A 57671-nucleotide genomic window follows, 5' to 3' on the forward strand; every position below is an offset into this window, starting at 1 on the left:
CTACGAGGCTAAGCAGGCATACGGCCAAACCACCCATGCAACGAAGAACCTGTTGACGTGGGAATCGAAGCAGTAGGAGCAAGGCGACCGCAGGCATGGGCCCCCGGGCGAACTGCGCTACTCACTCAGCCAATGCATCTAGCCCCGCACTTGGTCGAGGCTCGGCAGCTACCTCTCTGGGCCGGCACACGTCCTCACGGGAGGATCCGCGCTACCCAGGGGGCCCGACGTCAGCCATCCACACCCCAACGGTCAACCGCCCTTGACCATCAGGTTCCCCAGATTCACCGCAACGGCAAACCCCTGACGGGTCGAGCCCTGACCATTGCGCAGAACACGCGGGCAGCGCTCGAACGGCGCTACGCCCACGATGATCGCGTCGCCCCGTGGTCAGGCACCGCCCAGGGTGTGCTCACGGCTGTCAACACGTACGAGCACCACGAAGGAGTCGTCCGCAGCATCGGTCGGGCCGAGCGCAACATGCTGCTGCCACTCCATCGTCAGCGACTGCCGAGATCTACATGGACAGGCCCGCAAACGAACTCGCAGCGGTGCTGGCCGCCAACCTGACTCCCCCGCGACGGCGGGAGGGGCCGTGGGGCCTGTCTGCGTCTAGGACTAGGTAGCCTGCCTACACTGTCCGGCGGAGATGCCGTCGCCCTCTTCGCGACCATGACGGGGAACGCCGACGCGCTCTGGATCTATTCGGACTCAGGCAGCAACGGAGCAGTCTTCCCCTGAAAGGACCTGGACCGTTGGTGGGACGCGAGCCCCAGGAGCGTGTACCATGGCGCTTAATCCGCGGGGAGCGATCCTCCCGGAGGGGTCGAGCACGGATGCAACGTTCTCACCCAGCAGTGAAGGGTGTTCCCAACGACCAAGGTGGCGCACTACAAAGTCGGGCCCCGAATCCGTAGAGTCGCATTCGGTTCGCGATCCATCCACACCGTTCGGCAATAGCCCTCGCTAGCATCAGAGCTCGAGATTATCTCAAACAATGGCCCCGCCCAATGGCGGGGCCATTGTCATTTTCGTCCCTGGGGCCAGACTCGCTTGGCTCCTCTATTGCGCTCGCCCCGCACATAGCCGTTGGGATAGATATTCAGGTACGCCCTTTCGTACCCCAGATGCCAAACTTCGGATTCGGTCGTCATGGTGGCCTTCCCGCGTCCACGTTCGACGTCCCAGTGATAACCCAGGGGTAGCGTGTGACCTGCCACAGTGAGCGCCTCCCTATCCACCCCTGCGGCCCCATGGAGACCGTTCGGAGTCTGCCATGTGCGACCCCCAACATCGCTCCTGGAGCCGGCCTTCCGCCTGTAGTGCTGGTCGAAGCGGGACCGTTGCTCGGCGGCGTCAAGGTGTAGCCAGCAAATTGAGGGATCAAAGCTGTGTAGCGGTAGGACTCTTGCATCATGCTGGCCGTTACAGCCGTCAGCCGGTGGCCATTGACCGAAGTCTCCTACAGCACTCAACGCAGCCGAGGATCCTCGAGCGAGTACGAAAGCCGCCTTATACGCAACGAAGTCGCCCAGGGAGATCAGCTCCCTGAGTGAGACTGGATCATGCGATGGATCTGCCTTGATGTAGCACGCGTGGGTGGCGACCACAAGGCACCTATTCAGATGCAGATCCTGATAAATGTCTGTTGCGTCCTTTGGCGTGAGCGAACGGTAGGGTTTGTCCTTTTCCTCCCCTCCCAGCACCCTCTGAAATTTAGAACGGCGCATAGAAAAGGCCCACCCGTTTTCCTTGCAGGCACGCTCGACGGCGAATCGGATGGCGTCTTGGTCATCGGACTGCCGCTCCGTCGCGATAAACCAGACCCTGCGAGGTACGTCCCCTATGGTCGGGTCATCTACGGGTCCCGGCGCGGCAGTGGTCGTCCGCTTTAGTTTGCGTGAGCCCCTGCTCACGAGCGGCGCCGAATCAAACTGATCGCCGGGAGCGACACTTGACGTAACTCCTCAAAGGACAATTGGCTGATGGAGTCGATCAGGGCCGCACGAAGAAGGCTCTCTTCGGTGTGCTGTCGAGCGATCTCCGGCCGACGCGAGCGGGCCAGTGGGATGACTAGGTCATCTGGCGTCTCAACGTTTTGTTGGGTGAACCATGCCCGGAGACGCTCCAGGACGGCGTTCTTCAAATACAGGTTCCAACGACCGCGGAGTACGCCTGGGAGCGCCAGAGTGCCCTGATGGGATTCCACCCAGTCGGTCAGGCGTCGTAGCTCCTCGGGCCTTCCGTGCAAGATTTCACGGCCTGCGTCAGCGAAATCAGCCCGCCACTCATCCAGGACCCGGGGGTTAATGGTCGGGAGAGGCGTCGACTGTTGATCCTCTTCGGGCGCGAGTGACTTTGGCACGGCTTGTCCATTGACCAACACGTATGGTTCCCGCCGGTTGTAGTCGATCACTGCCTTCCACAAATCCGGTCTAACTTGCATCGACTCATCGACCGCTACGGGAGCAGGCTGTGACAGCAATAGAGCCACGGGAGGGTTCTTGGATTCATCCAGTGCCAGAAGGTCTGGAAAGTCCTTCACAAGGTCAACGACCTTCGCATATCCATACTGCCGCTGATCAAATTTTGCGTTCAAGAGTTGCGAGAACCTGTTCTTGAGGACGGCAGTGGACATGACCTGCCAGTCCTCCTTCCCTCCAACTCGTGCTGCTTCGAACGACCTCAAGATGAGCTCGCGCAGAGAGTCTGTGTCGCGTTCCGATTGGGACTCATTCCTAAGCACCGTCTCGCTCGACAGCCTTGGTGAGTGACTGCCAGTCGCGTCCCGCGGTACGCCGGGCGGGCTGTCGACGCGGCCGTCCGCAGCTAGGGCGGGCGGCTGCGTCTCAACAGTCTTGAGGCCTTTGCTCTCCACCGCTTCTTGGACAGCCTTGACCTGCTCGTCGCTCAGTTTGGAGGTCGCGGTCGCGGCCGGCATCGATGCGGCGGCGAGCATCGCCAGAACCTCACGGGCAGGCAGACTGTAGCGCTTTGCAAGTTCATGCACGCGAGGGGCTTGGGTCATGACGCACATTCTGCCGCCCACAGCGACGTCTGGGTGCCCGACCCCGCCAACTCATCATGCGGCACCGACGAGCTGCATCGGGCTCGAACGTCAGCAAGCTCCAAAAGGCGACATCGCATCGGACCCGGTATCCGATCGTATGCGTTCCACCTGCAGGTATTACGGCCCGTCTAACGTCCGTCTAACGGGCCCACTCGCAGACGATGACGGCTGAACGTCTCGAGACCCGCCTGCCTGCACCCGAGGGGCTGAGCGTAACTCCCTACCGATCACATCCGTGGCAGGTAGATCCCTGCCCAAAGCTCAAAGCGCTTCCAGACGACCTCGCAGTCGGCCACCACGGCCTCCAGACCGGGGAGGGTGGCGTCTTCGTACTCCACGGCAGCAGGGTCTGCGGCAATGCGTTCCCTGCTGAAGTGCGCAACATGCCGTGAAGCCACAATCCACCACTGATCCCTCAGACGGTCGACGGCGGCAGACTCCTCCGTTGTCCACTCGCCGACGATCGACGCTGCGCTAAAGTCCAGCTTCTTAGGAGTCCTCACGAGGAACTCAGCTATCAGCCTTACGTTCATGAAGAACGCCTCTAGGCAGGCCGCCCGAACCACGTCGGGCACCTCTGCTTGGCTGTCGTGCGCATATCGCGGTAGATCCCGAACCATGCTCATGGCATGTACCGCGTGCGAAATCATCTGTGCCTGCAGCGCAGAGGCGGGAAGAGCAGCGTCGACCTCGACGCTTTGGCCGAATGGACCTGGCGGGTTGGTCAAGCCCATCAGAGCGTCCTAAAGCGAAGAGGACCCAGGGCCCTACGCTCCCCAAGGAAGAAGCACCGAAGGGGAGGCTGGGTAGCACCGGCGCTCAGGGTGGGCATTGATGAAGTGCACCATCGCTGAGGAGTCACGGTCGCTCCTCTCGGATCTGCAGTCCCGGAAGGCCATCGACGATCTTCATCGTTTCAATGCTGACTGTCACGATGCGCGCCAGGAGGTCGAGGATGTAGCGGGGGTTATTTACCTCGCGGGACCAGTCGTTGGGGTTGTTGACGATCCGCGACGCCTTGTCGGTCTTGATGTAGTACCGGTCGATGATCCACTCGATCGCCGACCGTGATCCGAGCATGTAGCGGTACGCCTCGTCGGGGATACCACGCAAGGTGACGTCGCTGTTGTAAACGATCGTGGTCCTGTCATGCTTTTCGCCAGCGGCCTTCCGTTCGGCCGTGGGCTTGCCAAACGGCATCCTCTTGTCACCGACTGCATAGAAGTCGTAAGGATCGCGTCCCGCGGGTGGACGGGCGTCCAGCCCCTCGAGCGGGTACGGCCGCACGCTCTCGTAGCCCAGGTGCAGCTCGGACAAGCATCGCCCGGCCTCGATAAACGGGCGTGCGTCCTGCAGGAGTGGGATACGGGGGAGCATCTTCTTGAGATCGGCCGCGTAGATCTCGCGGAAGTCCGGCGAATGCAGCAGCCCGTAGACGTAGAAGAAGACGTCGTCCTTGGTGATCGAGTCCCCGTAGGCCGCCCGGAACAGTCCCAGTGCAGCATCCGTGATGTTGTCTGTCCGGCGGTATCCGTCGACGACCTCGCTGTCGCTCGCTGCATCGAACGACAGCATTTCGTTGCCAGGATCCTCTCTTTCGAAGCGCCACCGAGCGAAGAATTGCCCTCCGGATCCAGCGCCGGTCACGTGAAGATCCGGAAGATAGTTGACCGCTAATGCAGAGAACGGAACAGCTGATCCCATCCCAACCTGATAGATGCCGAGGTTGGGGTGGTGTGGGCTTGGAAAGAAGTTGGGCGCCTGGCCGGTGATGTGGTTCAGTCCACGATCAAAATAGGCGAACTGCTTGAAGAACGGTCTATAGACCGCCACCGTGACCGCATCTGGGTTCCAGTTCAAGGGCCTCAGAGAGGCGAGTCGATTCTTCAAGCTGAGAGTCCAGGAGATTCTGCGTGTGTCCGTGTCGATGAAGTCGACCACCAAGTCCTTGGGGCGACCTGCGTGGCTCTTGAGCAGCGCGACAAAGTCCGTTACCTGCCGGTTGTATGCAGCGATCGTGCTCTGGACCTGACTGGTCAGTTTGACGCGCTCGGACTGGTACACCCATGCGTCCCGCCCCGTCTCCAGACCGCGCCCATACAGGTCGAAGACAGTGACGCCAGCCGCGTCTTCGCCGTGTTTTGCCCCGAGGGGAAGGAAGGTTCCGAAGTCATCGCGTCGGTGAGAGAGCCAGTCGCCGTGCGCATCAGGAGCCAGCCGCCGGGTCTGCGAGATCCCCATGACTGAGCCGGCCGCTGATACCTCCCTCAACTTCTGACCCGCACTCAGACCGTCGCCGACTTGTGCGTAGTGGATCATGACAGGTCCGTCATGTGCAGGATCACGCACCAGAACGGTAATTGCAATCGTCGCCCTTGAACCGCCCTTGCTGCTCTTCCTCTCCGTCCCACCGCGGTCCCAGCCAGCGAACTCGAAAACGGGCCTGCCTTCGGCACGCCCGGCTTCGCCGCCGACCCGGCCATTTCCCCGAAGGTTGTAAATGTGGATGGAACTGAAGTCGCTCGCCAGGCTCTGCCGCATCTGAGCGCCGACATTGGAATCCATCCACCCGCCATTCGTTACGAAGGCGACGACGCCACGCTCCTTGATGCGTAGAGAGGCCCAGCGAATGGCACGGATGTAGGAGTCGTACAACGAGTTGTTTCCTCCGCGACCTCGATCGGAGGAGTATGCAAGGCGGATGCTCGCGTCGAGGCCCGAGTATGAAGTGTTCTGGTTGTTCTCGTTGGCGGAATCTTGCCCCGACGAGTAGGGCGGGTTTCCGACGATGACTTGAATGTCGAGCGCCTTGAGCTTCTCGAGGCGTTCGTTGTTCTGGACGAATACCGTGGTGTCGAGGCGGTCGTCGTCTTCCCACGACTGGAACGTGTCAGTGAGGATCAGGCCGGGGAAGGGTTCGTACTCACTCTCCTCCCCGAGGGTCCCCCGTAGGTCCTGGTACGTGGTCTCGATGTTGACGGCCGCGATGTAGTACGCCAGCAGCAGGATCTCGTTGGCGTGTAGCTCGTGGGTGTATTTGCGGGCCAGGTCCTGCGGTTCGATGAGCCCGAGTTGGAGCAGTCGAGTAATGAACGTGCCGGTGCCGGTGAATCCGTCGAGGACGTGTACACCTTCGTCGGTGAGGCCTTGGCCGAAGTGATGGCGGAGGACGTCGTCGGCGGATCGGAGGATGAAGTCGACGATCTCAGTCGGCGTGTAGACGATGCCGAGCTTGTCCACAGTCTTCTTGAACGCGGTGGCGAAGAAGGTGTCGTAGAGCTTGACGATGAGCTGCTGCCGCCCTTCGGCGTTGTCCACGCCGGTGACTTTCATCCGGACCGAGTCGTAGAACTTCTCCAGCGAGTGGTTCTCGTCGTCGAGGCGGTGTTCGTCGAGGGCGTCGAGCATCCGCTCCATCGTCTGGGCCACCGGGTTGTGGGCGGCGAAGTCGTACCCACCGAAGAGGGCGTCGAAGACCGGCCGAGTGATGAGGTGCTGGGCCAGCATCTCGACGGCGTCAGCCCGGGTGATCCCGTCGTTGAGATTGCCGCGCAGGCCTCCGAGGAACGTATCGAACTCGGCTGTGACCTTCGGGTCGCCGCCGTCGAGCAGCGCGGTGATGCGGGTGATGTGCCGCTGGGCGATGTCGGCGATGTCCTTCGCCCAGTCCTCCCAGTAGGTCCGGGAGCCGACCTTGGCGACGACCTTGGCGTAGATCGCCTCGCGCCACTCGTCCAGCCAGGTGAGTCCAAGGATGCCTTGGGCGCCTGTCCCTTCACCCGATCCGTCGCGATCGCGGTCGCGGTCGCCATGACCGGGGACGCCTATGACATTGACCTTGTCGTCGCGCTTCTTGACGAGTTCGATGCGGTTGACTATCGCGTTGAACCGCTCATCGTGCGCCCGGAGGGCTTGGAGCACCTCCCACACCGCGGCATACCGTTTGTTGTCCTTGAGCGCCTGTTCCGGGGTCATGCCCGCGGGGATGCCGATCGGCAGGATGATGTAGCCGTACTCTTTGCCTTCAGATCGGCGCATCACGCGACCGACGGACTGGACGATGTCGACCACCGACTTGCGCGGGGACAGGAACATCACCGCGTCCAACGCGGGCACGTCGACACCCTCGGACAGGCACCGCGCGTTGGTCAGGATGCGGCAGGTGCCATCGGGCACGTCGGCCCGCAACCAGTCCAAGCGCGTGTTGCGTTCGAGGGCGTTGAAGGTCCCGTCGACGTGCTGGATCTCGCACGTGAGCACCGGGTCGCCTGACTCGTCCTCGAGGTCGTGGGCGGCGGCGTACTGCTGCACGGTTTGCCCGAAGAGGGACTCGATCTGCCGCGAGTCCTTGATCGTGCCCGCGAAGGCGACTGCGCGCCGCATGGGCGCTGGGTCGGCCGCGAATGAGTGCTCGGCGTCGCCTCGTTTGGCCAAGCCGTTCCAGCAGCCGACGATCTTGGCCGCATCGTCCAGGCGCAGCTCGTTGCCCTCGTCGGCGAGCTGGAGCTGGAAGGTGCGGGAGACGCTGGTCTCGTCGACGGCGAGAACGAGGACCTTGTAGTCGGTGAGCAGGTGGCGGGAGACGGCCTCGCCGAAGCCGAGCCGGTGCAGCTCGGGCCCGAACAGGTCCTCGTTGTCCATGGAGGCGAGGACGGCGTTGGCTTCGCCGGCTTTAGCCTTGGAGGAGTCGTCGTAGATGCGCGGCGTGGCGGTCATGTAGAGCCGCTTGGCGCCGCGGATGTAGTCGTTGTTGTGGACGCGCACGAAGGCGGACTCGTCATCGCCGGTCAACGTGGTGCCGGTGGTGCGATGCGCCTCGTCGCAGATGATCAGGTCGAACGCGGGCAGGTCGCCCTGCTTCTGTGCCTGCGCGACGACGTCGATTGACTGGTAGGTAGAGAACACGACCGTCATCGAGTCGGACTCGCCCAGCGCTTGGGTCAGGCGGGACTCCAGGACTGCGACGTTGGTCGTGGAGGGCAGCGCCAGGTCGACCGCGGAGATGTCCTCGTTGACCGCCTTGGACCGGGCCGTGGCCTTGCGGTCAGAGCACACGGCCAGCGGGGCCAGAGGCACCTCGGCCTCACTGGACCACTCGCGCAGCGTCTGCGACAGCAGGCTGATGGATGGCATGAGGAACAGGACGCTGCCGCCAGCCCCTGCGAGCTGTTCGGCCAGCCGTAGGGAGGTGAAGGTCTTGCCTGTTCCGCAGGCCATGATCAGCTTGCCGCGGTCGTGGACGGCGAGCCCGGCGGTGACGGCGGTAATCGCCTCCTGCTGGTGCTGCCGCAGCTTCTTCTTTTCGGTGACCGGGAGCACCTGGGGCTTTTCCCAGTCGAACGCGTCCCAGTCGACTATCGAGGCTTCAAGGTCGGCCATGCCAATCCGACGAACCGGAATCTGCTGGCCCTGGATCGCGTCCTCGGCGTGGCCGTTCCATTTGTCAGTCGTCGAGACGATGATCCGCTGGGCGAAACCCTCCTTGCCGGAGGCCGAGAGGAACGAGTCGATGTCCGTCTTACCAATGGTCGAACCGGGCGCGTAGAACTTGCACTGGATCGCGACGTGGGCCCCGGTGAGCCGGTCCACGGCGACAAGGTCGATGCCCGTGTCGTGCTTGCCATCGCGTCCCGGCCACTCCTGCCAGAGGAAGACGTCGCTGAACTGCTCGGCATACACCGGGTCCGTGCGCAGGAACTGGGCCATAAGCTGCTCGAGCTTGCTGCCCTTGTCGGCCTCCGACGTGGACTGCGCCCGCAGTTCGTCCAAGACCTCGTAGATCGACGTTGACATCCCCGCATCCTGCCTCACGCAGCGCCCGACTGGAGGACCTCCCCGGCGCGCCGACCGGACGCAACTTCCGCGTGTGCGTGAAGTGAGTGCCCACCGAACAGTTGGCCAGGGCCGAGCGGGCCGCTCTGACAACTGCATGACCAGGGACTCACCCGGGGCTTGGCCGCGAGGCGACTGCTGGACAGGAGACTGCGAGGGCGACCGCGGCCGTTGACCCGGCTGCCCGCATCTTGGCGCTCCCACGCGCTCGCCTCTGCCTCGTGAGCCAGGCCGTTGCACCTTAGCCTGGCCCGTCGCACTGAGCTGGCGAGGGGCTGACGGGCAGGCACTGAGGCTGCCCCGAGTGAGTCTCTCAATCTTGCAGGGTGCCCGAGGTCAGGCCTTCGCCACCACCCGGCAACTCGGTGACTTGCTCGTGGCCTTCATCGCCTAGGAACTTCGCGATAGGGGCGCGCCAGTCGCGGTAGGAGATCGGCAGTGTGAACTCGCCGTCGTACACGTCGTTGATGCCCGCGGCGGTCATCCGCCATGTTCCTGCTCCTGTCATTGCCAGTTCGGAAGCTGAGTCGACGACCATTAGCAGGACCACGTCGTCGTCATCGCTGAGGAACTCTTCCTCCGGACGCAGAGCGTTCAACGCCAGCACGAGCCGGACCGGTTCGGTTCGCGCGATTCCGACGATGCCGGCAGTAGTCCCCGGGTAGGCAGGCGCGGGCCTGTCGGACCGCCGGAGAAACGTAAGCTGTGTGTAAAGAGTCTTCTTGCCCCAAGCAATAGGACCATCCGGCAACAGGTCAATCGGGACCTCCGAATCCGGGTCGCGCCACTGAGTGGCAATCACGCCGCCGCTGATTTCGATGTCGATTCGGACGTCACGCAGAAAGGTCTTCGTCCGATTTCTTACCCGGACCTGGACGCCAGCGAGAAGGTGGCCGGCCATCGACACAAGGCCGCTCGTCGGGGACTCCAGGAGGGCTGTCCGCCAGGTCTCGATCTCCTCGAGGAATTCAGCCTTGGTCCGAGAGTCAGGCGGACCCCCCAAGCTAGCCAATGCCGTCAGGCCCGAATAGGAGGAGCCTGAGCCGCCGCCCCTGTTAGGCCCCAACTGGCGCTTGTATCCATCGGCCCGACGCTGAATACCCCGGATGAGACCGTCGACGTCCACCCCAAGCGCCACCACCTCGCCAAGCATGTCGACCTCCACGTCAACGGTCGGTGCCATGCTCACAGCCCGCGCGAGCATTGCTCGAACTTCGTCCCCGGTTGCCTTCCGAGTATTGCCGTCGCCCCGGACGTAGATGTCGCCATCGGCCAGCCCCTCGCCGTCCGCCCGACATGTCCACACAACCCCGGTCGGTGGGTCGACGACGATCGCAATGACATCCTGCGCGCCGCCTGTGGGGATGCGCTCGAAATCCCAAGTCGGGCCCTCTACGCCTACCCACTTGCTAACGTCCCGCGCCAGGTCCTGCGCCTCGAACGCCGGGATACCTGGAGTGGCGCCGCCGCCAACTCCCAGCAGCATTACCGCGTGCCCATCGAAGCGGCGCGCGGCCCCGGTGGCGTCACGGTTCGCGGCACCCAAGATGAACTTGGCGACCTTGGCGCGACCCGACTTCGTATTAAGGTCCACGTCAGACTTGACCTCGAGGAAGTAGCGCTCCACGCGGTCGTCAGTGGCGGCGGCGTACGCGACGAGCGCCGCCCAGCCCATCTCACCGGTCGGCAGTCTGGTCAGATCCACGTCATTCACGCCTCGATTTGATCACAACACAGTGCCGTGATCCCACGACCTTCGGCAGGGTCAACGGTGATTGACCCCTGCGAAAGCCGGCCGCGACGAGTGACGACCTTGAACGTCCTCACGCGCCGTCAGCGTTGCGATTTCGGGCTTGCAATGGCCGCCGCAGGCTGAGGCTGCGAGGTCAGCCCGTCGACACCTCTTGGGCGACTACCGTTTGCCCCTCAGTCCCCCGGCCCGTGCAAGTCCTAAGGGTCGCCTGTAGCAGGCTCGCGGACGGACCTCATGCATCTGCTGTACTCCCGCGCGCGTTACGAGGTGCACCATTCCGGGTGAAACCCGCACACAGTAGGGGTTAGGGGATCGATATGCGCAAGCCACTCGTAGCCGCCATCGCGGCCACCATCGTCGCTCTTGCGGGGTGCGGCGGCTCGCCGGGCACCGACATCGGGGGGAACTCGGTGAAGAAGAGTACGAGCAGCGTCTCGTCATCGTCCAGTTCGTCGTCCAGCTCGTCCGAGGAGACTCCCACCACCGAAGACACACCGGAGGGGCCACAGACCTTCGCGATCGGAGAGAAGGCCACCATCACCCAGGACGGCAAGGACGCGGCAACGGTCGTTGTCACCAAGATCGAGGTGAAGACCAGGCCGGAGAGCCAGTTCGGGGAGAAGCCGAAGAACGGCCGCTTCAAGTTCGTCACCCTCGTCGTGCGGGCGATCGGCACCGACACGTTCGACATCAACCCGTTTGACTTCTACTACCGTGACCCCGAGGGAAACAAGTACGAGTACGGCGACGGCAACGCGTTCATGGCCTCCGACCGCAACATGATCAACGCCACGACGCTGAATCCAAAGGAGCAGGTCAAGGGGGCGATCGTCTTCGACGTGTCGGCCAAGGCGCGGGAACTGGTCTACGCGCCCATGCAGCAGTCGCTCGCGCTGTGGAAGACGCCGTAGATCGAGTCCATGGGTCTAGACACCGACGTCGCTCGGTCAACCTCTTACCATCGCTGGCGGCGAACTCGGGGCCGAGCTGCGGGTCTCCTTCTACCAAGTACCCCAGACGGACCAGGGCCAACGCTCATCGACCCTCGGGCACCTGTTCGCTGGGCGCGCGCCATCGCTCGCGTAGTTCGTCATGACTGAGCACGCGAGCATCTGGGGCCACCCCAGTCGGACTGTTTCGGGTCAACGCGGCTCGGTGCCGCTGCTGAGCCTGTTGCTTACTCGTCCCCAGACTTGCCCAGGGGGCTCCTTGCGCACGGCCTCGGATCAACTCGTCATCAATCAACTTGTCAATGAGCTGCTGCGTCTCACCTAGGCGGTGGATATTCCACCCGGCGCGTATGCCGTGCGCATCATCCGGCGGTCGGTCGTCACGGAGACGAGTCGATCGAACCGCCTCCTCCAACTCCTGAAAGACGTCCTCACCCATGGGTCAATTCTGTTTGACCTCGGCGCGACAGTCAAGCGAGAAGGCTACTGCCCCTCCACCGGGGCCTCGGAGCGGAACATCCCGGTGGTCGGACCCAAGGAGTACGAGATCGTCACGATCTGGAAGCTGCCGCCCGGACACGCCTTGGTCGACATCGTGATGGTCACCAACAGCAAGGGCGAGACGTTCACCCTCGACGTCCCGGGCCGTCATCACCGCCCGCGGAATCAGCTCCGTTGACCGGGAGGACGACACGAAGCGGATGGTTACCGTGCCGCTGGTGTCCGGCGTTGCCCGCGGGTGCTAAATGTGGGGCCGCTCGCGCCATTGGGTACCGTCGTAGTAGCGCATACCACCTTCCCGCATGTACCAGCCCGGCGCTGCCGGTGGACCGTCCACGATCTTCGGGGGGCTGACACGCGGCGTCACCGCCGCCGTTTGGGCGACCCCGTTTCCACAGCGTTCGGCTGCGCCGCGGGTTCGGTGCTTGACGTCGCACCCCGCGTGCGAGTAGATGGTCTGACGGGATGGCTTTCGTCGACGTCGCGGGCGCGGAAAGAGTCGACCACCCGTTGATATTCTGAAAGGTCCGAAGCCCACGCTAAACCGAACCATCTTGATCCTTCCTCGATGCGGCGGCGAGCATCTTCACAGCAAAGTTCGGCGCTCCCTGCTTCCCTGACCAGTTGTCGCTTCGCCCCATCATGTGGCCCTGGGGGCCGCCAGTCGAGGACACCGACCCCAGGTCAGTGGCCCAACCAGATGATGCAGGTGCCGCGGCTGCGCCGCCTCAGTTAGGTCTGCGGGTCCGGAGGCGCCGCCTGTCGAAACCCGGCAGGAGCGGCTGGAAGGCCTCAACAGGTGCTTCCGCGCTTCTCCGGGGTACACAGTCGCAGGGGTTTGCCTTAGCAGTACTTGGCGTAGCCCGTGCTGCCCCACGTGCACGAGTGCTTGAGGTACCCCTTGGAGTCACGTAGGTATGCCGTGTCGCCGGTGTTGTTCCAGACGTACCAGCTGAAGTTGAAGTATCGGGTCGTGGCCGTGGCCGTTCCCTTGCCGGTGCGAACGTAGACCTTTGCCCCGGCCTTCAGCGTGAAGGTCGGGAACCTGTATGTGTGGCCGGTCTTGTCCTTGAGCGTCCACCCGGTCAGCGAGCGGCTCGTGGTGGTCATGTTCTTGATGACCACGTACTCGCCATTGAGACTGGTGTTGCTGCCAGTATCCGACCCCGGCGAGTTGTAGTAGACGTAGTAGATCTTGACGGGAGGCGTCGTGGCCGATGCGGTCGGAGCTGCGGCTACCAGGCCGGCGATGGCCAGGGGCGCGAGGGCAACGCCGATGGCAGTGCGTGTGTGGAGCCGGGGGCGCATGCGGCGCATGCTAACAGGTCGGACCATTCGACACAATCCAGACCAAACGGATGACAAGCACGTTAGGGCTGCCTGAAGATCGGTGGCGATGAACGGGGGGCGCTCCCAGGCCGACGCCACGCCGGCGCCGTGGTCGGCGATGGGGGTGCCCCGTCCTGCTGCGTGCTCACGTCTCTCCCTCGTGATGGTGGTCACTGCCGCACGCAACCCGACGCCGCAAGCGCGTGTCGCAGGCATTTTGCGCCTTTCGGACCGTTCGACCGATGCCGCCGCTTCGCCCGCTGGTACTACTCCTCCGACGCCTGGTCGTCGAAGCGTGAGGCCCCCGAACGTGTGACCGAGGAACACCTCTCGTCAAACCGCTTGCGAGCCGCCCTGTGCCGCTGCTTGGTGTCAGCAGGCTCGACCATGTTCCACCCTTGGCACGCCCCCGAATGGTCTCTTCATCGATGAGGCGGTCGATGAAGCGAGGGAGGCTCCTCAACTCTTTGAGGTTCTTGGAGGCGCGTGTGACCAGCGGTGGGGACGGCCCTGCCACGCGCTCGCGGCGGCCCTCACCCGGTTGTCGAGGCGCTCAAGTACTTCTGGACTCAGAGGTCAATCCTATTTGACCCACGGGCCGAGTCAACGGTCAATGGCCGACGAAGGGCGGCTTCCCTCCGGCCTGTGGCGGTTGTGACGGCTCGACGCCGTCCAAAGCACTCCAAGAATGGGTAGATGTGCCCCTTCCTCACGTTGCGCCCCGCCAGCGAGGCCTGCCGTAAACGCGCCTGGACGTCCCCCGTCTTCTCAGTTCCTTGGTCCACATCTTCCGCCACCCTGTCGGTCGCGCGGTCGTACTGTGCCCGGGCTAGCGTCGGTGCGATGGAACCTTGGGTGTTGAAGTCCATCCACGGGCGCGAGCGGGTTCGCCTCTCGTGGGCGCTTGAGCGGTACTTGGTCCACTGCGGGGCCCAGCACGCCCGACGCACGGTGGACGCCTACCGGACCACGAACGTCGCCCTGCTGGCGCACATGGGCGATCTGTACGCCGATGAGCTGCGGCCCATCCACCTGGACCGGTGGTTCGCGCACCTGCGCGGCCCGCACGTTGACTCCAAGGGCCGCCTGCGCGAACCCATCGGGGCGGGCGGGTTCAACGCCTACCTGAGCCGGGTCCGACCCTTCCTCGCCTGGATGTATCTCAACGACCTCATCGACCGCGACTACGGCAAGACGCTGCGCCGAATGCGCCGCCCGCACCGGGTGCGGCTCCAGCTGGACAAGGCGCAGGTCAGCGCGTTGCTCGAGGACGCAGCCACACCCCGGGACCGCGCCCTCATCGCGGTCGGGTTCTTCACCGCCATGCGCCAAAGCGAACTACGCACCATCCGACTGGGCGATCTGAACCTGGATGCCGGGACCGTGTTCTTCCACGTGTGGAAGTCCGACCTAGAGGACGTCCTGCCGATGTCGCCTGAGCTGCGGTCCGAGCTGGCGCGGTGGCTGTCTGTGTACGAGCGCAATGTCCGACGCGACCACCGGCGCGGCCTGCTGCCCTCGGACTACCTGATCCCGTCCTACCTGCCCCGCAGGTACGCCCCCGGACTGACCGTCGTGGACGGCCAGACCAGACACAACGCCACCTACGGGGCGCTCAACCCCGCCCAGCCCGCCGCGAAACCGAGCCTCGTGGTGAAGGACGGGCTGCGCCGGCTGGGGTTGCCCGACCACGGCCAGGGCCTGCACACGCTTCGCCGTTCCGCCGCCAGGCAGATGTTCGACGCCCTGGTCGAAACCCGGCGTTACGACGGCGCCCTGCGGGTCGTCCAAGCGCTCCTGCACCATCGCGCCCTGCAGACAACCGAGGGGTACATCGGGCTGAGCACCGAAGCCATCACCCGGGACGAGTACCTCCGGACGGCAGTACTACTCGGCCCGGAAGCACAGCCCGTCCGCGTGTCCCTTCCGCCAAGACCACGGGCTGCTGACGATGGGTGAAGTCGATCGTCCCATCTATTCGCTGTCAGTAGCCGCCAGGTGTGAGGAGGGCCGAAAGGACGAGCCAGTACCCCATCGCGACGACCACCGAGAGGGTGATCACGGTGATACCGTCTCCCGGCTTCTTGCCCATATAGGTGATCCCAAGGATCAAGCCCAACAACGGAAACAGGAATGCCGCCCAGAAGCCCGGTGCGGTCGAGATTTCCGGCTCCTGCACCGCGATCATCGCTTGCCTATGGTTGGTCCACTTTCCCCCGTCCCAGTAGCGATGGGTGTTGACCATTTCCGGATCTGCGTACCAGCCGGGCGGCGGAAGGTGCTGCTCCGACGGCGGTGTTGTACTCATGACCGAGAACGTAGGCGGTACCCCGCTCCCTCGTAGCGAAATCGGCCCAATCGGCCATCGTGCAGCCGTCCGTCAGGTGACGTTGATCCTGCGCGTGGGGCTCACCCCGGTGGCGTGATCCGCGTCCGCGGGTCGGACGACCCGCCAGGAGTAGTCCACGGTGCTCGTCATGGTTACGGTCCTCCGATAGGTGCTGGTGGACGACAGGGTGAGGGTGGTGTACGTCTTCCACCCGCCCGAGGTGTAGCGCTGCAGGTACACGACCTTTCCGGCGTGGGACGGGTTGACGGCGCCGCTGAAGGTCACCGACTGTCCGCGCCGAATGCCGTATGCGGAGGCGGTAAGCGTGACCTTGGTGCGGACCGCGACAGTACGGGCGGTACTGATGGCGGGGGCATAGCTGGAGTTCCCGGCATACCGGAGTCGGTACGAGGTCCACGCGCTCGGCTTGAACGAGGTTGTCACCGCTCCGGCAGCGGATGCGGTCAGGGTGCGCGCAGTTTTCCACGCCCCGGTTGGGGTGGTCCGGTATTCGACCACGACCGGCAAGCCCACGAGTGCGGCACCGCTGTCGGAGCGGCGCAGGGTGCCGGAGATGGTGACTGCCCCGCCGTAGGTGACGGTGGTGCTTGATGCGCCGGAGCTCACACCGGTGGTGACACGCGGGACTGTGGCGGTGCTGGCGCTGGTCATGGCCACCGGCGTGTATCCCGTCTCGGAGCCGGTGAGGGTGACGGTGATCGCCTTGCTGATCGTGCTCATCGGCACGGTGAAGGTGCTCCCGACCGCACCCGTGATCGGGGCACCGTTGGCCTTCCACTGGTAGGCAAGAGTGACGGGGGCTGGTCCCCACGTCCCTGGATGCGCAGTCAGGACGCTCCCGACCTTGGCCGTACCCGTGATCGTGGGCGTGGCAGCACTCAGCATCATGGCGTCCAGGCTCCGGACGAACACATCGGAGACCCCGTTGGTGTCACCGTTCTGGAGGTTATCGGCGTCCGACGGGAAGGCGATAAGGCGCCCGTCGGCATTCAGCGAGGGGCCGAAGCTCGAGCCGCCTGCCTGCTGGTAGCTACCCGAGACGCTGACCCTGCCGATGAGCCCCTTAGTGAGGTCCGCGGCGAAAACGTCTTCGGCCGCGTTGGTGTCTCCCGGGACAAGATTGGATGCTAGGGATCGGAACGCAATCCTGGATCCGTTTCCGCTGAGTGCGGGCTCGGTGCTGTCCAGGTTTCCGGACGTCCCGTCGTTGGCGGCGCTGGCGAGGCGCGTGGTCCCGGCCGTGAGGTCGCGGACGTACACCTGCCGGACTCCCTGGCTCCCGCCTGGGGTGAGGTCGGTGGCGTCGGAGTCGAAAGCGATGAGGTGCCCGTCTGAGCTCATAGAGGGGGAACGTGCGGTGCCGCCCGAACTGCCGCCGGCACTGGACACGCTCACGAGCGTCGTCGTGTCATTCGAGAGGTCTCGGACGAAGATGTCGGCCGAGCCGTTGGAGTCCCCCTGCAAGAGATCTTCCGCCCGCGAGGCGAACGCCACGAATCGCCCATCTGGGTTGACTGAGGCCGAGAAGCTGTCGCCGTGGGACTCCGCGTTGCTCGAGGACACGCTCAGCCTCTCGATGGCGCCACCTGGCATCGTGCGGGCGAAGACATCAGAGGTCCCGTTGGTGTCGCCCGCTACCAGGTTTCCGGCGTTCGACTGGAAGATCACAAGGCCGGAGGGGGTAACCCCGGCAGCGTAGGCGGGACCGCTGGCCGACCCGGTCGGGTTGCCCGTCGGCTGTGACACACGTTCAAGGGCTCCAGTCAGCTGGTCCCAAACGTAGACATCGACTTGGCTGTCGGTGTCATCGGCGGTCAGTTCGGCCGCCGTGTCGAAGACGATGAATCGACCGTCCGCGGAAACGCGCGGGTCCGCACTGGGGTGCGCGGCTTCGACACCGTTGGAGGCCAGACTGACCCGAGTCACACTGCCCTTGGACAGGTCCCACGCGAACACGTCATTGACGCCATTGGCATCACCTGGGACGAGGTCTGACGCGGCCGAGACGAATGCGACCAGTTGACCGTCTGCGCTGACCGAGGGCTGACTGGTCAAGGCATTGCCGCCGACACGCGAGAGCAGGGGTGTCGTGACGGGCGCGGCAACCGCCATTGAGGCTTTGGCGATCGTGCGATTGACCCCTGTGACGGCCTCCGCCCCCGCAGAATTGACTACGGTCGCGCCAGCGACCGGTGTGGCTCGGGGAGGCCCGTACATTTGTGCAGCCAGGATGGACAGATCAAGGAAGTTGACTGCTCCGTCGAGGTTGACGTCTGCCCACACGCCGCCTGGGTAATTCCAGGGCTGGTTCCAATCGGACGCGAGAATGCTCACGTCCAGAAAGTTCACGACCCCGTCGCCATTGAGGTCTCCGCCGCAGGGAGCCCGGCTACCCGTGATATCTCTCAGGCTCCCGCTCAGGATCGCTGATGGAACGGGATCTGGGCCGGGAACCCCGGCACCCCTGAGGCAGTTGTAGGTCGACGCATACGGGATCCACCGTCTCCTCAGATCTGACCCGACGCGCCACGAAGTCTTCTGAACTTTGGTGTCTCCCTCCTGCTGCACTATGTGGCCCACGTACCGCCCTACGTCGTTGGGGTGCAGGAATAGCGGAACAGAGTTCGCAGCAACCCAGCCAGCCGAGGTGTAGCCGCCCGACTGGACGAAGTTGTCGGAGCGGATGAAGACCTGGTCTCCACTCACCTGCTCGACATAGCCCACGTGGCCCAAGGAATCGTTCTTCCACCATGCGACCGATCCAACGACTGGCGTGTGGTTGCCCCCACCAATGCTCGCGGCCCAGTCATTCGCGTTGCCCCACGCGTGCCCGGGATCGGGCATACCGTCCTGGGCCAGGCGGAAGGCCACGTACAAAGTGCAGTTGTGGGTGCCGGTGGGTGTATCTGACCAGGGCGGGCCGTAGTACTTCCACGCCCAGGTCGAGGAGGCGTTATCGCCTGTATACCCAGGCGTACACAGATAGGCGTTGCTCTTACAGTCGGTCAGGGCGGCGTGAGCTTCTGGCACACCGACGAACACCACAGCCAGCGACAAGCCCGCGATCGCCGCTGCGCCAGCAAACATGCGCTTGAGCCACGTCGCCGAGATCGGACGCCGGCAGAGATCGAACGCTCGGGTCGGCTCGCCAACTCGCATCGGGTCACTCCCCTAGGTGGAATCGGGCCAAGCCGTTGCCGCCCGAACGTATCGGCCGACTCGACCGGCAGGATCGTGCGTATTACGTAATTTTGGACGTCGCCGTTTTGCCGCTAGCAGGCCCCTACCGAGGCGCTGCCCCCTTGCTGCCATGCTGCGGGTGCGCCGAGGTTCATTAGGAAACCTCACATTCGCGAGCCTGGCCCACTGCGGAAGCTCCCTTAGTGCTGAGGCGACCGTGCACGCGCCGGAGCAGTTGATCCAACCGCCGCCGGCTGCGAGGCCCGAGACGCCACACCGCCGCCCCCAGCAGCGGAGACACGGGGTGAACCGGACATGATTCAGTGACTCACGTCGGCGCCCCAGCCCCAGAGAGATGGGATCCTCACTGATGACGAGTTCAGTCAGCTCAAGGCGCGGATCATCGGCGTCGTCTAGCCACCACGGCGGTGTCGTCCTCTTGGTCTCAGAGCTAATCCGCGAGGGCAGCAGCAAGTCTCCAAGCCGGTCAATCGTGCTTGACCTGAGGTAGGCCAAACCCCAGCTCTGGACCGCGAGCGCCCCGGCGCGGCAGGCCGAAGGATTGCACCTTCGCGGATTGACCTCCGGTCGGTAGCTTGCCTGGCGGCAAGGAGACCGCTACTCGGCCAGGTCCTCGAGGTGGTCTGCGGCGTCGAGCAGGGCGTCCAGGTCTTCGACGTCGTCGAGCGCGTGGTGCGCGGCGCGGTACTGCTCGAGCGTCGCTGCCACGGCTCCGTCGTCCTGGTAGGAGCGTCGTTGTTCTTGTTCCGCGCCCGAGAACGTTGCTCTAGGACGTGCGATAGACGCGCTCTTATGGGCCTTTCGCTAGGTCGAACCCACTGCCGTTCTTGGGGATCGACGCCGGAGACAGGTTGACCGTGATGCGGTCCTGAGCCAAGGACCGGCCGATGCTTGCCGCCGCGGCCTTCACCCGGTTGGGCGACTGCGCGCAGGCCGTGTCCGGGAGACCACCCAACATGAACGCCGGGAGGCCCCCCGACAGGTGGGCCTCGACCTCCACCACGGCACCGGCAAGTCCCTCCAGCGTCACGGAGCGCGTCCGCCCGAAGGTCATCCGCCGACCCCCTGGAGGTGCCTGACCCGGGCCGGGCCGGCGACGGGACGCAGGATGCCGATCACGTCGATCCGGATCCGCCCGGGGTGCTCGTCGTGGGCCTGCAGCCAGGCGGACGCGAGTCGTCGCAGTCGGGCAGCCTTGCGCCGGTCGACCGCCTCGACAGGCGCACCGAACCGCTCGGTCCGGCGCGTCTTCACCTCACAGAAGACCAGGCAGTCGCCGTCCCTGCCCACGAGGTCGATCTCGCCGCGGGCGCACCGCCAGTTGCGGTCGATGACCGCCACCCCGTGCTCCCTCAGGTAGCGCTCGGCCAGTCGCTCGCCGTACTCACCCAGCGCCCGGCGCGGATCTGTCTGGTGTGCCATGCGCCAAGCCAAGCCGCCTGCCCGTCCCGCTGACAGCAGCCAAGCGCCGGGCTGTGGACCAGGACGACGCGGCAGGGTCCCCTGTGCGCGGCGACTCCCGGTACGGCGCCATTGCTGTCGCCGTCGCGCCCTGGGCCACCGTGGCCGGCCAGTGGCGCGCGACTCCGACCTAGAAGCCCTGCCCCTTGGGCAGCTCGAGATCGGACTTGGCCAGCTCCTCGACGTTGACGTCCTTGAACGTCACCACCCGCACCTGCTTGGCGAACCGCGCGGGCCGGTAGATGTCCCACACCCACGCGTCGGCCATCGTCACGTCGAAGTAGACCTCGCCACCGTCGGAGCGCACCTTCACGTCGACGGAGTTGCACAGGTAGAAGCGACGTTCGGTTTCCACGACGTGGGAGAACAGGCCCACGACGTCGCGGTACTCCCGATAGAGCTGCAGCTCCATCTCGCTCTCGTACTTCTCCAGGTCCTCTGAACTCATCGCGCACTCATCTCCACCTGCGTCACGTCGGGTGCTGTCAGCGCACCCTGCCCTGCCCGATCGCCGAGACCAGTCCCATCATCTCCCGAGATGCCGGGCAGCCGCCACGACCTGCGGTGCAGGTCCGTGGCGCCGAAGGCCTCCAGCGCCGCGAGGTGTTCCGGCGCGGCATACCCCTTGTTCTCGTCCCAGCCGTAGGCCGGGTGGTCGGGGGCGGCGGCCACCATCATCGAGTCGCGCTCCACCTTGGCCAGCACCGACGCGGCGGCCACGGAGGAGCACTTGAGGTCGGCCTTGATCATGGTCGTGACCGGCGGGGCAACAGGGGCGGAGTCGGACGCGAAGGCGAAGAGTCCCACCTCGTCGGGCGCGGTGAGCCAGTCGTGGTTGCCGTCGAGGATGACCAGGTCGGGCACGATGTCCACGGCCGCGAGCGCGCGGCACCCCGCCAGACGGAGGGCGGCGATGATCCCGATCTCGTCGATCTCCTCGGGCGAGGCGTGGCCGACGGCATACGCCAGGGCCCACCGCCTGATCCGCGGCACCATCGCTACCCGCGCTGCGGGCGTGAGCAGCTTGGAGTCCTTCACACCGGCGGGCGCGCTGCGACACGTCTCGTCGATGAGGACGACGCCGACGCTGACGGGCCCCGCGAGGGCTCCACGGCCCACTTCGTCCATGCCCGCGAGGACGCGGTGTCCGTCTCGCTGGAGCTGGCGTTCAACCCGGAGGTTGGGTTTGCGGCTGCGTCCCGCCGGTTGCGCCTGGGCCACCGGTCAGCCCGTTCCTGTCGGGGCGTCGGTGTCGGTGCCTCCCACCTCGCCACCACCCTGGCCGTCGGTCGCCCCGTCGGACCCGCCTGTCGTCGAACCCCCCTGGGGATCGCCGGTGGGCGCACGGCTGCCGCTGGTAGCGGGCGCGGGCACGGTGGCGAAGGTGGCCTTGGGGTTGGACAGCCAGGTCAGGTGGTCCAGCGGCCAGACCAGCGCCACTGCGCGGCCCACGATGAGGCGCTCGTCGACCGAGCCCTCGCTGCCGTTGTTCTCGGGAGCGTCGTGAGCCCGCGAGTCGGCGGAGTTGGAGCGGTGGTCGCCCATCACCCAGACGCGTCCCCTCGGCACGGTGATGTCGAAGTCCTGCTCGCTCGCCGCGTCGCCCGGCTTGAGGTAGGGCTCCTTGATGGCGGTGCCGTTGATGGTGATCCGACCGCCCTCGTCACAGCAGACGACATGGTCACCGGGTAGCCCGATGACACGCTTGATGAGGTGGTTCTCGGCGTTGTCGGGCAGCAGTCCGACGAAGGTCAGGGTGTCGCTGACGATCGTCGCCAGCGGTCCGCGCTGGACCGGTGTGGTCGCGTCGAGCCACTGGCCCGGGTCGGCGAACACGACGATGTCGCCGCGTTCGAGGTCGATGGGTCCCGGCGTCAGCTTGCTGACGATGACGCGGTCGTTGAGGACGAGGGTGTCCTCCATGGAGCCTGACGGGATGTAGAACGCCTGGAGCAGCCAGGTCTTGACGATGAAGGACAGCACCAGGGCCATCCCCACGACGATCGCGAACTCCTTGAGGGCAGCACCGAGCACCGCCAGACCGCCCACCGGCGCATCGTCGGCATGGCGTCCCTTGCGAGACGCCGATGCCGCCGTCGGTCCTTCGGGCTCGGCGGACTCGTCGGCGCCGGGATCGACCGCGTCGACCCCGTCGACCTGGGCGGGCTCCGACGATGGCGGGGACTCTCCCTCGTAACCGAGCCACCCCGCGTCGCCGCGGCGCGCGTCCCGCGCGTCGCCACTCACGGGGCACCGACGCGGGGGATGTCGGCCAACGCCTCAGGGGTGTCGAAACCACCGACGCGCGACAGCGGCCAGTAGGTCGCACTGGCGCGGCCGATCACGTCGGACAGCCGCACCGTGCCGCCGCCCGGGTCGCCGAGGTGGGAGCGGGAGTCGGCGCTGTCGCTGCGGTGGTCGCCCATCACCCAGACCCGGCCAGCCGGCACGGTGACGTCGAAGGTGAGGTCGCTCGACTGGTCCCCCGAGAAGAGATAGGGCTCGGCCAGCGGCACTGCGTTGACGGTGAGCCGGTGCTGGGCGTCACAACAGACGACGTGGTCGCCGGGCAGCCCGATGACCCTCTTGACGAAGTCCTGCTCACCGAGGTCGAGACCCACCAGGGAGGCCGCGCCGCCGAGTGCCCGTCCGATCAGACCGTCGTCCTTGTGGGGCTCGCGCTCGGCGACGGCGAAGCTCGTGGTGCCGTCGAAGACGACCACGTCCCCCCGCCGCAGCGAACCGCCGGAGACCAGCTTGTTGACCAGGATGCGGTCGCCGGGCTCGATCGTCGGCTCCATCGATCCCGACGGGACGTAGAACGACTGCACGAGGAAACCCCGGACCAGCACCATCACCAGCAGGGAGACGCTCGCCAGGAGCAGCCACGACGGGCCGCCACGTGGGCGTTCCGACGCGACCGCCGCATCAGTCTCGACTGGAGCGGCGGCCGGGTCGTGCTGGGGTGATTCCGGTCCGGGGTTCATTTGCATCCGGAGCCTAACCCTCGGGCCTGTGCCGCCGCGTGGCGGGACACCTGAGGGAGAGATGGTTCCCGCCTTACTTGGCGGTGACCGTCTCGCGCTTCTCCTTGATCTTGGCAGCCTTGCCGCGCAGGTCGCGCAGGTAGTAGAGCTTGGCGCGACGGACGTCACCGCGGGTGACGAGCTCGATGTGGTCGATGATCGGGGTGTGCAGCGGGAAGGTGCGCTCCACGCCGACGCCGAAGGAGACCTTGCGGACGGTGAACGTCTCGCCGATGCCACCACCGTGGCGACGGATCACGACGCCCTTGAAGACCTGGACGCGCGAGCGGGTGCCCTCGACGACCTTGACGTGCACGTTGATCGTGTCGCCGGCGCGGAAGGCCGGGATGTCGTCACGAAGGGATGCCTTGTCGATCGCATCGAAACGCTGCATGGCGGATTCGCTTTCTTCTCGGCGCCACAGGTCGCCCAGGGTGTTGGGTGGTGCTGCTGATGATGGTGCGCGCCTGGTGCGTGACCGACCACGTGGTCGGGACACTGCCCGGACACTCCCCCTGTGGCAGGGGTCGCTGGTCACGCGGGCGCGAGGAGCCATTCTGCCACGCACAAGGGCCGCGACAGAAATCGTCTCCGCGCGCAGTGCCCAGCACGGGACGTGGGTATGCCGCGTGGCTGGGCCACGCGGCATCCCACCGGCTGGTTCGGTGCCCGCGGGCGGGCGTGCGGTCAGGCGCTGGCGTGCGCCGGACGGCAGGCCGGGTCGATCCGGTCGGCCCAGCGACGCTGGACCGACGCCGTGCTGCGCAACGTGGTCGCGAACGAACGGCGCACGGTCCCGCGAGTCGGACGGGTTCCGAGGCCGTCGTCGACGACGGCGGCGTCCGGGCGGGCCGACCGGGCCAGGGCGGCGCCTGCGTTGCTGTTGATGGTGAGGGCGATGTAGTCGCTCATGTCCTTCTCCTTCCGGGGATGTGTGGTGCGGTGGTGCTATCGGTGGACGCTGACGGGTCCGTCAGCGCGTCTGTGGCGTCGTGGCAGGTCCGGTGCTGGACCGCACGACGAGCTCGGTGGGGAGCACGATGCGGCGCTCGGTGTAGTTGGGGTCGAGGAGCATGCGGCCGGCGATCCGACCTCGTTCGGCAATGGGCTGCCGCACGGTCGTGAGGCCGTTGTCGGCCGCCGCCGGCACGTCGTCGAAACCGACGAGGGACAGGTCCCGACCCGGGGTGATGCCGCGCTGCCGCATCGCGTCGAGCACGCCGAGGGCGAGGACGTCGCTCACGGTGATGATCGCCGTGGGTCGGTCCTGGCGGTCGAGCAGGTGGGCGCCGGCCGCCCGCCCGGCCTCGACCGAGTTGTGGCCGGGAGGTGCGACGGTGCGCACGCTCACGTCCGGGCCCAGGCCCTCACGGAAGCCGTCGTAGCGGTCCCACGAGAAGGACATCGAGCGGTGCTGCACGTCGTCCACCTCGACGACCTGGTGGGAGTCGACCTTGCTGTCGACGACGATGCCGACGTTCCGGTGCCCCAGCCGTCGGATGTACTCGCCGACCTCGCGGGCCGCGCCCCGCTCGTCGATCAGCACCAAGCCGTCCATCCGCGGGTCCTTGTCGTCGGTCGCGACCATCCGCAGGCCCCGCTCGACGGCGATCTCGCGGGCCGGGTGGCCGATGTCGAGGCAGTAGGCCAGGACCCCGTCGATGACCGCGGCCCGCATGGCCTCGGCGCTCGCCTCGACCTCCTCCGGCCGCTCGGGGTCGAAGGGCGTCAGCGGGATCAGCAGCAGGCCGGTCTGGAACTGCTCGGCGACCTCGGCCAGCCCCGCCAGCATTCCGACCGAGTAGGGATCCGAGAACGCGTAGCTGAGCCGCTCGGTGAACACCAGACCGATGGCCCTGGCCCGCTGGGACCGCAGGCTCCGTGCGGCCGGGTTGGGACCGGCATACCCGAGCGCCTTCGCGGTCTCGAGCACCCGCTGGCGCACCTCGGCCGACAGCTGGTCGGGCTTGTTGTAGGCGTTGGAGACGGTGGAGACAGACACGCCGGCAGCCTCTGCGACGGACTTCAAGGTGACATTTCCCATGGCTGGCCTCCCTCCTGAATCTGCGATCTGTATCGATGTACTAAATCGTTCAAGAAGAACGATACAGAAAACATTCCCGACTCGCGCAGCTCTTTTCGCGAGGGGCCCGCTCGCGCACCACCGCCAGCACGCGGCATACGGTGGCGCCTGTGAGCATCGACCCCGGGTGGCCCGTCGCCATCGCCTTGGCGCTGCTCCTGTCGATCGCGCTGGCGGCCCACCGAGTGGCGGGCTACGACCTCGAGCGTCCGGTGCTGGTCGCGGCGGTACGGGCCATCGGCCAGCTCGGGGTCGCCGCCCTGCTCATCGCCGCGGTCGTCGACAGCCTTCCGCTGTCGGTCGCGCTGATCGGGGTCATGTTCGCGATGGGCGTGCTGACCACCTCGCGGCGCGTCGAGGCGCCGCGGGCCTGGAGGTGGGCGGCGCTGGCCATGGCTGCCGGCGTCCTGCCCGTGGTCGCGGTGGTCCTCGGCACGGGAACCATCCCGCCCGAGGGCATCGCACTCATCCCTGTCGTCGGCATCATCGTCGGCAACGCCATGACAGCGCACACCCTCGTGGGCCGCCGCGCCTTCGCTGCCCTGCGCGAGGAGCACAGCCAGTACGAAGCGTGCCTGTCGCTCGGGCTGCTCCCCCACCAGGCCGTCCTCGAGATCGTCCACCGCCGCGCGCCAGAGGCGCTGCTGCCGGGGCTCGACCAGGTGAAGACGACAGGTGTCGTGACGCTGCCCGGCGCGTTCATCGGCGTGATGCTCGGCGGCGGCACGCCGGTGCAGGCCGCCACGGCGCAGGTGCTGGTGCTGTTCGGGATCATGGCCGCCCAGACGGTGACCGTCCTGGTAGCGGAGCGCCTCGTCGCCAGCCGTCGCCTCGTCCCGTCCGACCTCGCCACGGCCCTCGTCGACTGAGCCGACCCGCATCCCTGCAGGTGTCGGTGGCGGCATACTCACGGCATGCCACCGGACGAACGGCGGGACCTGCGGCCGTTCGCGCTGGCCTCCGCCGTGGCGGTCGTCTCGGTCACCCTGCTCGCACTGGCGACGGTCCACGGCTGGCTCGGCCCGGACGTCGGCCGCGGTGACCGGTTCTGCGAGGCGGCCCGGGACGGCATCGTGCGGCAACCCGCCAACACGCTCAGCAACGTCGGGTTCGTCCTCGCCGGCCTCGGCATCGCGTGGCGGGCCGGGGCGGCCCGCACGACCATCGCGGCCAACCCACGCCTCGCGGGCGCCTTCGGCGTGGTGGTCGTCCTGCTCGGGCCGGGCAGCGCGGCGATGCATGCCACCCAGAGCGCCCTCGGAGGCCACCTGGACCTGCTCAGCATGTATCTCGTGGCGGCGTTCGCCTCGTCGTACGCCGTGACCCGCTGCCTGCACCGCGGTGACGGTTTCTTCGCAGGCCTGTTCGTCGCCGTCGTGGTCGTCTGCGAGCTCGTCGAACGCATCCCTGGGCACGTCCCCGTGGTCGACATCGCCGCCAACCTTGCATTCGGGGCCTTCCTGCTGGTGGCCCTCACGGGCGAAGCGGTCCTCTGGCGTCGAGGCAGCACGCACCGGGACATCCGCTGGGGCTTCGCGTCGGCCGGCGCCCTGGCCCTGGCCTTCGGGATCTGGAACCTCGCCAAGGACGGCACGGCTTTCTGCCACCCGGACTCGCTCCTGCAGGGGCACGCCGCGTGGCACCTGCTCTGCGCGGTGGCGGCCTACGCGGTGTACCGGCTCTACGCCAGTGAGCGGGTCAGCGGCGCGGCTTGACCAGGTCGACGGTGCCGGGAAAGGCACCCTCGCCCGGTTGCACGCGATAGCCCGCCTTGCGGTAGATCCGAAGGTTGCGGTCGCTGCGGCTCCCGGTGTTGAGCCAGTATGCCGCCGTCCCCTCCGGCGCCTGCGCCTCGGCGAAGGCAAGCAGGGCACGCCCCAGTCCGCGGCCCTGAAGGTCGGGCGCCACCATCAGCCGGCCGATCTGCCACAGGGTTCGTTCGGTCGGAGCCGTGCGGCCGCGCACCGACCCGACCAGGCGCCCGCCGGCGCGAACGGTCCAGGTGCGCCACTCGGCGATGCCGGCCACGACCTCTGGCAGGGTCTCGACGAGTGGCGGGATGCTGAGCGAGTCGTTGGCTCGCGCCTCGCTGAGCCAACAGGCGCGGCCCAGCGTCATCAGCTCCGGGGCATCCGCCGCAGTGGCGACGGCGACCTCCAGCCCTTCAAGCCCTTCCTGCCCTGCCTGTCCGGTGCCGGTCCGGTGCACCGTCTGGGACATGTGCAACAGGTCGGGGCGGCGGGCCGCGGTGCGATCGAGCCGCTGCTGGTGCCGCCACGCGGCGATGGCGCCGTGGTCACCCGAGAGAAGGACCGGGGGTACGTCGCGGGTGACGCCCGGAGCGGACTCCCAGGACGCGGGCTTGGTGTAGACGGGGTACTCGAGCAGGCCGTCCTCGTGGGACTCCTCGACCAGTGACTCGGCGTTGCCGATGACACCCGGCAACAGGCGGGCGACGGCCTCGACCATGGCCAGCACCGCGACCTCTCCCCCGTTGAGGACGTAGTCGCCGAGCGAGATCACCGACACCTCGAGGCCCAGGTCCTGCGCCGCGTACTCGTAGACGCGTTCGTCGATGCCCTCGTAGCGGCCGCAGGCGAAGGCCAGCCACGGCTCCTCGGCGAGCTCGCGCGCCAGGGCCTGCGTGAACGGCATACCTCCCGGACCGGGGACGACCAGACGCGGACGCGTGCCGCCGTCGGCTGAGGCGACCACGTGGTCGAGCGCCTCGGCCCACGGCTGCGGCTTCATCACCATGCCCGCCCCACCGCCGTACGGCGTGTCGTCGACGCTGCGGTGCCGGTCGTGGGCGTACTCGCGCAGGTCGTGCACCCTCAGGTCGAGCAGGCCGTCGCGACGCGCCTTCCCGATCAGCGAGAGGTCGAGCGGCGCGAGGTACTCCGGAAAGATGGAGACGACATCGATGATCACGGGGTCACCGGGCCGTCACTCGGCATTGAGCTCGAGCAGTCCCGGCGGGGCGTCCACGACGACGCGGCCGCCCTCGACGTCCACCTCGGGCACGATGGCCTCGACGAACGGGACCAGCGCCTCGGCCCCACCGGTCAGTCGCAGCACGAGCTGGTCCTGGACCGCCCCCGTGCGCAGTCCGGCGACCTCGCCGAGGACGCTGCCGTGGGGGTCGACGGCGGCCAGGCCCACGAGCTCGTCCTCGTACCAGGCGTCATCCTCGTCCTGCGCCACGGCGGCCTCGGCGTCGATGAACAGGCGGGTGCCGCGCAGCGACTCGGCCCCGGTGCGGTCGGGGATCTCCTCGAAGGCCAGCAGCCAGGTCTTCTGGTGCAGGCGGGCCGAGCGCAGCGTCAACGACCTCGGAACCCCCGAGCCCGCGACGGCCTCGGTCTCGTAGGCCACGCCGGGGACGTACCTGACCTCGGGGTCGTCGGTGTGCGTCTGGACCGTCACCTCACCATGCAGGCCGTGCGGCTTGCCGATGCGGGCGACGAGGAGTCTGGAGTCGGCAGGCATGGGTTGATCCTCTCAGGGGTTGGTGGGCTGGCACGACGAAGGGGTTGCGGGCCGGCACGACGAAGGGCCACCGGGAAGCCCGGTGGCCCTTCGTCACTGCGTCTGCTGTCGGCGGAGCCTCAGCGCACGCGGTCGGTGTCGACGATGTCGACGCGGACGTTCTGGCCGCCGGCCAGCGCACCCATGACGGTGCGCAGGGCGCTCGCGGTGCGACCGGAGCGACCGATCACGCGACCGAGGTCTTCGGGGTGGACCCGGACCTCGAGCACCTCACCACGGCGGAGCTCCTTGCGTCGCACGGCCACCTCGTCCTTGTGGTCGACGATGCCCTTGACGAGGTGCTCGAGCGCCTCTTCCAGCACGGTCAGGCCTTGTCCGCGGCGTCGGCGTCGGCGTCGGCGGCCACGGGGGCCTCCTCGGTCTCAGCCTTCGCGTCGTCAGCCTTGGGARCCTCGTCAGCAGCCTTGGGCTCCTCGACGGCGACCTCTGCGGCCGGGGCCTCGACCTTGGCCTCGTCGGCCTTCTCAGCCTTGGCGGGCTTGTCGTCGGCCTTGGCGGGCTTGTCCTCGACCTTGTCGTCGGCCTTGGCGGTCTCGGCAGGAGCCTCGTCGGCCTTCTTGGTGGCCTTCTTCTTCGGGGTGGTGGCCCCGTCGGCGCCGGCCTCGGACTTGCCCGCCGCGGCGATGGCCGCGTCGTACAGCTCCTTCTTGGACGGCTTGGCAGCCTTGACACGCAGGGTGCCCTCGGTGCCGGGCTCGCCCTTGTACTTCTGCCAGTCACCGGTGATCTTGAGCAGCGCGGCGACGGCCTCGGTCGGCTGCGCGCCCTGGCCCAGCCAGTACTGCGCACGGTCCGAGCTGATGTCGATGACCGAGGGCTCCTCGGTGGGGTGGTACTTGCCGATCTCCTCGATGGCCCGGCCATCGCGCTTGGCGCGCGAGTCCATGACGACGACGCGGTAGAACGGAGCATGGATCTTGCCCATGCGCTTCAGACGAATCTTGACGGCCACGGTGGTGGTGTCTCCTGTTTCTGGTTGTGAGCACGGCGAGACCGCGCAGGATTCACGCGGGGTACCGGAACTCGGTGTAGGCGTTCCAGCCAGGAGGCTCCGGTGCGAGACCGAGCCCGTGCCTGGACGGGTACAGCCCACCATTCTGCCAGACCCTCACAGTGCTCCCGACCACGGCGACCCCGCCGGCCAACGGGTCCAGGCGACACGCGAGGGTATGCCGCCTGCTCACCTGCCTGCGCCGCTCCCGACTTGGTGCTCTCCGGTGGTCACCAGATCCCCGATCCGGGTGCTCCGTGACCAGCAGCCGGCACCAAGTCGCCACTCCCGGCCACTTGGTGCTCTCCGGTGGTCACCAGACCCCCGATCCGGGTGCTCCGTGACCAGCAGCCGGCAACAAGTCGCCCCTCCCGACGACTTGGTGCTCTCCGGTGGTCACCGGACCCCGATCGGGGTGCCCCGTGACCAGCAGCCGGCAACAAGTCGCCTCTCCCCTGACCGGGCTGTCACCAGGGGCTGGGTTCGAAGTCCTTGACGAAGCAGCCGTAGACGTCCTCACCGGCTTCGCCCCGAACGATCGGGTCGTAGACGCGGGCGGCCCCGTCGACGAGGTCCAGCGGGGCGTGCCAGCCCTCGGCGGCGATCCGCAGCTTCTCGTGGTGCGGACGCTCGTCGGTGATCCAGCCCGTGTCGACCGCGGTCATCAGGATCCGGTCGGTCTCGAACATCTCCCCCGCGCTCGTGCGGGTCAGCATGTTCAAGGCCGCCTTGGCCATGTTGGTGTGCGGGTGACCGGCCCCCTTGTAGCGGCGGGAGAACTGGCCCTCCATGGCCGACACGTTCACGACGTAGGCGCGCCTGGCACCGGCCGCCACCGCCGCCCGCATCGACGGCCGGAGCCGCGAGACGAGGATGAACGGCGCGGTCGCGTTGCACAGCTGCACCTCGAGGAGCTCGAGCGGGTCGACCTCCTCGACCTTCTGCGTCCAGGAGTTGTTGACCTGGGTGTCGGGCAGCAACCCGCCCGCGTCGACCGCCGTCCCCGCGAGGTGCGCCTCCAGGCTGGCGTGACCGGCGGACAGCGCCATCGACGTCATCGAGGCGGCCGAGCGCTGGGCGAGCGCCTGCGCCGCCTCTCGCTCGGACTCCCCCTCGTGGTGGGCCACCTTGTGCTCGCGCAGGGTGCCCAGCAGGTTGGCGGGGTGCGCCTCGCTGATCCTGTCGAAGGTGACCAGCTCGGGCAGGGCGATGTCCCCAGGGAGTGGGACCGACTCGCCTTCGACGAGGTGGGAGTAGGCGCCCGGCGTGCGGCGCACCGTCTGGGCCGCGTTGTTGATGAGGATGTCGAGGGGGCCCGCGGCGGCGACCTCGTCAGCGAGGGCGACGACCTGGGTGGGGTCGCGCAGGTCGATGCCGACGACCTTGAGCCGGTGGATCCACAGGTGCGAATCCTCTTGCGCAGCAAAGCGTCTCGCCGCATCGTGCGGAAACCGCGTGGTGATCGTGAGGTGGACGCCGTCCCGCAGCAGCAGGAGCGCGATGTACATCCCGATCTTGGCGCGGCCGCCGGTGAGCAGGGCTCGCTTGCCGGTCAGGTCGGTGCGCTGCTCGCGCTTGGAGTGGCTGAGGGCGGCGCAGTCGGGGCAGAGCCAGTGGTAGAAGGCGTCGACCAGGGTGTACTCCGCCTTGCAGATGTAGCAGTTGCGCGGCTTGAGGAGCTCGCCGGCGTGTGCGCCCCGGGTCGTCGACACGAGTGGGATGCCCTTGGTCTCGTCGTCGATCCGCATCGGGGACCCGGTGGCGGTCTGGGCGAGGATCGCCTCGTCGTGGTCGACCTGGGGCTGCTTCGCCTCGCGACGACGGGCCTTGCGCACCCGCTTGTACATCCGGCCGGTGGCTCGCTTGACGGTCTGGATGTCGGGGTGGTCACCATCGAGCTCGGCCAGCTCCTCCAGCACGCGCAGCGCTGTCGCGAGGTCGTCCGGGTCGATTCCCGGCCCGACGTCCAACGGGACAGCGGGCGTGATGTCCGCCGCCGCCCGGTCTGCCTGGTCGTGCGCCATCAGCGGCTGCGCCAGGCGTCGGGGTCGGCGGCGAGGGCACCCACCCGCTCGGGCAGGTTTCCGGAGAGGACGGCAGCAAGGCTGGTCTCGTCCAGCACCGATCGCAGGCTCGCCCGCAGGGCGACCCACACCGTGGGCAGGTGCTCGGCGACCCCTTCGTATGCCGTCTCGTGCGGCCGCAGCCCCCTCACCTCCGCGAGTGGTCCGTCCACGGCACGGAACACGTCACCGAGGGAGATGTCCCGGGGTTCGCGGGCGAGGGAGTAGCCGCCGCGAGCGCCCCTCGTGCTCTTGACCAGGTCAGCCGTCTTGAGGTCGGCGACGATGGCCTCGAGGAACTTGCGCGGCAGGGTCTGCCGGTACGACAAGGTCTCGACGCTCACCGGACCGGCCGACATCGTCGCCGCCTCGGCGAGGATGAGCATGGCCCGGACCGCGTACTCAGTGCGTGCCGAGATGTCCACCCGCGCATTGTGTCGCACGGGCGGGCGACGGACGCAGCGGACCCTGCGCGCGGCATACCAAAGCGTGTTGCGCCGCTCAGATGGCGAGCGCGGGCTCGACCTCCGCTGCGTCGGGCCGCGTGGTCGCCCGGGCGAAGACCGTCTCACCCTCGACGAGCCGCAGGGCATCGGCCTCCGCGCGCGTGACCTGCGCCGCGAAGCGCACACCCGCGTCGGTGCGCAGGTCGACCCGTACCTCGAAACCGAGACGCACGACGCGTTCGACGACAGCCTCGACGACGCCCGGCGAGCCGCCGACGCGGGCGTCCTGGGCCTGGGCGCGCTCCCGGCTGCGGTCGAGGGCGATGTCGTGCGGACGTACCAGCTGTCCACCGAGCCGGGCCACCGAGCCGAGGAACGACATGACGAAGTCGTTGGCCGGTCGGTCATAGAGGGTCACGGGGTCGCCGACCTGCTCGATGCGGCCCTTGTTGAGCACGGCGATCCGGTCGGCCACGTCGAGGGCCTCCTCCTGGTCGTGCGTGACCAGGACGGTGGTGACGTGGACCTCGTCGTGCAGCCTGCGCAGCCACTGGCGCAGGTCCGCGCGCACCTTGGCGTCGAGGGCACCGAAGGGTTCGTCGAGCAGCAGCACCTCCGGGTCGACCGCGAGCGCCCTGGCGAGCGCCATCCGCTGGCGCTGCCCACCCGACAGCTGGGCGGGGTAGCGGTGCTGGAACCCGTCGAGCCCGACGATCTCGAGCAGGTCGTCGACCTTGCGCGCGATCTCGGCCTTGGGCCGCTTGCGGATGGTCAGGCCGAAGGCCACGTTGTCGCGCACCGTCATGTGCTTGAACGCGGCGTAGTGCTGGAACACGAACCCGATGCCGCGCTTCTGCGGGGACACCCCGGTCACGTCCCGTCCGCCGATGACGATGCGTCCGCCGTCGAGCTGCTCCAGACCGGCGATCGAGCGCAGCAGCGTCGACTTGCCGGACCCGCTCGGCCCCAGCAGGGCAGTCAGTGAGCCCGCGGGGATGTCCAGGGTCACGTCGTCGAGGGCGGCGAAGTCCCCGTAGTGCTTGCGGGCGCCAAGGACGGTGATCATGTGGTTCTCCTCTTGCGGTCGAGCGCGGTCATGCCGAGCAACGTCAGCACGGCCAGGCCCATGAGCAGGGTGGCGGCGGCGTAGGCGCCGTAGGTGTTGTGGTCGTCGATGTAGCGGGAGTGGACGAGCAGGGTCAGGGTCTGGGAGACCCCGGGGAAGCCGGAGCTGACCATGATCACGGCGCCGAACTCTCCCAGCGCCCGGGCGATCGTGAGGACGACGCCGTAGGTCAGCCCCCAGCGGATCGCCGGCAGGGTGATCCGCCAGAACGTCTGCCACGTGCTGGCACCGAGGGTGGAGGCGGCTTGCTCCTGCTCGGTGCCGATCTCGTGGAGCACCGGCTCCACCTCGCGCACCACGAACGGCAGGGTGACGAACAGCGTGGCGATGACCATGCCCGGCAGCCCGAAGATGACCTTGAAGCCGAGCCGTTCGAGACCACCGAACCAGCCGTCGGCTCCCCAGAGCAGGATGAGCGACACGCCGACGACGATCGGCGACACCGCGAACGGCAGGTCCACCACGGCCTGGACCAGGCCGCGTCCACGGAACCGTCCGCGCACCAGGGCCAGCGCCGTCCCCACCCCGAACACGACGTTGAGGGGCACGACGATCGCCACGATGAGCAGCGACAGGTTGAGCGCGGAGATCGCCGCGGGAGTCCTGATCGACTCGAGGAACGCCCCCACACCCTCTCCGAACGTGCGCACGAGGATGAGCACGATCGGGACGGCGAGCAGGAGCACGAGGTAGCCGAGCGCGACGGTGCGCAGGCCGATCCGGGCGGTGGTGGAGGTCTTCACTGGGCCTCCTCCTCCCGGCGCAGGCTGCGGCCGGCGAACACCCGCAGCACGAACAAGGTGGCGAAGGCGATCACCAGCAGCGCCACCGACACCGCCGCGGCGTTCAGCGGCCGGTCGATCTCGATCTGCTGCTGGATGTACTGCGAGGCGACCTGGGTCTCGCGTGGGATGTTCCCGCCGATGAGCACCACCGAGCCGTACTCCCCGATCGCCCGGGCGAACGCCAGTCCGGTGCCGCTGATCAGGGCCGGAGCCAGGGTCGGCAGCACGACCCGTCGGAAGGTCGTCCAGTTCGACGCCCCGAGGGAGGCGGCGGCCTCCTCGACCTCGCGGTCGGCCTCGATGAGCACCGGCTGGACGGACCGGACGACGAACGGCAGCGTCACGAAGGCCAGTGCGACGAGCAGCCCGGGCTGGGTGGCGTTGAGGTGGACGTGGATCGGGCTGTTCGGCCCGTAGAGCGACAGCAGCACGATGCTGGCGACGATGGTGGGCAGGGCGAAGGGCAGGTCGATCAGGGCGTTGACGACGCGCTTGCCCCGGAAGTCGTCGCGCACCAGCACCCAGGCGATGAGCGTGCCCATCACGGCGTTGACCACCGCGACGACGGCGGCGACCAGGACGGTCACGCGCAGTGAGGCCAGGGCGACGGGTGCGGTGACGGCATCCCAGAAGCCGCCGACGCCTTCGCCGAGCGAGGTGACCGTGAGGGCTGCGAGCGGGAGCAGGACGAGAACGCTCAGCCACAGGCCCACCAGGCCGATCCCGAGGGGGCGGGCGAGCGGTCTGGCGCCCTGGAGCCGGCGACGAGGGGTGTCTGCGCGCGGCGGCAGGGACGCCACCTCGGAGATCGAGATGTCGTCCCTGCGCGCGCTGTGCGTGGTTGCGGTCATGGCCTACGACGTGGCCTTGTCGTAGATGACGGCGATGGAGCCGGTCTCCTTCTTGAAGAGCGTGCCGTCGACCGTCTTCCAGCCACCCAGGTCGTCGATGGTCCAGAGCTTCTGGGGCGCCGGGAAGTCGGCCGCGAACTCCTTGGCCACTGCCGGGTCGACGGGGCGGAAGCCTGCCTGGGCCCACAGCTTCTGGGCCTCTGGGGTGAAGAGGTAGTCGTTGAACGCCTTGGCCTTGGCGAGGTTGGGGCTCTTGCTCAGCACGGCGGTGGGGTTCTCGATCTTGAAGGTGGTCGGCGGCGTGACGTGCTCCACCGGGTCCCCGCTGCGCTCGGCGAACAAGGCCTCGTTCTCATAGCTCAGCAGCACGTCGCCGGTGCCCTGCAGGAACGTCTCGGTCGCCTCGCGCCCCGACTTCGGCTGCACCTTGACGTGATCCGTCACCAGCTGCTCGATGAAGGCGAGCCCCGCCTTGGGGTCCTTTCCACCGTCGCTCTTCGCGGCATACGGCGCCAGGAGGTTCCACTTGGCGCTGCCCGAGCTGAACGGGTTCGGGGTGACGACCTCGACGCCCGGCTTCAGCAGGTCGTCCCAGTCCTTGATGCCCTTGGGGTTGCCCTTGCGGACGACGATGGTGACGACCGAGCCGAACGGGATCCCCTTGTACTGGTTGGCGTTCCAGTCCTTGGCGACCAGTCCCGCGTCGACGAGGCGGGTGATGTCCGGCTCGACCGAGAAGTTCACGAAGTCAGCCGTCGCCCCTGCCGCCACCTTGCGCGACTGGTCTCCCGAGGCGCCGTAGGACTGCTGGAACTGAATGCCCTTGCCGGCCTCGGTCTTGTTGAACGCGGGGATCACCTTGTCGTAGCCGACCTTCGGCACGGCATACGCGAAGAGGTTGATCGTGCCCGTCTTGGCGGCGGCATTCTCGGCGTCCGCGGCGGCACCGACCGTGTCGCTGGCTCCGCCGCCGCCACAGGCGGTCATCACCATCGCGCCGACGGTCGCGGCGGCGGCCAGGGCGAGGCGGGGGTGACGGCGGGTCGACTTCATCGGAGCTCCTTGGTTGCCGTGAGGCGTTGGATGCGCACCCTGCGCATCTCCTATTTGACAACTAGGAGTTTGGATAGCAATTTGTTATCGGTCAAATAACGTGACCTTATGTCTCGCATCGTGGAAGGGCCGGGACTGGCACGTATGCCGCGCGCCGGCCACCGCGCGGAAGTCAGGACGCGCGTGGGTCAGGAGAAGTCGCGACCGCGCAGGACGACGTGCTCGGGGGCCGCGAGCGCGCGGATCTCGCGTCGCGGATCGGCCGCGTAGACCACGAGGTCGGCGTCTGCACCCTCCTCCAGCCCAGGTCGGCCGAGCCATTCGCGAGCGCCCCAGGTCGCGGCGTACAGGGCCTCGTCGGTGGACAACCCCGCCTTGGTCAGCTCATGGGCCTCGTCGGCCACCAGTCCGTGCCGCAAGGATCCCCCCGCGTCCGTGCCCAGATAGATGGGTATGCCGGCGTCCCGGGCCGCGCCGATCGTGGCGTAGCGGCGTTCGTGGAGCGCGAGCATCCGGCGGTGGTAGTCGGGGAACCGGTCCCTGGCAGGCTCGGCGACGGATGGGAAGGTCGCGATGTTGACCAGGGTCGGCACGATCGCGATCTGCTGCTCCGCGAACTGCGCGATGGTCTCGGCCTCCAACCCGGTCGCGTGCTCGATGCAGTCGGTGCCCGCCGCGGCGAAGTCGTAGAGCGAGGCCTCGCCGAAGCAGTGGGCGGTCACCCTGGCGCCCTCGTCGTGGGCGGCGGAGATCGCATCGGTGAGCACGTCGACCGGCCAGCAGGGCGTGAGGTCGCCGGCGTCGCGGTCGATCCAGTCGCCCACGAGCTTGACCCACCCGTCCCCTGCGCGAGCCTCGATCCGGACGCGCTCGACGAGCTGGTCGGGCTCGATCTCGTGGGCGTAGTTGCGGATGTAGCGACGGGTGCGCGCGATGTGGCGGCCGGCCCGGATGACCTTGGGCAGGTCGTCGCGCTCGTCGATCCACCGGGTGTCGGCGGGCGATCCCGCGTCGCGGATGAGCAGCGTCCCCGCCTCGCGGTCGGCCAGCGCCTGGGCCTCCGCGGTCGCGTCGTCCACCGCGCCGTGGGCGTCGAGCCCGACGTGGCAGTGCGCGTCGACGAGGCCGGGCAGGACGTAGCCGCGCAGCGTCTGGACGTCGGATCCGCTCCCGCTCGGCCGTTCGAAGGTCAGCCTTCCGCCGACCACCCACGCCTCGGGCCGCACGTCCTCGGGGCCGACGAGGACCTCACCCTGCAGGTGCAGCACCGTTGCCGTCATGTCGCCGACCCTACCGGCGCAGGGAACTCACCCAACTGGACCGATATTCACGCCTGGCCCGCGCAGGTATCGGTCCAATTGGTGAATTGGACCTGCGGGGGTCAGCGGGTCTCGGTGAGCGGCCGGACGAAGCGGCGAAGCGCCTCGACCACAACCTCCGGAGCGTCGGTGTGCACCCAGTGAGTGGCGCCCTTCACCGTTACCTGGCGCACCTTCGGGAACAGCGCCCGCATCGAGGGCAGGTCCTCGTCGGTGATGTAGGACGACTCCGAGCCGGCGATCCACAGGACAGGCCCGGCAAAGGGCGGGAGCTCGGCGGCGGTCTCGGGCCAGTCCGCGATCACCGAGCCCGCCCCCCGGGCGGCATCGGCGGCGAACAGCTCGAGGTTGGCCTGCCAGCGCCAGGAGTCGCCGTCGCGCCGGAGGTTCTGCAGCAGGAACGCCTTCACACCCGGGTCGGGTTCCTCGAAGCGCGCCTCGGCGTCACGCCGGCTGGCCAGCTCTCCCAGGGGCAGCCGCTGCATCTCCTCGATGTAGCCGCTGAACCGCTCCAGGCTGCCGTAGCTCTTGGGCGCGATGTCGACGACGACCAGCCTCGACACCAGCTCGGGGTGCTCGAGGGCCAGCAGCATCGCGGTCTTGCCACCCAGGGAGTGCCCCACGACCACCCACGACGCGTCGGCGTCGATGCCGCGCAGGGTGTCGGCGACGGCCGCGGCATACCCCTCGAAGGAGAACTCCTGTGACCACGGGGACCGGCCGTGGTCCGGGAGGTCGACCAGGGTGCTGCGCGCACCCCTGCCGTCGGGTCCGGCGAGCGCCTTGGCGATCTGCGACCAGTTGCGCCCCTGCCCGAAAAGCCCGTGGAGAAAGGCGATTCGCGGCCCTGCGGTGCCGACCGAGAGGGTGTGCAGCGGTGCTGCGTGGCTCACCTGCCGAGGAACTTCTCGAAGCCTGCGGGCAGCTGGTTGGGGTCGAGGTCAGCGGGTATGCCGCCGTCCCCGGCGCCTCCTCCGAAGGCGGCCCCGCCACCGCTCGCCTTGGCGGCCGCGCCCTTCTCGAGGGCTGCCCGCTCCTCGGCGGCCCGCTTCGCCGGGTTGCCCGACTTGGACTTCTTGCGCTGTGGCTGCTGCTGGCGGCCCTTCTTGCCGCCACCCATGCCCGGCATTCCGGGCATCCCGGGGATGCCGCCACCGCGCGCGAGCTGCTTCATCATCTTCTGCGCCTCGGTGAACCGCTCGAGCAGCCCGTTCACCTCGGACACCTGCACCCCCGAGCCCTTGGCAATGCGCAGCCGGCGCGATCCGTTGATCTGCTTGGAGTGGGTGCGCTCGAACGGGGTCATCGACCGGACCATCGCCTCGATGCGGTCGAACTCGCGCGGGTCGAGGTTGTCGAGCTGGGCCTTCATCTGGCCCATGCCCGGCATCATGCCGAGCATCGCCTTCATGCCGCCCATCTTCTTGAGCGCCGACATCTGCTGCAGGAAGTCGTCGAAGGTGAAGTCCTCCTCGGCGAGGAACTTGCGCTGCATCTCTTCGGCCTGGCTGCGGTCGAACGCCTTCTCGGCCTGCTCGATGAGGGTCAGGACGTCACCCATGTCGAGGATGCGCGAGGCCATCCGGTCGGGGTGGAAGACCTCGAAGTCCTTCACGCCCTCGCCGGTGCTGGCGAACATGATCGGACGACCGGTCACCGAGGCGACGGACAGGGCGGCGCCACCACGGGCGTCGCCGTCGAGCTTGGACAGCACGACGCCGGTGAAGTCGACGCCAGCCTGGAACGCCAGGGCCGTCTCGACCGCGGCCTGGCCGATCATCGCGTCGATGACGAACAGGACCTCGTCGGGCTCGATCGCCGTGCGGATGTCGGCGGCCTGCTGCATGAGGTTGGCGTCGACGGCCAGGCGTCCGGCGGTGTCGACGATGACCACGTCGTGCTGGGCGCGGCGCGCCTGGTCGATTCCGGCTCGGCTGACCGAGACCGGGTCGCCGAACGAGCGGGTGCCCTCACCCGTCGGACCGACGGCGTCGTGGCCCCCGATGTTGCCGCGCTCGGGTGCGAACACAGGCACGCCCGCGCGCTCACCGACGACCTCGAGCTGGGTGACGGCGTTGGGTCGCTGCAGGTCGGCGGCCACGAGGATCGGCGTGTGGCCCTGCTCCTTGAGCCACCGGGCGAGCTTGCCGGCGAGGGTGGTCTTGCCGGCGCCCTGCAGACCGGCGAGCATGATCACGGTCGGCGGGTTCTTGGCGAACGCGATCGTGCGCGTCTGGCCACCGAGGATGCCGATGAGCTCCTCGTTGACGATCTTGACGACCTGCTGGCCCGGGTTGAGGGCTCCCGACACCTCTGCCCCGAGGGCCCGCTCGCGCACGGCGTGGGTGAACGCCTTGACGACGGGCAGCGACACGTCGGCGTCGAGCAGCGCGAGCCGGATGTCGCGGACCGTCGCGTTGACGTCGGACTCGGACAGCCGGCCCTTGCCCCGCAGGTTCTTGAAGGTGGCTGTCAGGCGGTCGGAGAGTGAGGTGAACACGGGCCCAAGGTTAATCGACCCAGGGTCCTGCGCCGGACGCAGCGCCAGAAGGTGGTCCGCGTGCAGGTATCCGTCCGATGCGGGGCACGACGAGGGCCCGGGCCTGGCCGGGAGACCCCGTTCGCGACTCGGCGCTGGGTCGCGCGGCGAACTGGCGCCGGCGTTCGAGGAGCCCCAGCGGCCCGCGGTCCCCTTGCGCGAGCCGCTCCAGCCCACGGACGATCCGCTCCTCCTGGGGCGCCTCTCCGCTCGGGTTCTCCACGTGCCACTCGTTGGCGGCGACGCCGTCGATGGTGCGCAGGATGGCGGTGCGGACGACCAGCCCGTATGCCGCGAGCAGCCCCGCGGTGTCAGCGAACAGTCCCAGCCGGTCGCGGTCGAAGACGTCGATGCGGTAGGACCCGCCCTGCGGACGGATGATGACGCGGGGGTCCCCAGCCGCCACCGACTGGAGGTCGGCCTCGTCGACGGTGGCTGTCTCGGCCGGCGGTGGCACGCTGCCTTCCTCCCAGCCCTTGCGGGCTCCTTCGGCGAGCTGGGCCAGCAGGGTCGCCCGCCAGTCGGTCCAGGCCTGCGGGCCGGCGGCGCTCGCGTCGGCCTCGGTCAGGGCCACGAGCAGGTCGAACACCTCGCGCGAGCCGCCCACCGCGGCCCGGGCCGCGGTGACCGTGCCTGCGTCCTGGTGGTCGCGGCGGGTGGCGAGGTCGATGAGGGTGAGGTGCTCGCGCACGAGCGTGGTGATGACCTCCACGTCGGCGGCGGGGTACCCCAGCCTCGTGGCGATGGTCCGGGCGAGGGGAGCTCCGGTGGCCGAGTGGTCGTGGGCACCCCGGATCTTGCCGATGTCGTGCAGCAGGGCGGAGAGCAGCAGGAGGTCGGCCCGGGTGACCCCGCGCACCAGTCCGCCGGCGAGGACGACGGTCTCGATGAGGTGCCGGTCGACGGTGTGGCGGTGCACGGCGCTTCGCTGCGGGCGAGAGCGCACGGCTGCCCACTCGGGCAGCCAGCGGTCGATGATGCCGGCCTGGTCGAGCCCCTCCCAGACGGCGACGAGGCCGGGACCGGTCGCCAGCAGGTCGGCAAAGAGGTCGCGAGCGATCTCCGGCCACGGCTCGGGCAGGGTGGGTGCCTGGCCGGCGAGGTTGGCCAGCGTGGTCGGGGCGATGGGCAGGTGGCTGCGGGCGGCGACGACTGCCGCGCGCAGGGGCAGCAGCGGGTCGCTCGACAGGGTGCTGCGCGGTCCGAGGACCACCTCGCCGTCGTGCTCGAACATGCCGAACCCGAGCGGGTTGAGCTGTGGGCGACGCGGTCCGACGCGCAGGGTGCGGGCTCGCTGGGACTGCCCGGCGCGGCGCACCGTGCCGTCGAGGGCGTAGGCGATGGTCCGGCCGGCGTCGGCGACCGCCGTCATCATCTCGTCGGAGTCGCCGTGGCCGAGCAGCGCCGACACGGCATCGTGGTCCTCACGGGTCAGCCGGTCGCGGCCACGGCCAGTGACCACGTGGACGGCGTCACGCGCGTCGAGCAGGGTCTGGTGGGCCTCGTCGACCCCCACGTGGGGACGGTCGGTCAGCCAGGCAGCCACGAGGGCGCCGAGCACCGTCATGTCTCGCAGGCCGCCGTGGGCCTCCTTGAGGTCGGGTTCAAGGCTCTGGGCGAGCTCGCCGTGGCGGGCGTGCCGGGCCTTGAGGCTCTCGACCAGCTGCGGCAGCCTGCGCCGGGCGTTCGCGCGCCAGTCGTGCGCGACGGTCGAGCGGGCTGCGGCCACCACCTCGGGGTCGCCGGCCACGCATTGGAGGTCGAGCAGTCCGACGGCTGCGGCGAGGTCGCCGGAGGCGACCGTCCGGCACTGGTTGACGGTACGCACCGCGTGGTCGAGCTTCACGCCGGCGTCCCAGACGGGGTACCAGACCCGGTCGGCCAGTCCGCGCAGGTCGTCACCGCTGAGTGAGCGCCCGTAGTGCAGCAGGACCAGGTCGACGTCGCTGAGCGGCCCGGCGTCACCCCGCGCGAGGCTGCCGACCGCGGCCAGGGCGATCCCCTCGGTCGAGCGGCCGTCCAGGGCCACCTTCCAGACCTCACCGAGCCAGCCCCGCGTGAGGGACGCGATCGCGTCGCGGCGGACCGGGCCGGCCCCGGGGGCGTCGAAGCCCCTCGCCCCCGCAAGGTCGAGGCGGCGGGCCGCCAGGTCGGTCTGCTCGATGGTCACGTGCTCCACCCTCCCCTTCCGACGTTTCGGAACGTGAGCCGTCGTGTTACGCCCGTGTTAGACGTTCCATGGCCGATGGCGCCCGGCCCCGCGAACGGGACCGGGCGCCATACCCAGTGGTTGGTGTGCTGCTAGAGGGCGTCGACGCCGCGCTCTCCGGTGCGGACCCGGACCACGTCCTCGACGGGGATGGTCCAGATCTTGCCGTCACCGATCCGGCCGGTCTGGGCCGCCTTGAGGATCACGTCGGCCACCGAGGTGGCATCGATGTCGTCGACGAGGACCTCCACCCGCACCTTCGGTACGAAGTCGACGGTGTACTCGGCGCCGCGGTAGACCTCGCTGTGGCCGCGCTGCCGACCGTATCCGGACGCCTCGCTGACGGTCATGCCGGAGATGCCGTAGGCCTCGAGGGCCTCCTTCACCTCGTCCAGCTGGTGGGGCTTGATGATCGCGGTCACGAGTTTCATGCCGATGCTCCCTCATGGGTCTTGGCAGGCTTGCCGGACGACGTGGTCGAGACTGCACCAGAGGAGCCGAACCGGCCACCCGTGAGACCGCTGAGGTCGTAGGCGCTCTCAGCGTGCTCGGAGAGGTCGACGCCCTGCGACTCCTGCGTGTCGTCGACCCGGAAGCCCATGGTCTTGTGGATGGCCAGGCCGATCAGGTAGGTCATCACGAAGGAGAAGACCAGGACCACGAGGGCACCAAGGACCTGCGCTCCGAGCTGCGAGAACCCGCCGCCGTAGAACAGTCCCTCGTTGACATCGAGGCCGGCAGCACCCGTGGGGCTGCCCTTGGTGGCCAGCAGGCCGATGAGCAGGGTCCCGATGAGACCACCGACCAGGTGGACGCCCACCACGTCGAGGCTGTCGTCGAAGCCGAACTTGAACTTCAGGCCCACGGCCAGGGCGCAGCCGGCGCCGGCAACCAGGCCGACGATCAAGGCACCGATGGGCGAGACCGTGGCACAGGCCGGGGTGATGGCGACCAGGCCGGCGACAACGCCAGAGGCCGCGCCGAGGGAGGTGGGGTGGCCGTCGCGGACCTTTTCCACGATCAGCCAGCCGAGCATCGCCGTGCAGGTTGCGGCCAGGGTGTTGACCCAGACGCCTGCGGCCTGCGTGCCGGCACCGAGGGCGGAGCCGGCGTTGAACCCGAACCAGCCGAACCACAGGATGCCTGCGCCGATCATGACCAGCGTCAGGTTGTGCGGACGCATGGGCTCCTTGGCGAACCCGATGCGTTTGCCGAGGACGATGGCCAGGGCCAGACCGGCTGCACCGGCGTTGATGTGGATCGCGGTTCCACCCGCGAAGTCGTAGGCGCCGGCGCCGCCGAACAGCAGCCCGTCCGCCTTGTTGGCGATCCAGCCACCCGTCTCAGCTGCATAACCGCTGAAGGCGAAGACCCAGTGGGCGGCCGGGAAGTAGACAAGGGTGGCCCAGACGACGGTGAATACGGTCCAGGCGGTGAACTTTGCCCGGTCCGCGATCGCGCCGGAGACCAGGGCCACCGCGATGATGGCGAAGACGACCTGGAAGGCGACGAAGGCCGGGGCCGGGATGCCGCCGGCTGCGGCGGTCCCGGTGGTTGCGTCTGCGGCGACGAAGCCGTAGATCTGGTCGAGAGTTCCCTTCAGTCCGAAGTGGGTGAAGGGGTTGCCCACGATGCCGCCGCCCACGTCCGGGCCGAAGGTCTCGCTGTAACCCCAGAGGATCCACACTGTGCCGACCGTGCCCATGGTGATGAAGCTCATCATCATCATGTTCAGCACGCTCTTGGTCCGAACCATGCCTCCGTAGAAGAGGGCGAGGCCCGGTGTCATGAACAGCACCAGGGCCGCCGCAGCAAGGACCCAGGCGGTGTTCCCGCTGTCGGTGAACGGCACGTCGGCCGCCACGAAAGTTATAGCGCTCATGCGGAGAACCATGCCGTCGGCGGATTTCGCGGAGAGCCACGACATGTTACGGGCGTGTTAGCGGATCCTCACATCGGTAAGCATCAGGTAACTGGATGGTCAACGTCTCACATCGTGGGAGCGTCTGCCCTGGTGAGGTATGCCGCGGGCGCGCCGCGGTCAGAACGCCGAGATCACTGCGGGTGCCCGTTGCGGGCGGCTGAGACCGCGAACCACCGCGGTCTGGCCGTGGCGGCGGACCGCGACGCCGGTGAGCAGCCCGAGCACGGGAGTGATGACACCCTCGGGATAGGTCGGGGTGTGGAGCCCGACACTGGCGGCCAGGTCGTCGCCGTGGACGACGAGCTCCATCATCCGCGTCGTCAGGAAGTCCTCGGTCGTCAGCGACCAGCCCTGCCACGGGATGAAGATCGTGTCCGGGTCGCGAGGTGCCGCGAGCAGCCCCGGGAGGTCGTCGGCCCACTCCCCAGCCAGCTCGAGCACGACGTGGGGGCCGACCTGGGCGCCGTCGTTCTCACCGTCACGGATGGACACGTTGGCCTCGTCCTCCGGACCGGCCTCCACCCACGCAGCCCGGGCGTAGTGGTCCAGCAGCGCGATCGGCGGCGCGTCGTCGGGCTCAGCCCGCAGGCCGCGCACGGTGTTGCCGGCCTGCTTGAGCAGGTGGTGGGTGAGCCCTCCCACGGTCATGCCCGCGCAGGCGCTCTCCTGCTCCCAGGCATCGCGCACCTGCGGTCGGGCAGCCAGCTCGAGGGACAGGTCGACGGCCCCCAGGAACGCGGTGACGTGCTCGCCTCTGCTCACGCGACGACCCTAACCGGCGGCACCGACGGGGTCGCGGCTCGATCGGTCGATGTCCTCCGGCTCTCCGTCGGGTGGAGTGGCAGGTGACCCGCCGCGAACGCGGGCGAAACGGTCACGGAGCCACGCGGCATACCTCTCGAGGGGGAGGAACGCGAGCATCATCACGAGGTGTGGCCAGAAGGCGATGGTGATCGCGCCGTAGGTCATGGCGTGGAAGACGAACCACCCGCCCACCGCCCGCCGCCGCCACTTCTCGGAGAGCAGGAAGATGACCGGCGAGGTGAGCTCGGCTCCCATCAGCACCCACTGGAACCAGTGCAGCGTCCAGGGCACCTCGAGCAGCCACTGGGCCATCGGGGTCCCGCGTCGCACGACCGCCCGGACCATGGTCGCCGAGTTGACCCAGTCCCAGCCACCGAACCGGACCTTCGCCCAGGACGAGAGGAAGTAGGTGGCGATGGCCGCCAGCTGGACGGCCCGCAGCGCGAAGCCTGCCGCCTCGCTGCGACGGCGGTCCGACAGGTGGGCCAGCCCCACCGTCGGCAGCAGCGCGAGGGCGACCACGAAGTCAGCACGGTCGTGGTCGACCTTGCCGTAGGAGAAGGCGACGTACTGGTACCAGACCCAGCCGACGGCGACTGTCCAGCCGAGCACTCGTGGCGCCCGGCCGGTCATCGCAGCCAGCGCCGCGAGCACGCAGCCCCACTTGAGGACCTGGACGAGCAGGACCGAGGCAGCGGGCAGGTGCAGGATCCTGCCCATGACCAGCGGTTCGTACCAGACGGGGTCTGCGTAGCCGTGGTACCAGCCGGAGGTGTGCAGCAGCACCACGTCGACGATGACGAACGCGAAGACGAGCACCCGCAGCGCCGCCACCCGGGACACCGGCATCGGGGCGAACAGCCAGCCGGACAGACCCTGCGCCCCACGTCGGCGCCAACCCGTCAGGGCACGCGGTCCCGCGCTCATGGCGCCTCCCACTGTGCGAGCACCTCGGTGCGCACCTCGCCGGTGGGCTTGCGGTCGACCACGACGATGAGGCGGCGCACGACGCGCAGCGCGGTCCACTCGGCCGCCGTCGGGCGCAGCTCGGCATGGCTGCGCGCCAGGGTGCCGAGGCGGGACGGGTCGGCTTCGATCTGGGGGATGCGACCCTCGACCTCGGCGCGGTTCAGGCCGACGTTCTCGGGCGTGAGTGGCGCGCGCACCCACGTCCCTGGCGCGTCGGCGGTCTGGACCTCGATGCCGGTCGACCACACCGAGCCGGTCGCGGCCTGCGACGTGGAGAACATCCGCCACGGCCCGAACGGCCACCAGTGGTCGTCGCCCACGAGCGAGCCCGCGCAGAACACGACGGTGAAGGCGAGGACGACAGCCACGCGCCACGCCTTTGCCACTCGACCGAGTCGGTCCACCCCCGTCTCCACGCGCTCAGGCTAAGCCATCCGGTGTGCCGGCCGGTCCTCCGCGATGGCGGCGGCGAAGAGCGAACGGCTGGACGCAAACCACTCCGCATCGCGCAGTGGTCGCTCGGCATGACCCGCTGCCACCATGCGCACGAAGGCCGGATCGCCTTGCGCTGCAAGCTCCTCCACCGTGCGGGAATGGTCCAGCATGCATCGCAGGACGGCGTCCGGCACCTGCGCACGCAGCCCGGCGTCGGCGGCATACCCGTCGAGGACGGCAGCGAACTTGTGCAGGCGGCCCGCCATCGTCACCACACCCATCTCCCTGCGAACGGCCGACTGGTCGTGCCAGAGCGGCGTCCACGACCACAGCACGTAGGCGAGATCCTCGACCGGCCACCCCGGCGAGGCGAAGTCGAAGTCGATGACGGCGAACGACCCGTCCGGGCGCAGCACGGTGTTGTAGGTGCCGACGTCATGGTGGGCGATCACCTCGCCGGGTCCCAGTGGTCGGCCCGGCACCACGCGCCAGGGCTGCGCGGGGTCGGGTTCGAAGCCGGCCTGGGCGTCGTGGAACGCCCGCAACCAGGCGCCGATGGCACGGCACGCCTCGACCGTCCGGAACTGCGGCGCGAGCTGGTCCGGGCCCAGCGTGCCCGCAACACCCTCGACGTATGACGCGACCTCGCGTCCCAGCGCATCGGTGCCCAACGCGCGGGGTGCGGCGTCGAAACCTGCGGCCGCGAGGTGGTCCAGCAGCGCGTGCACGGCGGGAGTCCAGTGGCCAGCCTGCCGCCGGACCGTGTCGCCGACGCGGACGACGTGGCCGGTGTTGCCGCCGCTCAGCGCCTCCTCGCGCACGTCGGCGTTCACCGGCGCCTCCTCCGTGCCAGTTTCGCGACGACGTACGCCAGGGCCACGAGACCGGCACAGGCTCCGAGGCCCGAGATGAGCTCGCCACGGTTGGCCTCGACGACGCGGGTGTCGTCGTCGCCGGTGGATGAGCCGGATGGCCTGGACGGGCTGGGCGAGCCCACCTGCACGACGCTCACGCGCTGGATCAGCGAGTGCAGGCCCTCACTGCCTGCGAGGAGGTGCTTGCCGCCGGGCGCCATCGACAGCGTCTCGCCCTGGGGCTGCATGGGAAGCACCTGGTTGGACTTCGCCTGCCAGGTCGCCGGGTCGAGCACGGCCAGTGCGGTGTAGGTCCGGACCGCCAGCCCGGAGCCGTCGGGCAGGAACACCGCGTCGGTCACGATGTCGGGCGCGGTCGCGACCTTGGTGAGCCGGTTCACGCCCTGGCGGCTGGGCGTGGCGGGGAGGGCGTAGATCCCACCCGGCCGCTCCTTGGTCACGACGAGAACCCCACCCGACCTGGGGTCGACCGCGATCGCCTCCGCGTTGTGAGAGCCGTCGGGATAGGTGAGCTCCCACGACGCCCACGGCCCGGAGGTCGTGCCCAGCTCGGGCTCGTCGAACCAGAACACCCGCACCATCGGCCGGGCGCCGTCGTTGTCGCCGATGTCCGCCACCAGCATCCGGCCCTGGGGCGTGATCGCCAGGGCTTCGACGTCGCGCACCGGCGCGTCGAAGGTGTGCACCCCGACCGTCCTGCCGGTCGCGGTGTCCACTGCGAAGACCCGGGACGTGTCACCCGAGTCGTTGACCGTCCAGACGGTGTGCGGGTGCCTCCGGCTGAGCGCCAGGCCCGACGACTCGGTAATCCGGTCGTCGTCGATCCGGATGGCCGGGCCCTGAGACCCGGAGGTCCCGGTTGGTCGCGCCGGATCGAGCAGGGCGGTCGCGGCACCGTGCCGGGCGGCTGGAGCGGCAAGGGCCGCCCCCGGGACACCGATCACCGCTGCGGCCAGTAGCGCGGCCGTGAGGGCGAACCCCCTAGGCAAGAAGCGCGTCGACGAAGGCCTCGGGGTCGAACGGCGCGAGGTCGTCCGGCCCCTCCCCCAGCCCCACGAGCTTGACGGGTACACCGAGCTTGCGCTGCACCGAGACCACGATGCCGCCCTTGGCGGTGCCGTCCAGTTTGGTCAGCACGATCCCGGTGACATCGACGACCTGGGCGAACACCTCGGCCTGGCGCAGGCCGTTCTGTCCGGTGGTGGCGTCGAGCACGAGCAGCACCTCGTCGATCGGGCTCTGCTTCTCGATGACTCGCTTGACCTTGGCCAGCTCGTCCATCAGGCCGACCTTGTTGTGGAGCCGTCCGGCCGTGTCGATGAGCACGACGTCGGCCTCCATCTCGGCCCCGGCCCTGACGGCGTCGAAGGCCACGGCCGCGGGGTCGGCACCGTCACGCTCGGAGCGGACGGTCGGCACCCCGACCCGGGCCCCCCACGTCTCGAGCTGGTCGGCGGCGGCGGCCCGGAAGGTGTCCGCAGCGCCGAGCACGACGTCCTTGTCCTCGGCGACGAGCACGCGGGCCAGCTTGCCGACCGTGGTCGTCTTGCCCGTGCCGTTGACACCGACGACCAGCACCACGGCAGGACGCCCGTCCACCCGCGAGCTGACGACGGTGCGGTCGAGCGACGGGTCGACCAGCCGCAGCAGGTCCTCGCGGAGCCAGCCGCGCACGGTGGCCTCGTCGGTGGTGCCCTCGACCTTGACCCGTGCACGGAGGGTCTCGACGAGCTCAGTGCTGGCCTCGACCCCGAGGTCGGACGCGATGAGGGTGTCCTCGACCTCCTCCCACGCAGCCTCGTCGAGCTTGCCGCGGGAGAGCAGCGTCAGCAGTCCGTGCCCGAGGGCGGTGTTCGAGCGGGCCAGTCGGGCGCGGAGCCGCTGGAGCCGTCCGGCGGGCGCGTCCGGGCGGTCGAGCGTCGGCGTCGGCTCTGGTGAGGGCAGGGACTCCTGGGGCGGCGACGGCAGGGTGTCGACCGAGCCGGCGTCCTCGATGGAGCGCTTCGGGGCGTCCCGTGGCGGTTCGGCGTCGTCACCGACACCGGGCAGCACATCGGTGGGCCCCTTGGTGCCGCCCCTCGGGGCGGGTGCCGACTTTCCCCGGCCCCCGCGTCCGCGCACGAGCCCCAGCAACACCGCGCCCAGGACGACGAGGAGCCCGACGGCGACGGCAATCCATTCCCACAGCTGATCGATCACGCGCGCCATCCTCTCATCCGGAGGAGCGCGCGCCGACCGCACGCCGACCGCAGACCCACGGTCGGCACCGCCGCGGCTGGACGCGCCGGTGCCCCGCCGACGAGGTCGACGGGGCACCGGGATGACGCAGCTGCTGCTACTGGGGCACGGGGATGCTCCAGATGCCGCGGCCATGGGTGGCGGCGTACACGTTGCCGTCAGGACCTGACTCCAGGTCCATCACCACGGTGCTCGGCAGCCCTGAACCCAGCACCTGCCAGGAGGTCGCCCCTGGTGCTCGGTAGAAGGCGCCCAGGTCGGTGCCCACCACCAGCGCGCCGTTGGACAGCCGCTTGACCGTGCTCGAAGGGACGTCCGGCAGGTTGGCGCTCACGTCGGTCCAGGTGGCACCGCCGTCGGTCGTCTCGTAGACGTGACCCACGCCCGCACCCGGGCCTTCGGTGAACCGGCGCGAGAAGCCGTTGATCGCGGCATACGCGTGGTTGCCGTTGGCGGCATCGATGGCCAGGCCCTGGACGAACCGCAGCGGGAAGCTGGCGGCCAGCGTGAGCTGGTGCCAGGTGCCTCCCGCGTTGGTCGCGATGCCCCGCGCGAACCCGGCGTTGTTGCAGGGGCCGCACCACGACACGTAGGCCGTGCCGCCCTGCATCGCCACCGCGGTCGCCGAGTGCCCCGCTCCGAGGTCGAACGCCTTGGTCAGGTCGGCGGCGCTGCGCGTGGCCGTCCAGCCCTTGGTGCCGACGTAGACGTAGCGGCCGCCGAAGATGAAGTGGTCGGACGCTGCGCCGTCGAGCGCGATCGGGGCGATGAACCGCGGCGACGGGTCACCCGGGTCGAGTGACCACGAGCTCGCGTCGGCCTCGCTGAGCGCCCCTGGGTTGAGGGCGCAGTTGTTGGTGATCTTCACCGCGAGGTTGACGTACTCCTGCAGCTGGTTGCACCCGTTCGCCGGGTCTGCGGCACCGTCACCACCGTCACCGCCGAAGTTGGAGCCCATCTCGGTGTCGGCGTTGGTGCCGTTCGGGGCGACCTTGAACAGGTTCGACACCCCGTTGTCCTGCAGCCCGCCCGAGACCACGACACCGCTGCCGTTCTTGGTGTCACGCCCCACGGAGACCGAGTAGTACTGGAGGGCGTCCATCGTGCCGTCGGTGGTCGTCGACACCAGGTCGGTGGCGTTGCCGTTGGCGTTGACCGCGCCGTTGACCGGGCGCCGGTAGACGCCGCCGTCGTTGCCGAAGAAGACGACCGGGGCGCCGCCCGCGGTCCCCACCGTCACGGAGTGCTGGTCGGGGTGACCCGCCAGCGGACAGGTGTTCTTGCCGTCGGCGATGTTCCAGCACGGGAAGTAGAAGTTCCAGTACGGCGACACGGCCGACCAGTGCGAACCCGCGTCCTTGGTCTCGAAGACCTCTTCGAGGCCCGCCCACACGTGGTCACGGTTGGCCGGGTCGACGGTGAGGAACTGGTTGTACCAGGCCTGCACACCGACGCCGTAGCCCTTGCGGTCCAGGGCGGAGCCGCTGTTGTGCAGCTGTGCCTGGTCGCCGATCTTGTTCCATGGTCCGTTGGGTGAGCCACTCTTGGAGACGAAAATGCCTGCGAGAGAAGACGATGCGTTGATCTTGCTCGGCTGCTGGACCATCGCGTAGAGGCGGTCACCGGTCTTGCTGAACGCGAACGTCGTGTAGCCCACGTCGCTCGTGTTCGTGATGCTGCCGAGGGTCACCGACAGCTTGTGCCAGCCCGACGGACCGGTCGTGAAGTCGTTGGTCTCGTAGAAGCCGTTGTAGGTGTCACCCGAGCGCCAGCCGATGGCTGCGATCACGTGCTTGGGGTTCTTGGGGTCGACCGCGATGTCGTTGACGATGTTCTTGTATGCCGCGTTCGTGGGTCCCGAGGCAGTGTTGCCTCCCCAGTCGCTGCCTGCCGGCACGAGCACGTTGCCCGCGTTGTCCTTGATCTCGGGCATCCAGCTCATGTTGGGGGCGAACCCGAAGGTCCAGGCGCCGGCCTTGGTGCCCGCAGCGTGGTACCAGATCCCCCTGTTGGTCGCGGCGAAGACGGTCGCGCCGCCGCCCCAGCGGATCCGGCCGATCGTGGTCGACTCGAGCTCCTTGCCACCGACCCGGTCGGTCGGGGCGAAGGAACCGGACGTCGGGTTGGCGAGGCGGAAGACCCCGGCGCCGACGTAGGAGGTGGCCCCGGTGTTGGACTCCCCGGTCGCGAACCAGAGGGAGCCGTCACCCGCGAGCTGCAGGTCGCCCGAGCTCAGCGAGGGCAGCGAGTCGGCGATGGGCGTCCAGCCGCCCCCACCCTGGGAGGATCGCCAGACCCCGCCGTCTGCGCCGGCGGCATACACGTGGTTGGCAGCGTCAGCCGCGAGTCCGGTGATGCGACCGGTGACGTGGCCCGCGCCGCCGGAGGAGTTGGAGTACCAGTCCCGGTAGCGCGGGTCGTCGGCGTTGTAGGGGACCTTGGTGACCTCGTTCCAGCTGCCGGGGCTGTGCTGCATGGCCTGCATCTGGGCGAAAGCCGAACCATAGGCGCCGGGCGCGACGATCCCCGAGGGAGCGGTGCGAGCCTGGTCGAACTGCTCGGCGATCGTGACGGCTTCCTTGGACTCGCTCTGCGCCTCGGCGGGGTTGCCGCCGGCGATCATGAGCGCCTTCTCCATCACGGCGGCGTTGTAGTGCCGGTCGCGCCATTGGTACTTCAGCCATGCTTCGTTGAGCTCGTGCCGGCCGAGGAAGCCGGCGGCTCCGCCGGCGACCAGTGCCAGTCCAGCGCCGCCGGCGATCAGCCTGCGGGCTCGGGGTGTGAACGATGCCATCCGCGCATCTCCTCCTGGAGGGATAGGACCCGATCGGGCCCGCCCCAGCATCCAGCCACAGCGCGGGAAGCACCCATGACATTTGTCATGGGTGGCGAGGGTCAGTTGCCCGCTGACCTGCGCAAACGCGGACGGCTAGCGGTGTCTTGGCACCGCCTCGCCAGCCAGGGAAAGGTATGCCGTGCGGGCCACGCCGGGCACGCGCGGACCGCCGGGGGCGGCCGGGACCGCCGGGACCGCCGGGGCCGGCCGGGTGCGTCAGGCGTCAGACGGCGCGGTGACGGCCAGCGTCGTCCAGGCTGTCGCTGGGGGCACTGCTGCTCACGGTGTCGCTGACCTTGTCCTTGGCGGACGTGATGGCGTCGCCGGTCTTCTCCAGCGTCGACTCGGTCTTCTCCTTGACCACGGCGATGAGCTCTTCGCCCTGCGGCGTCAGGAGCTCGCGGCCCTCGCGGCGTGCCGGGATTGCGACCACGGCGACCACCGCAACAGCGAGTCCGACGCAGAGCAGCATGCCGATGATGAGGGGGACCATGCTTCAAGGGTGCCCCGCGGGGCGGGAATGCTCAAATCGACCCGCCGCGCGCCCGAGCCCGTCGCTGTGAGGTCCGGCACGGCGGCATACCCGTTGAACTGCACGTTCGTGCCGCGCGGCCCATCAGGGCCGGCGCGCTCAGGCGCTCTGCGCCGCCACGTCGCGGATCCGCTGCGAAACCACAGTGGTCACACCGTCACCACGCATCGACACACCGTAGAGCGCGTCGGCGACCTCCATCGTGCGCTTCTGGTGGGTGATGACGATGAGCTGGCTGGAGTCGCGCAGCTCCTCGAACAGCGTGATCAGGCGGCCGAGGTTGGCGTCGTCGAGCGCCGCCTCCACCTCGTCCATGATGTAGAACGGGCTGGGCCGCGCCTTGAAGATCGACACCAGCAGCGCGACCGCGACCAGCGACCGCTCGCCGCCGGAGAGCAGCGAGAGCCGCTTGATCTTCTTGCCGGGTGGGCGCGCCTCGACCTCGATGCCGGTCGTGAGCATGTTGGCCGGGTCGGTGAGGGTCAGCTTGCCCTCACCGCCGGGGAACAGTCGGCTGAAGACGCCCTCGAACTGGGCGGCGGTGTCGTGGAAGGCCTCGGTGAACACGCGCTCCACCCGCTCGTCGACCTCGCGCACGATGTCGAGCAGGTCGCGCTTGGACTTCTTCAGGTCCTCGAGCTGCTCGGTGAGGAACTTGTGCCGCTCCTCCAGCGCCGCGAACTCCTCGAGCGCCAGCGGGTTCACGCGACCCAGCGCGTTGAGCGCTCGATCAGCCTTGCGCAGCCGCTTCTCCTGGGTCTCGCGGACGTAGGGCCCGGGCTCGGGGATCTCGTCGGGGTCGCTCTCGCAGGTCGTCCTGCAGGACGGAGACGTCGCGCCGCACGACGGTGAGCGCCTGGTCTCGCTCGGTGCGCTCCTGCTCGGCGACGGCGCGCCGGAGGGCCGCGGTGTCGAGGGCGCCGGCGATCAGGGTGCTCGCGTACGCCGCGCCGCGTCGGACGGCCTCGGCCACCGTCGCCTCGCGCTTGCGGCGTTCCTGGCGCGCGGCCAGTCGCTGGCGGGCGGCCAGCTCGTTGCGCGCCGCCCCCTCGAGGGAGTCGGCGCGGCCCTTGAGGGCCCGGGCCCGCTCCTCCTTGGTGCGCAGCGTCAGCCGCAGCTCGGTCTCGGCCGTTCGTCCACGGCTGGCTTCGAGCTCGAGGCGATCACGCTCGTCGGTGCTGGGGTCCTGCGACTCGGTCGGCTCGGCGCTCGCCTCGTCGAGGCGCTCGGTCAGCTCGGCAAGCTCGCGGCGGTCGTTCTCGAGCCCCGCCGTCGCGTCGGCGATGGAGCGCTCGGTGCGCTCGGCCTCGGCCTTGGCCGACCGAACGGTGGCGCCGAGGTGGCCGAGCCGCTCAGCCACCGCGGCCATCTTCGCGTCCGAGTCGTGCAGCCGCTCGAGGGCCGCCTCGACGTCGTCGGTGGCGACGCGGTGCCGCTCCTGGGCGGAGGTCAGGGCGAACCGCGCCTGCTCCCCGCGCCTGGTGGCATCGGCCACGCGGTCGCGCGTCTCGTCGACGGCCGACTGGATCTCGATGAGGCTGGGCGCGTGGCTGCTGCCGCCACGGACGAAACCGGGGGCGAACACGTCCCCATCGGTCGTGACGGCGGTGATTCCCTCGCCCTGGGCGACCAGGGCGGCTGCCAGGGCGGGGTCGGACACGAGGGCGACCCGGTCGAGGAGCTGCTCCACCGCCGGGCGCACCGTCGCGGGGGCCTCCACCACCTCACGGGCCCAGACCGCCGAACCCTCGAGTCGTGGCCAGCTGGCCGGGTCGCTCGACGAGGCAGTCTGTCCGACGAGGAAGGCAGCCCGACCGGCGTCGTCGGCACGCAACGTGGTCAACGCGCGAGCGGCGTGCTCGACGGACTCCACGGCGAGGGCGTCACCGGCCCAGCCGAGGGCTGCGGCGACCGCGGCCTCGTGACCGCCCTTGACCTGGAGAAGCGACGCGACCGACCCGACGATGCCGTGCCGGGAGTCCGCGGCGGCGAGGAGAGTGGCGGCTCCGTCCTTGCGGGACAGGCTGAGCTCGAGGGCTTCGAGCCGGGCTGTGCCGCTGGTTCGGTCGCGTTCGGCGAGACGCTCGGCCTCGCGGTGCTGCTCGACCTCGGCCTCGACCTGCTCGAGGACGGCGGCGGCCTTCTCGTAGGCCGAGTCCAGCCCTTCCTCACCCTCCTCGTCGACGGCGACGGAAGCCTCGAGGGTGTTGAACTCCTGTTCGGCGGCTGCGGCTCGTTGCAGGGACTGCTCGATGACGCCGCGCAGGCGACCGATCTCCGCCTCGCCGGCTTCGAGACGGCTCCTGCGGGCACCGACCTGACCGGCGAGCTTGGCCAGCCCTTCGCGGCGGTCAGCGGCCGCTCGGGCGAGGCGCTGGAGGCGTTGCTGCTCCGCGGCATACGCCTGCTCGGCGGCCTCGCGGGCGGCGACGGCCCCCTCGAGCTCGGTCCTGGCCTCGCGCACCTCGGCGAGAAGGGCTTCCTCCTGCTTGCGCGCCTCCACGGCCTGGGCGCGCAGCTCCTCCGGGTCGCGACCTGAGGTCTGCTCGTCCTGGGTGTCCTGCGACAGCAGGCGGACGCGTTCGGCGGCGAGCGACTCGGTGGAGGTGAGCTTGTCGCGCAGCTGCTGCAGGCTGAACCAGCGCTCCTGGGCCCTGGCGAGCTCGGGAGCCGCGTCCTCGGCCTGCTGCTCGAGCGCGGCCAGGCGGCTCCGCAGCGTGGTCAGGCCCTCCTCCACCTCGGTGCGCTTGGCGATGAGAGCGGTCTCGTCAGCCACCTCCTGCTCCAGCGTGGAGGTGAGCTGGACGAGGTCGTCCGCGAGCAGCCGCAGGCGGGCGTCGCGGGCGTCGGCCTGGATGACGGCAGCCTTGCGGGCGGCTTCGGCCTGACGACCGAGGGGGCCGAGCTGGCGGCGGATCTCACCGGTCAGGTCGTTGACCCGGGTGAGGTTGGCCTCCATCGACTCGAGCTTGCGGAGCGCCTTCTCCTTGCGCTTGCGGTGCTTCAGGACGCCGGCGGCCTCCTCGATGAACCCGCGACGCTCCTCCGGGGTAGCGCGCAGCACGGCATCGAGCTGGCCCTGACCGACGATGACGTGCATCTCGCGGCCGATGCCGGAGTCGGAGAGCAGCTCCTGCACGTCGAGCAGGCGGCACGAGGTGCCGTTGATGGCGTACTCGGAGCCGCCGTTGCGGAACATCGTCCGCGCGATCGTGACCTCGGTGTAGTCGATCGGCAGTGCGCCGTCGGTGTTGTCGATGGTCAGGGCCACCTCGGCGCGACCCAGGGGCGCGCGTCCGGCGGTGCCGGCGAAGATGACGTCCTCCATCTTGCCGCCGCGCAGGCTCTTGGCGCCCTGCTCCCCCATCACCCAGGCGAGCGCGTCCACGACGTTCGACTTGCCGGAGCCGTTGGGCCCGACGATGCAGGTGATGCCGGGTTCGAGGCGCATCGTGGTCGCCGAGGCGAAGGACTTGAAGCCCTTCAGGGTCAGGCTCTTGACGTACACGAGCGGGTCGGCTCCTGGTTCGTGGCTGGCGGGGTCTGCCGGGGCTGGCTGTGCGTGGGCCACCTTACCTGCGGGATGGAGCCGCCCCCGGCACCTTCCGCCGTCCTGCGTTGCCTGTGCACCGTGAGACTGGAGTGACGCCAGAGGTATGCCGCGCCGCCCCGTCAGCCCGGTCCCTCGCCGTGGGACCCACCCCACCTTCCCCGACTTGTTGCCGGCAGATCGTCACGAGACGGCAATCCGGCGCGTCCGTGACCACCAGGTCGCAACAAGTCCCAGCGGCCCCGGACTTGTTGCCGGCAGATCGTCACGAGACGCCATTCCGGCGCATCCGTGACCACCAGGTGGCAACACGTCCCAGCGCCCCCGGACTTGTTGCCGGCAGATCGTCACGAGACGCCATTCCGGCGCATCCGTGACCACCGGGTCGCAACAAGTCGCGTGGCAACACGTCGCGGGCGGAGCGCTCCGAAGTCAGGAGCCGGCGATGGCCTCGTGGTGGTGGATGACCTCGGCGATCACGAAGTTGAGGAACTTCTCGGCGAACGTCGGGTCGAGCCCGGCCTGGTCGGCGAGGTCGCGCAACCGCGCGATCTGGGCCTCTTCGCGCGCGGGGTCAGCGGGCGGCATACCCTCACGCGCCTTGAGCTCGCCGACCTCCTGGGTGCACTTGAACCGCTCGGCCAGCAGGTGGATCAGGGCGGCGTCGATGTTGTCGATGCTGGCGCGAAGGCGCACGAGATCCTCGGGCGTCGAACGGGAAGTACGGGACCCAGGTCCTGGTGCGGAACCGGGTGTCTGTGCGGGCGAACTCACCCGGCAATCGTAGGCATGCCCGCCGCCACGACGTCGGGCTGTCTCAGATCCTCACGAAGCTGGTCGTTGTCACGTTGCAGCCGTTCGACGAGGAACTCGAGGTCGCGGACGCGGCGGCGCAGTTCGACGGTCTCGAGCATCAGTCGCGGGTCGGACGCCACGCGATAGCCCACCAGGGCCTTGGCCATGTCGACTCCTTCTCCGCAGACGTCGGGGGTCGCGTGCTGCGGGTGCCCGAACCGGGCAT

Annotated in this window: 49 protein-coding genes and 2 pseudogenes (1 of these 51 running past the window's edge); 6 read left to right on the forward strand and 45 right to left on the reverse strand. The window is 68.5% G+C overall.

Annotation, left to right across the window (positions count from 1 at the left end; translation table 11 throughout):
* On the forward strand, nt 1-76 hold the 3' end of the coding sequence (locus tag AC1DS4_RS08585) for a hypothetical protein (protein WP_477632693.1). 284 nt of this gene lie to the left of the window's left edge; 76 of the gene's 360 nt are visible here — the last part of the coding sequence; its start codon lies off the left edge, out of view; its stop codon occupies nt 74-76.
* Between the two features lie 1836 nt (nt 77-1912).
* Here AC1DS4_RS08585 and AC1DS4_RS08590 read toward each other — a convergent pair.
* From AC1DS4_RS08590 to AC1DS4_RS08605, 4 genes are all read right to left on the reverse strand, one after another.
* Entirely contained in the window at nt 1913-3028 is a 1116-nt protein-coding gene (locus tag AC1DS4_RS08590; protein ID WP_477632694.1) for an OST-HTH/LOTUS domain-containing protein, read from the reverse strand.
* Nucleotides 3029-3297: 269 nt separating this feature from the next.
* Nucleotides 3298-3804 (reverse strand): hypothetical protein, encoded by a 507-nt coding sequence (locus AC1DS4_RS08595; RefSeq protein ID WP_477632695.1) that lies wholly within the window; start codon nt 3802-3804, stop codon nt 3298-3300.
* Between the two features lie 124 nt (nt 3805-3928).
* Entirely contained in the window at nt 3929-8863 is a 4935-nt protein-coding gene (locus tag AC1DS4_RS08600) for a DEAD/DEAH box helicase (RefSeq protein WP_477632696.1), read from the reverse strand.
* A 352-nt stretch (nt 8864-9215) separates the two neighbouring features.
* Complete coding sequence (locus AC1DS4_RS08605; RefSeq protein ID WP_477632697.1) at nt 9216-10616, reverse strand: hypothetical protein; 1401 nt, start codon at nt 10614-10616, stop codon at nt 9216-9218.
* 356 nt (nt 10617-10972) lie between these two features.
* Here AC1DS4_RS08605 and AC1DS4_RS08610 point away from each other — a divergent pair, with 356 nt between their 5' ends.
* Nucleotides 10973-11566: a DUF4352 domain-containing protein gene (locus AC1DS4_RS08610; RefSeq protein ID WP_477632698.1), complete on the forward strand. Its 594-nt coding sequence runs from the start codon at nt 10973-10975 to the stop codon at nt 11564-11566.
* A gap of 394 nt (nt 11567-11960) precedes the next feature.
* On the forward strand, nt 11961-12284 hold the full coding sequence (locus tag AC1DS4_RS08615; protein WP_477632699.1) for a hypothetical protein: 324 nt from the start codon (nt 11961-11963) through the stop codon (nt 12282-12284).
* Between the two features lie 665 nt (nt 12285-12949).
* On the opposite strand, the gene AC1DS4_RS08620 is transcribed toward AC1DS4_RS08615, so the two are convergent.
* Entirely contained in the window at nt 12950-13414 is a 465-nt protein-coding gene (locus AC1DS4_RS08620) for a lamin tail domain-containing protein (protein WP_477632700.1), read from the reverse strand.
* 864 nt (nt 13415-14278) lie between these two features.
* On the opposite strand from AC1DS4_RS08620, the gene AC1DS4_RS08625 reads away from it, so the two are divergent.
* Nucleotides 14279-15394 (forward strand): tyrosine-type recombinase/integrase, encoded by a 1116-nt coding sequence (locus tag AC1DS4_RS08625; RefSeq protein ID WP_477632701.1) that lies wholly within the window; start codon nt 14279-14281, stop codon nt 15392-15394.
* Between the two features lie 25 nt (nt 15395-15419).
* Here AC1DS4_RS08625 and AC1DS4_RS08630 read toward each other — a convergent pair whose 3' ends face one another.
* From AC1DS4_RS08630 to AC1DS4_RS08680, 11 genes are all read right to left on the reverse strand, one after another.
* Nucleotides 15420-15743 (reverse strand): DUF2510 domain-containing protein, encoded by a 324-nt coding sequence (locus tag AC1DS4_RS08630; RefSeq protein WP_477632702.1) that lies wholly within the window; start codon nt 15741-15743, stop codon nt 15420-15422.
* A gap of 72 nt (nt 15744-15815) precedes the next feature.
* Entirely contained in the window at nt 15816-18944 is a 3129-nt protein-coding gene (locus tag AC1DS4_RS08635; protein WP_477632703.1) for a CHAP domain-containing protein, read from the reverse strand.
* Nucleotides 18945-19776: 832 nt separating this feature from the next.
* Entirely contained in the window at nt 19777-20040 is a 264-nt protein-coding gene (locus AC1DS4_RS08640; RefSeq protein WP_477632704.1) for a magnesium chelatase domain-containing protein, read from the reverse strand.
* The gene (locus tag AC1DS4_RS08645) at nt 20037-20408 is read right to left on the reverse strand and encodes a YraN family protein (RefSeq protein WP_477615462.1); all 372 of its coding nucleotides are present in this window, start codon (nt 20406-20408) and stop codon (nt 20037-20039) included. Before AC1DS4_RS08645 ends, AC1DS4_RS08640 begins: the two co-directional genes overlap by 4 nt.
* A gap of 169 nt (nt 20409-20577) precedes the next feature.
* Nucleotides 20578-20895, reverse strand: coding sequence for a DUF2469 domain-containing protein (locus AC1DS4_RS08650; RefSeq protein WP_140741572.1), 318 nt, complete (start codon nt 20893-20895; stop codon nt 20578-20580).
* Entirely contained in the window at nt 20892-21575 is a 684-nt protein-coding gene (locus AC1DS4_RS08655) for a ribonuclease HII (RefSeq protein WP_477632705.1), read from the reverse strand. Before AC1DS4_RS08655 ends, AC1DS4_RS08650 begins: the two co-directional genes overlap by 4 nt.
* A gap of 96 nt (nt 21576-21671) precedes the next feature.
* A complete protein-coding gene (lepB, locus tag AC1DS4_RS08660; RefSeq protein WP_477632706.1) occupies nt 21672-22694 on the reverse strand; it encodes a signal peptidase I in 1023 nt (340 codons plus the stop codon).
* On the reverse strand, nt 22691-23434 hold the full coding sequence (lepB, locus tag AC1DS4_RS08665; protein WP_477623371.1) for a signal peptidase I: 744 nt from the start codon (nt 23432-23434) through the stop codon (nt 22691-22693). Before lepB (AC1DS4_RS08665) ends, lepB (AC1DS4_RS08660) begins: the two co-directional genes overlap by 4 nt.
* Nucleotides 23435-23507: 73 nt before the next feature.
* Nucleotides 23508-23867, reverse strand: a complete 360-nt coding sequence (rplS, locus tag AC1DS4_RS08670; RefSeq protein WP_477615466.1) for a 50S ribosomal protein L19 — start codon at nt 23865-23867, stop codon at nt 23508-23510.
* A 293-nt stretch (nt 23868-24160) separates the two neighbouring features.
* Nucleotides 24161-24385 carry a hypothetical protein gene (locus tag AC1DS4_RS08675; RefSeq protein ID WP_477632707.1) on the reverse strand — a complete coding sequence of 75 codons (225 nt, stop codon included), beginning with the start codon at nt 24383-24385 and terminating at the stop codon, nt 24161-24163.
* Between the two features lie 61 nt (nt 24386-24446).
* The gene (locus tag AC1DS4_RS08680; RefSeq protein ID WP_477623369.1) at nt 24447-25517 is read right to left on the reverse strand and encodes a LacI family DNA-binding transcriptional regulator; all 1071 of its coding nucleotides are present in this window, start codon (nt 25515-25517) and stop codon (nt 24447-24449) included.
* 149 nt (nt 25518-25666) lie between these two features.
* Between AC1DS4_RS08680 and AC1DS4_RS08685 the strand changes: the two genes are divergently transcribed.
* Together AC1DS4_RS08685 and AC1DS4_RS08690 are read left to right on the forward strand one after the other, a co-directional pair.
* A complete protein-coding gene (locus tag AC1DS4_RS08685) occupies nt 25667-26425 on the forward strand; it encodes an ABC transporter permease (RefSeq protein WP_477632708.1) in 759 nt (252 codons plus the stop codon).
* A gap of 45 nt (nt 26426-26470) precedes the next feature.
* Complete coding sequence (locus tag AC1DS4_RS08690; RefSeq protein WP_477632709.1) at nt 26471-27271, forward strand: ceramidase domain-containing protein; 801 nt, start codon at nt 26471-26473, stop codon at nt 27269-27271.
* Here the strand turns inward: AC1DS4_RS08690 and trmD are convergent.
* The 29 genes and pseudogenes from trmD to AC1DS4_RS08835 all read right to left on the reverse strand — a co-directional run bounded on the left by trmD (nt 27255) and on the right by AC1DS4_RS08835 (nt 57612).
* Complete coding sequence (gene trmD, locus AC1DS4_RS08695) at nt 27255-28487, reverse strand: tRNA (guanosine(37)-N1)-methyltransferase TrmD (protein ID WP_477632710.1); 1233 nt, start codon at nt 28485-28487, stop codon at nt 27255-27257. The genes AC1DS4_RS08690 and trmD overlap by 17 nt on opposite strands.
* A 15-nt stretch (nt 28488-28502) precedes the next feature.
* Nucleotides 28503-29045 (reverse strand): ribosome maturation factor RimM, encoded by a 543-nt coding sequence (rimM, locus tag AC1DS4_RS08700; protein WP_477615472.1) that lies wholly within the window; start codon nt 29043-29045, stop codon nt 28503-28505.
* Nucleotides 29046-29164: 119 nt separating this feature from the next.
* Nucleotides 29165-29407: an RNA-binding protein gene (locus AC1DS4_RS08705; RefSeq protein ID WP_140741550.1), complete on the reverse strand. Its 243-nt coding sequence runs from the start codon at nt 29405-29407 to the stop codon at nt 29165-29167.
* A gap of 107 nt (nt 29408-29514) precedes the next feature.
* Nucleotides 29515-30057 (reverse strand): annotated as a pseudogene (rpsP, locus tag AC1DS4_RS08710) (30S ribosomal protein S16); the annotation flags it as partial.
* Between the two features lie 506 nt (nt 30058-30563).
* The gene (locus tag AC1DS4_RS08715) at nt 30564-32120 is read right to left on the reverse strand and encodes an SDR family NAD(P)-dependent oxidoreductase (protein WP_477632711.1); all 1557 of its coding nucleotides are present in this window, start codon (nt 32118-32120) and stop codon (nt 30564-30566) included.
* Entirely contained in the window at nt 32120-32584 is a 465-nt protein-coding gene (locus AC1DS4_RS08720; protein ID WP_477632712.1) for an RrF2 family transcriptional regulator, read from the reverse strand. Before AC1DS4_RS08720 ends, AC1DS4_RS08715 begins: the two co-directional genes overlap by 1 nt.
* Before the next feature lie 76 nt (nt 32585-32660).
* Nucleotides 32661-32987 carry a TOBE-like domain-containing protein gene (locus tag AC1DS4_RS08725; RefSeq protein WP_477615610.1) on the reverse strand — a complete coding sequence of 109 codons (327 nt, stop codon included), beginning with the start codon at nt 32985-32987 and terminating at the stop codon, nt 32661-32663.
* A gap of 30 nt (nt 32988-33017) precedes the next feature.
* Nucleotides 33018-33671 (reverse strand): annotated as a pseudogene (locus AC1DS4_RS08730) (sulfate/molybdate ABC transporter ATP-binding protein); the annotation flags it as partial.
* Nucleotides 33668-34474 (reverse strand): sulfate ABC transporter permease subunit CysW, encoded by an 807-nt coding sequence (cysW, locus tag AC1DS4_RS08735; RefSeq protein ID WP_477623362.1) that lies wholly within the window; start codon nt 34472-34474, stop codon nt 33668-33670. The gene cysW and the pseudogene AC1DS4_RS08730, both read right to left, overlap by 4 nt.
* Nucleotides 34471-35367: a sulfate ABC transporter permease subunit CysT gene (gene cysT / locus AC1DS4_RS08740; RefSeq protein WP_477623361.1), complete on the reverse strand. Its 897-nt coding sequence runs from the start codon at nt 35365-35367 to the stop codon at nt 34471-34473. Before cysT ends, cysW begins: the two co-directional genes overlap by 4 nt.
* Before the next feature lie 3 nt (nt 35368-35370).
* Nucleotides 35371-36420, reverse strand: coding sequence for a sulfate ABC transporter substrate-binding protein (locus AC1DS4_RS08745; RefSeq protein ID WP_477623360.1), 1050 nt, complete (start codon nt 36418-36420; stop codon nt 35371-35373).
* Between the two features lie 188 nt (nt 36421-36608).
* Entirely contained in the window at nt 36609-37700 is a 1092-nt protein-coding gene (locus tag AC1DS4_RS08750) for an amidohydrolase family protein (RefSeq protein ID WP_477623359.1), read from the reverse strand.
* Nucleotides 37701-37801: 101 nt separating this feature from the next.
* Entirely contained in the window at nt 37802-38632 is an 831-nt protein-coding gene (locus AC1DS4_RS08755; RefSeq protein WP_477623358.1) for an alpha/beta fold hydrolase, read from the reverse strand.
* A complete protein-coding gene (ffh, locus tag AC1DS4_RS08760; RefSeq protein ID WP_477615480.1) occupies nt 38629-40239 on the reverse strand; it encodes a signal recognition particle protein in 1611 nt (536 codons plus the stop codon). Before ffh ends, AC1DS4_RS08755 begins: the two co-directional genes overlap by 4 nt.
* Before the next feature lie 10 nt (nt 40240-40249).
* Nucleotides 40250-42448: a [protein-PII] uridylyltransferase gene (locus tag AC1DS4_RS08765; protein ID WP_477646021.1), complete on the reverse strand. Its 2199-nt coding sequence runs from the start codon at nt 42446-42448 to the stop codon at nt 40250-40252.
* Between the two features lie 131 nt (nt 42449-42579).
* On the reverse strand, nt 42580-42918 hold the full coding sequence (locus AC1DS4_RS08770; protein ID WP_344131170.1) for a P-II family nitrogen regulator: 339 nt from the start codon (nt 42916-42918) through the stop codon (nt 42580-42582).
* Complete coding sequence (locus AC1DS4_RS08775; RefSeq protein ID WP_477623356.1) at nt 42915-44369, reverse strand: ammonium transporter; 1455 nt, start codon at nt 44367-44369, stop codon at nt 42915-42917. Before AC1DS4_RS08775 ends, AC1DS4_RS08770 begins: the two co-directional genes overlap by 4 nt.
* A gap of 159 nt (nt 44370-44528) precedes the next feature.
* Nucleotides 44529-45173 carry a maleylpyruvate isomerase N-terminal domain-containing protein gene (locus AC1DS4_RS08780; protein WP_477623355.1) on the reverse strand — a complete coding sequence of 215 codons (645 nt, stop codon included), beginning with the start codon at nt 45171-45173 and terminating at the stop codon, nt 44529-44531.
* 9 nt (nt 45174-45182) lie between these two features.
* On the reverse strand, nt 45183-46142 hold the full coding sequence (locus AC1DS4_RS08785; protein ID WP_477623354.1) for a hypothetical protein: 960 nt from the start codon (nt 46140-46142) through the stop codon (nt 45183-45185).
* On the reverse strand, nt 46139-46600 hold the full coding sequence (locus AC1DS4_RS08790) for a hypothetical protein (protein WP_477623353.1): 462 nt from the start codon (nt 46598-46600) through the stop codon (nt 46139-46141). The genes AC1DS4_RS08785 and AC1DS4_RS08790 overlap by 4 nt, the downstream gene beginning before the upstream one ends.
* Nucleotides 46601-46609: 9 nt before the next feature.
* Nucleotides 46610-47452, reverse strand: a complete 843-nt coding sequence (locus AC1DS4_RS08795; RefSeq protein WP_477623352.1) for an aminoglycoside phosphotransferase family protein — start codon at nt 47450-47452, stop codon at nt 46610-46612.
* Entirely contained in the window at nt 47449-48483 is a 1035-nt protein-coding gene (locus AC1DS4_RS08800) for a hypothetical protein (RefSeq protein ID WP_477623351.1), read from the reverse strand. The genes AC1DS4_RS08795 and AC1DS4_RS08800 overlap by 4 nt, the downstream gene beginning before the upstream one ends.
* Entirely contained in the window at nt 48476-49702 is a 1227-nt protein-coding gene (gene ftsY, locus AC1DS4_RS08805) for a signal recognition particle-docking protein FtsY (protein ID WP_477615488.1), read from the reverse strand. Before ftsY ends, AC1DS4_RS08800 begins: the two co-directional genes overlap by 8 nt.
* A gap of 127 nt (nt 49703-49829) precedes the next feature.
* A complete protein-coding gene (locus AC1DS4_RS08810) occupies nt 49830-52526 on the reverse strand; it encodes a WD40/YVTN/BNR-like repeat-containing protein (RefSeq protein WP_477623350.1) in 2697 nt (898 codons plus the stop codon).
* A gap of 265 nt (nt 52527-52791) precedes the next feature.
* Nucleotides 52792-53061 (reverse strand): hypothetical protein, encoded by a 270-nt coding sequence (locus AC1DS4_RS08815; protein ID WP_477615490.1) that lies wholly within the window; start codon nt 53059-53061, stop codon nt 52792-52794.
* Nucleotides 53062-53199: 138 nt separating this feature from the next.
* Nucleotides 53200-53805, reverse strand: a complete 606-nt coding sequence (locus AC1DS4_RS08820) for an AAA family ATPase (protein ID WP_477646022.1) — start codon at nt 53803-53805, stop codon at nt 53200-53202.
* Between the two features lie 25 nt (nt 53806-53830).
* A complete protein-coding gene (gene smc / locus AC1DS4_RS08825; RefSeq protein ID WP_477646023.1) occupies nt 53831-56608 on the reverse strand; it encodes a chromosome segregation protein SMC in 2778 nt (925 codons plus the stop codon).
* A gap of 474 nt (nt 56609-57082) precedes the next feature.
* On the reverse strand, nt 57083-57424 hold the full coding sequence (locus AC1DS4_RS08830) for a chorismate mutase (RefSeq protein ID WP_477615492.1): 342 nt from the start codon (nt 57422-57424) through the stop codon (nt 57083-57085).
* Complete coding sequence (locus AC1DS4_RS08835) at nt 57421-57612, reverse strand: hypothetical protein (protein WP_179420502.1); 192 nt, start codon at nt 57610-57612, stop codon at nt 57421-57423. The genes AC1DS4_RS08830 and AC1DS4_RS08835 overlap by 4 nt, the downstream gene beginning before the upstream one ends.
* Between the last annotated feature and the right edge of the window lie 59 nt (nt 57613-57671).

It is taken from the genome of Pedococcus sp. P3_C7 (genome assembly GCF_056402615.1).

Bases quoted from the DNA above. Each gene is read 5' to 3' on its own strand.
- rplS (WP_477615466.1), bottom strand. From the start codon at position 23,867: ATGCAGCGTTTCGATGCGATCGACAAGGCATCCCTTCGTGACGACATC.
- AC1DS4_RS08650 (WP_140741572.1), bottom strand. From the start codon at position 20,895: ATGAGTTCAGAGGACCTGGAGAAGTACGAGAGCGAGATGGAGCTGCAG.
- AC1DS4_RS08810 (WP_477623350.1), bottom strand. From the start codon at position 52,526: ATGGCATCGTTCACACCCCGAGCCCGCAGGCTGATCGCCGGCGGCGCT.
- AC1DS4_RS08725 (WP_477615610.1), bottom strand. From the start codon at position 32,987: ATGTCGTTCCTCGGCTCGGTGGCCCGGCTCGGTGGACAGCTGGTACGT.
- AC1DS4_RS08635 (WP_477632703.1), bottom strand. From the start codon at position 18,944: ATGCGAGTTGGCGAGCCGACCCGAGCGTTCGATCTCTGCCGGCGTCCG.
- AC1DS4_RS08835 (WP_179420502.1), bottom strand. From the start codon at position 57,612: ATGGCCAAGGCCCTGGTGGGCTATCGCGTGGCGTCCGACCCGCGACTG.
- lepB (WP_477623371.1), bottom strand. From the start codon at position 23,434: ATGAACCCCGGACCGGAATCACCCCAGCACGACCCGGCCGCCGCTCCA.
- AC1DS4_RS08590 (WP_477632694.1), bottom strand. From the start codon at position 3,028: ATGACCCAAGCCCCTCGCGTGCATGAACTTGCAAAGCGCTACAGTCTG.
- AC1DS4_RS08815 (WP_477615490.1), bottom strand. From the start codon at position 53,061: ATGGTCCCCCTCATCATCGGCATGCTGCTCTGCGTCGGACTCGCTGTT.
- cysT (WP_477623361.1), bottom strand. From the start codon at position 35,367: ATGACCGCAACCACGCACAGCGCGCGCAGGGACGACATCTCGATCTCC.
- AC1DS4_RS08600 (WP_477632696.1), bottom strand. From the start codon at position 8,863: ATGTCAACGTCGATCTACGAGGTCTTGGACGAACTGCGGGCGCAGTCC.
- AC1DS4_RS08620 (WP_477632700.1), bottom strand. From the start codon at position 13,414: ATGCGCCCCCGGCTCCACACACGCACTGCCATCGGCGTTGCCCTCGCG.
- AC1DS4_RS08770 (WP_344131170.1), bottom strand. From the start codon at position 42,918: ATGAAACTCGTGACCGCGATCATCAAGCCCCACCAGCTGGACGAGGTG.
- AC1DS4_RS08610 (WP_477632698.1), top strand. From the start codon at position 10,973: ATGCGCAAGCCACTCGTAGCCGCCATCGCGGCCACCATCGTCGCTCTT.
- AC1DS4_RS08655 (WP_477632705.1), bottom strand. From the start codon at position 21,575: ATGGACGAAGTGGGCCGTGGAGCCCTCGCGGGGCCCGTCAGCGTCGGC.
- AC1DS4_RS08630 (WP_477632702.1), bottom strand. From the start codon at position 15,743: ATGAGTACAACACCGCCGTCGGAGCAGCACCTTCCGCCGCCCGGCTGG.
- AC1DS4_RS08785 (WP_477623354.1), bottom strand. From the start codon at position 46,142: ATGAGCGCGGGACCGCGTGCCCTGACGGGTTGGCGCCGACGTGGGGCG.
- rimM (WP_477615472.1), bottom strand. From the start codon at position 29,045: ATGCCTGCCGACTCCAGACTCCTCGTCGCCCGCATCGGCAAGCCGCAC.
- AC1DS4_RS08715 (WP_477632711.1), bottom strand. From the start codon at position 32,120: ATGGCGCACGACCAGGCAGACCGGGCGGCGGCGGACATCACGCCCGCT.
- AC1DS4_RS08750 (WP_477623359.1), bottom strand. From the start codon at position 37,700: ATGACGGCAACGGTGCTGCACCTGCAGGGTGAGGTCCTCGTCGGCCCC.
- AC1DS4_RS08625 (WP_477632701.1), top strand. From the start codon at position 14,279: ATGGAACCTTGGGTGTTGAAGTCCATCCACGGGCGCGAGCGGGTTCGC.
- AC1DS4_RS08645 (WP_477615462.1), bottom strand. From the start codon at position 20,408: ATGGCACACCAGACAGATCCGCGCCGGGCGCTGGGTGAGTACGGCGAG.
- AC1DS4_RS08690 (WP_477632709.1), top strand. From the start codon at position 26,471: ATGCCACCGGACGAACGGCGGGACCTGCGGCCGTTCGCGCTGGCCTCC.
- AC1DS4_RS08675 (WP_477632707.1), bottom strand. From the start codon at position 24,385: ATGAGCGACTACATCGCCCTCACCATCAACAGCAACGCAGGCGCCGCC.
- AC1DS4_RS08680 (WP_477623369.1), bottom strand. From the start codon at position 25,517: ATGGGAAATGTCACCTTGAAGTCCGTCGCAGAGGCTGCCGGCGTGTCT.
- AC1DS4_RS08595 (WP_477632695.1), bottom strand. From the start codon at position 3,804: ATGGGCTTGACCAACCCGCCAGGTCCATTCGGCCAAAGCGTCGAGGTC.
- AC1DS4_RS08775 (WP_477623356.1), bottom strand. From the start codon at position 44,369: ATGAGCGCTATAACTTTCGTGGCGGCCGACGTGCCGTTCACCGACAGC.
- AC1DS4_RS08640 (WP_477632704.1), bottom strand. From the start codon at position 20,040: ATGACCTTCGGGCGGACGCGCTCCGTGACGCTGGAGGGACTTGCCGGT.
- ftsY (WP_477615488.1), bottom strand. From the start codon at position 49,702: ATGGCGCGCGTGATCGATCAGCTGTGGGAATGGATTGCCGTCGCCGTC.
- AC1DS4_RS08745 (WP_477623360.1), bottom strand. From the start codon at position 36,420: ATGAAGTCGACCCGCCGTCACCCCCGCCTCGCCCTGGCCGCCGCCGCG.